Raw genomic sequence first — 56954 nt, forward strand, 5'->3', positions numbered from 1 at the left:
TTTTTTGTCAATAAATTATGAATTAAATATAGTTGAATCATCGTTAAAGTTAGTAATTTTAGCATGGTCAGCAGCTAATTCAAGTTGCGTAACAGCACCATTTTTAACACTAATCTTGGCAAAATCATGATAGCCAAAATAATCAACAATAGCACGAATAGCTGTACCATGAGAGACAATTAGTACATTATCTCCATCTTGATGACGAGAAAGAATATCGTCAAAACCGTGTTGTATACGGTTTATAAACTGTTGATAGTCCTCTGCAATTTTGAAAGGGTCGCCTTCACGAATCAAATCCATTGCTGCAGGCATACCATATTTAGCGATAACATCGGAAAAATCTGAGAAGGTATCATTTTTATAAGCACCAAGAGTTGTTAAGGCTAAGCCAGTGTGTACACCTTCAAAATAGCCAAAGTTTTCTTCACGGAAGTCTGGTAATTGGATAGCTTGATTGGGTGAATCAGATTTATTGTTGACTAAGATATATTGTGATGTGTGGATAGTTCGTGTTAAGCCAGATGAATAAGCACCATCGAAGTGTACGTTGGCCAGTCGAGTACCGGCTGCATAACCGTCTTGAATCCCTTTTTCTGTTAAGGGGGCATCGGACCAGCCTTGGAAACGATGCAAAAGATTAAAATAGGTTTCGCCATGGCGTACCATGTAGATGTTGACTGTCATAAGTTTCCTCCTGAAGATAACTATTTCCATTTTACCACAAGTGTTTTGGTAGCAGAATGAAAAAGATGCATTCCCGAAGGAATACATCTTTGATTAATTGGCAGCAACTTCATCTTCAGAATTTTTTTCTGAGGCTGCTTCATCCTCGTCAAAAATACCATTTTGATTTAAATCATCTTTTGGTAAAGGCAATTCTTTGACAATGAATTGAGAAATATAAGCATTATCATAATCCAATGCTGTCAACTCAAAGTTGGCGACTTTCATAGTGTCTCCGGCACGGAATTCGGGGTCATGATTCAAGACATATCCAGTTAAGGTAACTGCATCGTCATTTTCAAGTTCTTTGATATTGCGATTAAAGTAACGTTCAAAATCGTATAATGTCATCTTACCTGAGATTTTAAAACGGTGATCTCCGAGCTTTTCGATATAGTCATCAGAAACATCATCAATTTCATCACGTACGGTACCAAACAGTTCTTCATAAATATCTTTGTCAGTAATTAGTCCAGAAGTACCACCATATTCATCAACAACAATTGCAATAGGAGAACGCTTTATAATCATTTCATCCATGACATCATGTAAATCCATATTTTCTGGAACAGCTGGAATATCACGCATAATTTTGGAAACTGGATCAGATGACTTAATACGTGCTTGTCGTACTAAATCATAATTGAAAACATAGCCCAAAACTTTATCTTTATCGTTATCCGCTACAACGGGAAAACGTGAATATCGTTCTTGTAAGTATAAGTTGAGTCCATCCGCAATTGAAGCCGTAACATCGATGATGGTCATGGATGTACGATCGATCATTATGTCCACAGCGACTTTATCATTCATTTCAAACGCACGTTGCATGAAAGTAAGGTCTTCTTCATCTAATTCACCAGCTGCTGCTGCATTCTTAGACAACGACAAAATTTCGGTTTGAGAATAAATGTCCTCTTCACCGTCTGTCCGGAAGCCAAGTAAATGGGTAATACCGTTTGACAAGTGATCTAATGTCCAAATCAAAGGAAACAAAGCAATATGGAAGAATCGTACAGGACGTACAATAAAGAGTAACACCTTGACCGGTGACTCAATTGCAATGTTCTTCGGTACTAAGTCGGTAAATACAGCGTGGACAATCGTGAAAATGATCATAGCGGCGACAGAAGCTACCGCGTGAGCATATTCAGCTGGGATAATCCCAGATCCAAGTATGATTTCAGCAACGGTTTCTTCACCAATCCAACCTAAAATCAAACTTGTTAACGTAATTCCGACTTGTGCAGTTGAAAGATATTCAGTTAAATGTGTTGTCATATAAATAGCATTGCTAATGTTACGTGAAGGCTTTTCACGAGTTTCTTGCAATGCCTTTAATGCACTTAAACGTACTTTTACTAATGAATATTCTGTTAAAGTAAACAAAATAGCTAGTAAAAGGACCACCAAAATAATGAAAAAATTGATGATCATAGACGGACCAGAATCCAAATTCGTAAACCTCTTTTCATATTATAACTAATACACATTATAACAAAGATCGTATGAGGACGTTGGATTTTATAACTTTCTTAAGGGTGACTATTGTCAGTATTAGACGTTTCTATGAAGTTAATGGGAAGGGAACAAACATATGGTTCTTGCGAGCAATTCAATATGATTTATAAAAAAAGTATGGTATTATAGAAATCTAAACAACATGCATGCATCAATGGAAATCCTTGATATAATAGGATTCTTTCCTTTTTATTGTCCTTTTATTTTCTAGCAGCCTTTTTTAAATAGGTTATTCAATTCATAAGAACATGCGTTCGCTGAGACAAAATTAGGGCTTGAAGAATTAATTAAAAAGGGTAAACTTAAAGTCAGTAGTTATTAGATTCAAAACAGAGGAAATAAATATAAAAGAGGTCGGTATCATGGAAAAAGTTACAGTATATACAAAATACAATTGTGTGCAATGCAAGATGACCAAAAAGTTTTTAGAAGCGCAAGGTATACCTTTTAAAGAAATTAACATTGAAGAGGAAACACAATTTGTTGAGGAACTGAAGGCTAATGGTCATCGCCAAACACCGGTTGTGGCGGTGGAAGGCCTACCAGCATTTTCCGGATTCCGTCCTGATGTGCTAAAGAAAATTTCTGCTTGATTTTCGTTAACATCGTGCGGTGCAAAGCTTAGCGGTGTTTTTTATTACATTTTTTCTAGTAAGAGTGTTGATAAATTGCAGAAGTTTGTTGTCAATCAAAGGTAGTTCAAAATATAAAGTGTCAACACGGCAATCGATCACATTCAAAACCAAAGGACAATAAACTGATGTCATTAAAAGAGTTAGATTTAGAAAACGTAACATATTTTGATTTAAACAATCAAGTAAATATTCCAAAGAACAATGAAATTCAGCTTGATAAAGATCAAGAGGCATTGAACGCTTTTTTGGATGAGAATGTTTTGCCCAATGTGATGCATTTTGATTCCTTGCAAGAACGTCTGGATTGGATGTTTGATCATCGCTTCTTGGAACGTGAATTTATTCAAAAATACAACCTAACATTCATTGAAAAGTTATATACATATTTAGCGGGTGAACATTTTAAGTTTAAATCCTTTATGGCGGCCTTCAAGTTCTATAATCAATATGCGCTTAAAACTAATGATGGTGCATATTATATTGAAACATATGAAGATCGTGTTGCCATGAATGCTTTATATTATGCAGATGGGAATGAGAATTTGGCACTGCGTTTGGCTGATGAAATGATACATCAACGCTATCAACCAGCGACACCATCTTTCTTAAACGCGGGCCGAGCTCGACGCGGAGAATTGGTATCGTGCTTTATTATTCAGACTTCAGATGATATGAACTCAATTGGGCGGACCATCAATTCAGCGCTGCAACTATCCAAAATGGGTGGTGGCGTTGGTATCAATCTTTCAAATGTGCGTGAGGCTGGTGCACCAGTCATGGGTATCGATAATGCTGCCGGTGGTGTAGTGCCAATTATGAAATTGTTAGAGGACTCGTTTACATTTTCATCACAAGTTGGTGCTCGTCAAGGAGCCGGCGTCGTTTATTTATCAGTTTTTCACCCTGATATTTTATCTTTCTTATCAACTAAGAAGGAAAACGCTGACGAAAAGATACGAGTAAAAACATTATCTCTTGGGTTGACTGTCCCAGATAAATTTTATGATTTAGTCAAGCAAAATGAGACAATGTACTTGTTTAGCCCAGACGATGTTGAGAAGGTTTATCAACAACCGTTTAATTACGTTGATATTACTGCCGAATATGACAACATGGTCGCTAACGATAAAATCCGTAAGCAACGTATCGACGCGCGATCCCTTGAAGAAGAAATATCTAAGTTACAACAAGAATCGGGTTACCCGTATATCATTAATATTGATACAGCTAATCGAACTAATCCAGTTCCTGGTAAGATTGTATCTTCTAACCTGTGTTCAGAGATATTACAAGTACAAACGCCGTCAGAAATTGACAATGAACAACATTATACAAAATTAGGTTCGGATATTAGTTGTAACTTAGGGTCGATTAATATCGTAAACATGATGAACACGAATGATTTCGGTGGATCTGTGGATGCAATGGTTCGGGCACTAACCTTTGTATCCGATTCGTCTAATTTGGATGTTGTTCCTTCAATCGATTTAGGTAACAAAGAAAAACATGCCATCGGCTTGGGTGCTATGGGACTAGCAGCATATTTTGCACAAAATAAGATGTACTATGGAGATGAAGAAGCATTAGACTTTACATCAACATTTTTCATGATGCTGAATTATTATTCTATTAAATCTTCAATGGGCATTGCAAAAGAACGGCATGAAACGTTTTATCAGTTTGATCAATCGGGTTATGCGGATGGAACATACTTTGACAAGTACGTTGAAAAGAATTGGACGCCAAAAACCGAAAAAGTGGCAAAAGCCTTTGCTGGTTTTGATGTGCCAACAGAACAAGACTGGGCACAGTTAAAAGAAGACGTAGCAAAATACGGTATGTATAATGCCTATCGTCATGCAATCGCGCCAACAGGTTCTATTTCTTATGTTAACGATGCAACGGCCTCTTTGTTGCCAATTGTTAACAAAATTGAAGAACGTCAAGAAGGTATGATTGGTAAGGTTTACTATCCAGCACCGGGATTAAGCAATGAAACAATGCCATATTATGTTTCAGCGTACGATACAGATATGCGTAGAGTAATTGATGTATATGCTGCTGCACAAGAACATATTGATCAAGGAATGGCGTTGACATTATTTATGCGTTCTACATTGCCTGAACATTTGTACGAATGGAAAAATAATCGTACAAATAAAATGACGACGCGTGATTTGACCATTTTGCGTAACTATGCCTTTAACAAGGGGATAAAATCGCTTTATTATGTTCGTACGTTTACAGATGACAACCAAGAATCAGGTGTTAATGAATGTGAAAGTTGCTCAATTTAATTTAAAAGAGCGCTTAGCTATGAAATGAAGGAATGAATGACAACTATAAATATTCTTTATGCCTCTACTGAAGGTAATACAAAAGCGTTTATTGAAAAGTTAGCAGCTGTTGCTGAATCTAATGGTGATGGATTTTCCGCGCGTTTAATTGGTGATGAAACAGAATATGCAAATGAAACACAACCCTATGTTGCTTTCGTGCCGACTTATCTAACAGGCGGTACTGGAACAGGACCGGAAGTTAAAGAAATTTTTACAAATGCCTTGGGCGATTATATTGCATTTGGTAATAATGCGCGATACTTAAAAGGGGTGGTTGGTTCAGGAAACCGAAACTTCAACATCCAATTTAACTTGACAGCGATTCGCTATGGAAAAAACTTTGATGTTCCAATGATTGCAGCCTATGAATTGCGAGGTAGCAAGTTTGATGCAGAAAAGATATATAATAAGATAAAACCTTATTTTGGAGAATGACAATGGCACATATAAACAACGGTTCATACACAGCGATTAACTGGAATAACATTGAAGATGAATTAGATAAGGCGACATGGGAAAAGTTAACACAACAGTTTTGGCTAGACACCCGAATTCCTATTTCAAATGATTTACGTACTTGGCGTGGTAACATGTCCGAACAAGAACGCCAAACAATGAACTTGGTCTTTGGCGGCTTAACAACTTTGGATACATTACAATCACAAGATGGTATGGCGCAATTAAAGTTAGATGCCACGAATCAAAAAGAAGAAGCGGTATTGAATAATATTCAATTCATGGAATCAGTTCATGCCAAGTCATATTCATCAATTTTCGAAACACTAAATGAAAAAGTTGAGATTGAAAAGATTTTTGAATGGGCAGATTCTAACGAGTTTTTACAATATAAGGCGAATAGAATTAACGATATTTACCATAATGGTTCAGCGTTACAGAAAAAAATTGCTTCGGTTTTCTTAGAAACTTTCTTATTCTACTCAGGTTTTTACACACCATTGTATTTCTTGGGGCATAATAAAATGTTAAATGTGGCGGAGATTATTAAACTAATTATTCGTGATGAATCGGTTCACGGTACGTACATTGGCTACAAGTTCCAAATTGGGTTTAATAAAATTTCGGCTGAAGAACGTACAGAACTACAAAGCTGGATGTATGATCTGTTATATGAATTGTACGAAAATGAAGAGAAATATACACACGAGTTATATGATGACTTAGGTTGGACTGAACAAGTGCTCACATTTTTACGGTATAATGCTAATAAAGCTTTGATGAACTTAGGCCAAGAGCCAATGTTCCCTGACGGGGCTGAAGATGTTAACCCGGTTGTTATGAATGGTATTTCAACTTCTACAGCAAATCATGACTTCTTCTCAGGTGTTGGAAATGGTTATTTATTGGGTGAAGTTGAAGCAATGAATGATGATGATTATAATATTGGATTAGACTAAAAAAGAATCGCAATTGCGATTCTTTTTTTATTTAAACTTCATCATGTGAGAAGAAGGATAGTGATGTAAGAAGTTTTGCTAATACTGGGTACAACTTCCCAGCAAATATAATCCAAGCGTATGCAAACAAGACAGCAGCTATTGTATCACTTAAGTAATGTGCGTTAAAGTATATTCGTGACATTAAAGTCATTACGCCAATAACAGTTATTGCCCAAGAAATTAAGAACTGTTTTCGTGGCGATTCGATGTTAGGAATAACAAGCAAGGAAAGGATGAATATGACTGAAAATATACCAAACACATGACTGCTAGGGAATGAGGAGCCTTGGTCGCTGAGTAAATGACCAACTGGACGGCTCCTATCGACGCTAAGTCGAATAATGGCATTGAAAATATTTCCTAGAATAATTGTGGTAACCGCCCAAATGGCTGGAATACGCAAATTAGCAAGTAGTAGGATGGCCGCTAGAATCAACACATAAATGACATCAAGGATGGGTGAACCTAGAAAGGAAAATACAGTCATCAAGATATCATTTAGACCAGTTTGAATGCCTGCCATGAATGAATGAATGCTATTATCAATGATGGTTGGAAATATAAACTTTATTTTGACAAAAACACTAATAATAAGGGCAGATATAAAGCAGATAATCGCATAACGCAATTGCTTATTTTTTACGGAAATAATCATTGTACTGATCTCCAGAAAGAGTTTTTTTAACTCCTTCTAGTATAAGGGATTCGCTATAGAAATTACAATACTATCATTTCTGCAATGCACAATCTTTATCTTCCAACGATGGAAAATTAGTTGCCTTTATAATCTGGGGCTAATTTGTTTACGGGTGGAGTGAACTTACGCATCGATTCAGCTAGATGTACAAAATTTGTTACTAAATGTTGGTTAGGTGCATTAACACCGTTTTTATCAGCCAAGTCTGCAATCCAACCGTTAATATAGTCCACTTCAGTTGGGCGTCCCTTGACAAAATCCTGATACATTGATGGGAAATGAAGCGGGTTACCAATATTTGAAACATAATCAACCTGCTTGACCATTTCATCGCGTGTTTCAATTAGTGTAATGCCTGCTGCCTCAGCAGCATCGTAAGCTTCATTAATTAATGGGCGAGCAATACCTTCAAGGAAGTTATCGTAGGCCATTAGCTGACCCATTCGTGACTGAAACATTGTGGCGATGGAATTTTCAACTGCGTTGAAAAATACTTTAGTCAATAGTGTACCCATAAAGTTTTCCGTATAAGAGGGGTTTAAGTGCGCTGCCTTGAAATCTTCTTGGATCTTATCCATAACCGTTGATGGTTTTTCGGTTAGATTAGCATAAACAGAGCTACCCATACTTTCTCCGCCCATGAAATCAACGTCGCCGTAATCATTTAAGACGGTGGCGATCATTGCTGTACCACCAATAATGTGTTCATCATCAAAATATTTTTGCAACTTTTCAATATGACCCATGCCGTTCATTGCACCGAGGGCGGTCTGTCCAGGTTTGAATTTTGGCGAAAGACGATCCAAGGTATCTTGGAGTTGCATTTGCTTCATGAAGAAAATCCAAACATCAGGGCTACCTTCATATTCTTCAGGAGAAAAAATGTTAATTTTAATTTCGTGACGGTCTTTGTGATCACGGGATTTCCAAACTTTATCACCTTGTTCGTGAATCTTATCGAGGCTTGCTTGCGTTGGTTCGACAAAATCAACGGGGACACCGGCATTTTCCTGAAGCAAAATGCCGTAACGAAGACCCATTGCACCGGCACCAACAACTGTGTATTTCATAATTATAATAACCTCCAAAGACTTGATGAGATAATACTAATCCTTTTATCACAAAAAGTCAATGTGATGGATGTATCAAATGGGAACTTTATTGACATCATGATGGCGTTTTTAATTTAAAGTAATCAATTAGCAAATCATATAACGTTCATTTAGCCTAGCTGATATAATATTAATGTATGCATATCGTATACTTAAACAATCAACAATATATCGCTCAAAGTGTGCACGCAACAACAATAGTTTCATTATTGTGTGTGTATATTTTGTTACGTCACACATTAAAGTCACTGCGCAATAAAAGCTTTTCATGGCGGGGTCTACTGGGGCGGGCTATTCTCTCGGTATATGCAACGTTGGTTGCTGCTTTTACACTAACCTTTTATAAATGGCCATCATTTGCAACATATTTGGCAGTGATAAAAGGATATGGCGATTTTGGTCAGTACTCATTCGTCCATTTATCGCTGTTTAATGCAGATAATGTTGCCCTCAGCTGGTACCAGATGACTGGTAATTTTATGTTACTGCTGCCGTTAGGGTTTATAGCTCCGTTCTTATTTCCAAAATGGCGGGGATTGCTTCGTATTGTGCCAAGAATATTTTTAACAACGTTAACTATTGAAATCATTCAGGGAACTAGCACATTCTTTTATCTTTCAAATCGTATCTTTGATATGAATGATCTTGCTGTAAACACAGCTGGGGGTGTGGTGGGCTATGTTATCTATCTGATAACAATTTTCGTTATGAAAAAAGATAAAAATTTTGTTCCAAACCATGTTGAGAAAGGCAATTTAAATGAGCACAATCTTTATATTAAGTCTTAATCTTATATGTATTTATTTTTTCTTTTGGCTAATTAAACCAATAAACTTTGCCAGATTTATGCCATATACACCGCGTCAAGCAGCTTTTTTGAAAGTGGTACTCTCCATCATAGGAGGATATCTTTTGGCTAGCTTTTTTGTTTCAGCAACAAATTGGGTTATTCAAATACCAAGCACAATATTGGGAAATTAGCTTTTTTAAATTATTAAAGATATTTTTAGTTGAGCATCCCACTTGTATGAGAATCAAGCGTAAAAAGGTCTTTACAATATGTTATAATTTAATAGATTGTATATGAAAATAATTAACATTAATAAAAGTTAAAGTCTCGGAGACATGAAATGGCAAAAGATATTGGAATTGATTTAGGAACAGCCAATGTTCTCATTTACGTAGAAGGAAAAGGTATTGTACTAAACGAACCGTCAGTTGTTGCGGTTGATGATAAAACAGATCGAGTTTTGGCTGTGGGATCAGAAGCTTATCGTATGGTAGGACGCACACCAGGTAATATTCGTGCGGTGCGACCACTTAAAGATGGTGTTATTTCGGATTTTGATGTCACAGAAGCAATGCTAACCTATTTTGTTGACAAACTTAACGTTAAAGGATTCATGTCGAAGCCTAACATTATGATTTGCGCACCTACTAATATCACAGAGATTGAACGTAAAGCGATTATACAGGCTGCTGAAAAAGCAGGTGGTGCAAAGGTTTATCTTGAGTATGAACCTAAAGTTGCTGCAGTTGGTGCAGGACTGGATATTTTCAAGCCAATTGGTTCAATGGTGATTGACATGGGTGGTGGTACCTCTGATATTGCCGTATTATCATTAGGAGACATTGTTGTTTCTGAGTCCATTCGAATTGCCGGTGACAAAATGAATTTTGATATTGTTAACTTCTTAAAGCGCCGTCACAATTTAATTGTTGGTGAGCGTACTGCGGAAACAATCAAAATTCAAATCGGTTCGGCGCTGCAGGCTGATGAACCATTAACAATGGAAGTGCGTGGCCGTGATAATTTTGAGGGTATGCCTAAAACTGTAACGATCAACTCAAACGAAGTTGAAGATTCATTACATGATACGTTGCAACAAATTGTTCGTGCTGCACATTCCGTTTTGGCTAAATTACCACCTGAATTAGCATCTGACATTATTGACCGTGGTATCATGCTGACTGGTGGTGGCGCATTACTGCATGGCATGGATCAATTACTTTCAGATGCACTGGAAGTACCGGTGGTAGTATCAGATTCACCGCTAGATAATGTTGCTAAAGGAGCAGGAGCCCTACTTGAACACATGAAATCAGGGCGCCGAGGATTATAATGAGAAGAAAAAATCAGAACTTTGACGTTGAATTAATTGTAAATGACCAACAAACACAAGTTTTAGTTGATAAGAAACAAATTGGATACATTGAAAAAGCTGATCGTGGTTTTGTTGGATTTTTTGGTCAACAAGCGATTATTAATCAAGCCAAAGACGAAGACGAAGCCTTGCAAGCTATCTTGGCAAGCTTTAATCTAAATCACTAAAAATAAGGCACGTTGTGACTAATCATGACGTGCTTTGTACATAATTTTTTTAAAGAAATAAAGCGGCTTAACAAAATCGAATTGATATTTTTTTCTTTCAGTGTGCCGTTTTATATACTGGAGATGCTATGCAACAGACACGACAAACTTCAAGACGAACATCTGGATCAGAGCTTGATTGGGGAATCATTTTAGCTTTGTTGCTATTTATGATTATCGGCTTGAGTTCATTATATGAAGCAGCGACACATATGCAGGGTGCGACAACCTTAAGTGCTGTAAAAGTAGTGATGAACCAGGGCATATTCTGGTTTATAGGCGTATTATTAATTGTTTTTTTAGTCAGGTTTGACGGATCACAATTGTGGAAATTAGCACCTATTACCTATGGATTAGGCATCTTTTTGTTAGTAGCAGTGCTAATATTTTATAATCGAGCAATGTATGATTCTACGGGTGCTAGATCATGGTTTGTAATTGGCCCCTTATCATTCCAACCTTCTGAAGTTGTTAAACCGGCGTTCATTTTGATGCTGAGCCGTGTGGTTGCGCAGCATAATAGAAATTATCCGAATCATGCACTATCAACAGACTGGTTGTTGTTAGGTAAAATGGCGGTTTGTTTTATACCTGTTGCGGCATTAATTGCTTTGCAAAATGATTTGGGAACTTTATTGGTTTTCGTTGCTATTTTTGGTGGTGTTGCACTGGTTTCTGGGGTAACCTGGCGAATCCTTGCTCCGGTAATTATTTTGGGTGCGACCGTTGGCACAACGTTGTTAACTTTGGTTATTTCTTCAGCTGGTCGGACTATATTGAGCAAGTTGGGATTCCAATCTTATCAATTTTCTCGTATTGATACATGGTTAAACCCCGCAAATGATACGTCAGGGAATGGATATCAAACTTATCAAAGTTTAAAAGCTATAGGTTCTGGTCAATTGACAGGCAATGGATGGGGAAGTCTTAAGGTGTATGTACCTGTGCGCGAATCAGACATGATTTTTTCCGTTATTGGTGAAAGTTTTGGCTTTATAGGTGGTGCGTTCCTAATAGCGTTATATTTCGGTTTAATTTATTTATTAATTCGTGCCACTTTTAGAGCACAAAGTGCCTTTTATGCCTACATTGCCACTGGTGTTGTAATGATGGTATTGTTTCACGTCTTTGAAAACATTGGTATGAGTATTGGATTATTACCACTGACAGGTATTCCATTACCGTTTGTTTCACAAGGTGGTTCCTCATTGTTAGGAAACATGATTGGTGTAGGATTGATTCTTTCTATAGGTTACCAGCGTCAAAATAGCACGTTTACAGAAACGACAGGTTTTTTTATTTGATGATAGAATTAGATGAATTAAAAAAAGAATTTATAACATTGCGTCAAAAGGTGCGTAATGGGGATGTGTTCCAATCATTAGGAGAATTAATGAAGGAATCACTACATAAAATGCCCCCGCAATCTTTAACAACTGTGTCGTTGCCTGTTGATGGTGAATTTGCGTTAAAACGTATGCAGAACTATACGCAACGGGCAGATCAAATGACCGAATCAGAAACAGCGACGGAAGATTTTGACTTTCAAGTGAAGGACGCAGATTTGGCGTTGATTGTTGAACAGTTAGCTAGTCCGTTGCCAAAGTATCGAGATACGGGAGCATTCTTTTTCTTAAGTGATATGATTCAAAATGATTTGCTTTCAGAGGAGCAATTGCGTTGGCTAACAGATTATCTTGTTTCGGATGAGCAATTATTCGCTCATATCTTAGAACCACAGAATGACGCCATTTATCGCCGTTCCTTTAGTGTGTTAGTTTTATCTTTGTTATTATTTTCAAACCGTATAAAAACACCTTTTATGTCTGAGACGCAATTAAATCATGTTATCGATCAAGTTGCATTGTATGCCGCTTTGGAACGTGATGGACGTGGCTTTATTGATGAAAATGGTTGGGCGCATGCTTTTACGCATATTGGAAACGCTGTCGCAGAGATCTTCTTAATGCCTGATTTAGTAAGGGCCGATAAGGTATTTGTTCTGGGTGCTGTTCTCGCTGGTTATCATGAATTATCACAGCCGTTGACTTTTGGCGAAACAGAACGTTTGGTAGAAGTGATTACCCATATCTCCAAGCAACATGAGTTGTATGCAGATTATCTATTATTAACTTTAAAAATGTGGCGAAAAGATTTAGTGACCCAAACGCCACCAAAGACACAACAACAATGGCAACAATTGTATAACCGATCACAGTTTTTCCATGAAATTTTGCTACGTGGAAAAAATGAAGTACCAGAGGCGGTATTTGATTATGTGAGCGTTACAAAAAACTATTTAGCATAATAATTTAAAATGTTTATTGCACATACAAGGTGAGGACGGAAAGATGACTAAAAAAAGAGTAGCGCTTATTTTTGGAGGTAATTCCTCTGAGCACGACGTATCAAAGCGTTCAGCGCAAAATTTCTATAATGCAATCGAAGCAACTGGTAAATATGAAATTATTGTTTTTGCAATTGCCCAAAATGGTTTCTTTTTAGATACGGAAAGTTCTAAGAAAATACTTGCGTTAGAAGATGAACAGCCCATTGTGGACGCCTTCATGAAAACTGTCGATACTAGTGATCCATTGGCGCGCATTCATGCTTTAAAGAGTGCGGGTGACTTTGATATTTTCTTCCCTGTAGTTCATGGTAACTTAGGAGAAGATGGTACACTGCAAGGTTTATTTAAACTATTAGATAAACCATATGTGGGGGCACCGTTACGTGGCCATGCGGTAAGCTTTGACAAAGCTTTGACTAAAGAACTATTGACGGTAAATGGTATTCGCAATACTAAATACATTGTGGTGGACCCTGAGTCAGCAAACAATTGGTCGTGGGATAAGATTGTGGCTGAATTAGGCAACATTGTGTTTGTTAAAGCTGCTAATCAAGGATCTTCAGTGGGAATTTCACGTGTAACCAATGCCGAAGAATATACTGAAGCATTATCAGATTCATTCCAATATGATTATAAAGTTTTGATAGAAGAAGCAGTCAACGGTGCCCGAGAGTTGGAAGTTGGTGTGATTGGTAACGATCAGCCGCTTGTCTCTGAGATTGGCGCACATACAGTGCCAAATCAGGGTAGTGGGGACGGTTGGTATGATTATAATAATAAGTTCGTTGATAATTCCGCTGTTCACTTTGAAATTCCTGCTCAGTTATCCCCAGAAGTAACAAAAGAAGTTAAACAAATGGCTTTAGATGCTTATAAAGTATTGAATTTACGTGGCGAAGCGCGAATGGATTTTTTGTTAGATGAAAATAATGTTCCCTACTTAGGTGAACCAAACACGTTACCAGGGTTCACGAATATGTCGTTATTTAAACGTTTGTGGGATTATTCTGATATTAACAACGCCAAGCTAGTTGATATGTTGATTGACTACGGGTTTGAAGATTTTGCACAAAATAAAAAATTGAGTTACTCATTTGTGTCACTTGGAGAAGAAAAGATAGGGAAGTTTAACTAATAGAATTTAGTATTAGTAGCATTTCCACTTAGATTTATTTAAAAAATTTATTAATAAATACTTTAGCCCTGCAATGGAGAAGTTCATGGTACAAGTAATTTCACAAAATGAACATCGTCGTCAACAGATTATTGAAGCGGCGACAACAATCTTTTTATCAAAGGGTTTTGAGCAAACAACAACGCGAGATATAGCAAAGAAAGTAAACATTAGCCAACCCGCTTTGTATCATCATTTTGGTGATAAGGAGTCATTATTTGTTGAAGTAATTTCACGTGTTGGCGAGTCGACCTATACGGATATGCAAAGTATTTTATCACAAACGTATGCTGAACCAATCGATCAACTGGTTGATTTAACACAGGTTATTGTACTTCGGCATCCACGTGATGTATTTAGATTAATACATGACAGTTTTGATTCATTATCAGCAACGCATCGAAGTAAACTGGGCATGATTTTTGGACGGGATTACGTCGGTCCAATTGCACAATTTTTTGAAAGTATACAGTTGCGTGATAATGTTGATGCACAAATAGCTAGCTCATTTTACATTACTAGCTTATCGCCACTGTTTGGTGAATTTCATTCACTGGGTGAACAAATAACAATGCGTGAAAGAATTCAACAATTGTTGGACCTCATTTTATATGGGGTAGAAAAAAAATAGTATCAATGGTATGATACTAGAAGAATATGGAGGCTGTCCGATGGCTAGTCACAAAGTATCATTAGCGTGCACAGTTTGTGGATCACGCAATTACACAGTAACATTATCAAAAGATCGAACAGAACGTTTGTCAGTAAGTAAGTTTTGTCAACACTGTGGCAAGCATACATTACATCAACAAACAAAATAAGGGATTCAAAATGATTAACTATTTTAAAAACGTTGCACAGGAAATGAAAAATGTCACTTGGTTAACAGGTGAACAGACATCTAAGGAAACAATTACAGTTATTACTGTATCGATTATTTTTGCGTTGTTCTTAGGTGGCGTAGATTGGCTATTGCAACAAGGATTTAACTTCTTACTGGCGAAATAGTTTTTTTTTTGATATACTAATAATTACTGATACCAAGGACTCTGATGGGTTCTTTTTTATTTTGAAAAGGGGTAAACAATGTCTGAAGAAATTGAAAAATCATGGTTCGTTGTGCATACATATTCAGGGTATGAGCACAAGGTTAAGGCTAACCTAGAATCACGTACACAAACAATGGGAATGTCAGAGCAAATATTCCGTATCTTGGTTCCCGAACAAGAAGTTACAACAATCCAAGACGGTGAAGCTAAGCAAACTGTTGAAAACGACTTTCCAGGTTATGTATTAGTAGAAATGGCGACGCCATATGAAGATAATATGACAGACGAGGCTTGGTATGTTGTCCGTAACACACCAGGTGTTACTGGTTTCTTAGGCTCCCATGGTGCCGGATCAAAGCCAAATTCTTTGCTTCCTGAAGAAGTCGATTTGCTTATGAAGCGTATGGGTATGGTTACACGTGAGCAAGTTGATTTGGATGTTGCAGTAGGACAAACAGTTAAGATTATCTCTGGACCGTTTTCTGGTATGGAAGGCGTAGTAACCTCTATTGATCAAGAAAAGCAAACTTTGGAAGCTACTGTAGCAGTGTTTGGACGTGAAACACCAACAGAACTAGACTTTTCAGATGTTGATACAACGCTAGATTCTTTATAATTAGAAAAGACGACTAAAAGCATTGAGTTTTTGGTTGTTTTCTGTTATGATACTATGGTATGTCATTGACATGCGTGGGAGCAGCACTAAAGCTGTGTTTCACCACAACACGAGGAGGAAAATATCGTGGCTAAAAAAGTTGTAAATGTAGTTAAGCTACAAATTGCCGCCGCTAAAGCAACGCCGGCACCACCAGTTGGACCCGCATTGGGACAAGCTGGTATTAACATTGCGCAATTCACCAAAGAATTTAATGCGCGTACTGCAGACCAAGCTGGATCAATTATTCCAGTTGAAATCTCTGTTTTTGATGACCGTTCATTCGAATTCGTCACAAAGACACCACCTGCAGCTGATCAATTACGTAAGATTGTTGGTAAGGGTTCAGGTGAACCTAACACAAAGAAGGCTGGAAACGTTACTCTTGACCAAATCCGTGCTATTGCGGAAAACAAGATGGCTGACTTGAATGCTAACGATATTACAAACGCTATGCGTATGATCGAAGGTACAGCACGCTCAATGGGTGTAACTGTTGACGGTGTTGACTTGACTGTTGAAGGTACAGCAATCAAGGAGGACGCAGAATAATGACTCAAAAGCATGGTAAAAATTATGTAGCAGCAGTTGCAAAGGTAGAAGCTGAAAAAGCTTATGCTTTAAACGATGCTGTTTCATTGGTAAAAGAAATTGACTTTGCTAAGTTCGATGCTTCTGTTGAAGTAGTTTTCAAGTTGAACGTTGACACACGTCAAGCAGACCAACAATTGCGTGGTGCTGTTGTGTTGCCAAACGGAACAGGTAAAGATAAGACAGTCGTTGTCTTCGCGCAAGGCGATAAGGCTAAAGAAGCCGAAGCTGCTGGTGCCGATGTTGTCGGTGCTGCTGATTTGGTACAACGTATCCAAGGTGGATGGTTAGACTTTGATGTAGCTGTTGCTACACCTGATATGATGGCTCAAGTCGGTCGCGTAGGTCGTGCATTGGGTCCTAAGGGATTGATGCCAAACCCTAAGACTGGAACAGTTACAATGGACGTTACTAAGGCTGTTTCAGATGCCAAGGGCGGACAAGTAACATACCGTACAGATCGTGACGGAAACGTCGCAGTTCCTGTTGGTCGTGTATCATTTGAAGAAGGTAAGTTGGCTGAAAATATTAAGTCAATCGCCGAAACAGTTCTTAAGGCTCGCCCTGCTGCTGTTAAGGGTACTTACGTACAACACGTGTCAATTTCATCAACATTTGGTCCAGCCGTAACGTTGGATATTAATACATTGTAATTTGACATTATCAACTTCGTTTGGTAAAATTTATTAAGTAATTGAATCCATTTTGCCTAAGACTCAGGTGATGCTTGCATCTTAATATCCTGCCGAGGAAGTTTAAAAAAACTTTTCCCGTGTGTCTTCTAGCGCACGGGATTTCTTTTGCAAAATAAATTTAAAGAAAGGAGATATATCATTATGAGTGAAAAAGCTATTGCAGTTAAAGCACAAAAAGTTGAAGAAATTGCTGACCAATTTAAGGCAGCTGCTTCTGCCGTTGTTGTTGATCCTCGTGGATTGACAGTTGCTCAGTCTACTGAATTACGTCATCAATTGCGTGAAGAAGGTGTTGTTCTTGAAGTTATCAAGAACAAAGTTTTGACACGTGCTGCTGAGAAAGCTGGTTACGCTGAATTGAACGACATCTTTGCCGGACCTTCAGCAGTTGCCTTTTCAAACGATGATGCAGTTGCACCAGCACGTATCTTGAAAAAGTTTGCTGATGAAAACGAAGCCTTGGAAATCAAGGGTGGTGTCGTTGACGGCACTATCGCTAATATCGATGACATTAACAAGTATGCATCATTGCCTTCACGTGAAGGTTTGCTTGGTCAATTGATGGCAGAATTCCAATTCTCAATTCGTTCATTTGCATATGCTGTTAAGGCAGTGCAAGACAAGTTGGAAGAAGAATCTGCAGCTCCTGCTGCAGAAGCATCAACGGATGCTGAATAATATTTAACTAAAAAAACATAAAAAATCATTTGGAGGATTTAGATCATGGCTTTTGATAAAGACGCGATCATCGCATCATTGAAGGATGCAACGATCTTGGACTTGGCTGACTTGGTTTCAGCTATCGAAGAAGAATTTAACGTTTCAGCAGCAGCTCCAGTAGCAGCTGCTGGTGCTGCTGACGGTGCTGCCGCAGCAAAGTCAGAATTTGACGTAGAATTGACTTCAGCAGGTACTGCTAAGGTTAAGGTTATCAAGGCAGTTCGTGAAGCAACTGGCTTGGGCTTGAAGGAAGCTAAAGACTTAGTTGACAACGCACCTTCAGTTGTTAAAGAAGGCTTGAGTGAAGACGATGCCAACGCATTGAAGGAATCTTTGGAAGCAACTGGTGCTTCAGTTACTGTGAAGTAATCTTTCTCAACATAAAAAAAGGAGTACTTTTGTACTTCTTTTTTTGTACATAATACATATTATAGGCAGCTATTATTTTAATCTAAAGGAGCTAGTACAATGACAGAAAAGAACATTTCTGGAGAACAGTATTTTACAGCTAATCCCAACGCAGAACATCATTATCAAAATTTTGATTTTGACTTGCTAGGGCATGAATTGCATTTTACAACGGATAGTGGCGTGTTTTCAAAATCTACCGTTGATTTTGGGACAAGAACAATGTTGGATGCTTTAGAAAAAACAAGTATACCTATTGGGAAGGTACTGGATTTAGGAACAGGTTATGGTCCTGTAGGTCTTACTGTGGCAAAAGCATATCAGCGTCATGTAGATATGGTTGATGTTAATGAAAGAGCGTTAGATTTAGCACGCAAAAATGCCCAACAAAACGGTGTTGCTCAACGAGTGAATATTTTTAAGTCGGATGTTTACGCAAGTATTAGTGATAAATATGCACTGATTTTGGTTAATCCACCAATTCGCGCTGGAAAGCAAGTTGTGACTGCAATGCTTCAAGAAGGAGCTAACTATTTACAAGATGGCGGAAAGCTAATTGCGGTGTTGCAAAAGAAGCAAGGCGCACCTTCGGCTCAAAAAAATATGTCACTTGCTTTTGGTAATGCTAAGGTGATTCATAAAAACAAGGGATATTACATTTTGGAGAGCACTTATGGCACAAATACCAGCATTTAGTGACGAACAAATTGATTATTTCATGCAAGAGGCGTTGAACGAAGCTAAAATTGCTCAAAGTGAAGGTGAAGTGCCAATTGGTGCTGTTATAGTTTATGAAAACCAGATGATTGCGCGTGCGCACAATCATCGGGAGGCGGATCAGTTAGCCACTGCCCATGCAGAATTACTAGCAATCGAGTCTGCCAATACAAAGCTTAAGTCTTGGCGGTTAGAAAACACAGCATTATTTGTGACGTTAGAACCTTGCATCATGTGTGCTGGCGCAATTATTAATGCACGCATTCCGGTTGTTTATTATGGTGCTAATGACCCTAAAGGTGGTGCTACGCGCTCCCTATATTCTCTATTAGAGGATAATCGGTTGAATCATATGGTTAAAGTGTACGAAGGCATACGTGGTGAAGAATCTGGTCTATTATTGCAGCGTTTCTTTAGCAACATCCGTGCGAAACGTAAAATTCGTAAAGCAATTGCAAAGTAAATAATTGCTATTTAACATAAAAAAAGTTTATAATAGCATGTAGAAAATAAAAGAGGCAAATGAATGCAAAATCCGAACGCATGGCGTACTGATAAGGACTATATAAATATTATTGATGATTTGTTACAGCATGAAGAAGTGCAACAACTGGCACTCTATACACAACATCATTTTTCTAACCGTTTAACTCATTCAATTTCTGTATCATACCAATCATATTTAATCGCAAAGAAGATTGGTGCTGATGAAGTGGCAACTGCACGAGCAGGTTTACTTCATGATTTGTTTTACTATGATTGGCGCGTAACAAAGTTTTACGAGGGATCACATGCTTATGTTCATCCACGTATTGCGTTGAAAAATGCGCGTAAAATTACAAATATCAGCGATAAAGAAGCTGATATTATTGTAAAACACATGTTTGGTGCAACAATTGCCTTACCAAAGTATCGGGAAAGTTGGATTGTTTCATTGGTTGATGATTTTGCGGCAGTTAATGAATACCTAATTCCTAAAACTTATCTGACTTATTTTAAGTGGCAAGAAAAATTGGCAACGAAATTTGTATCTGTATTTGCTTAAAGTCACAAAATTAGATATAATATAAAAGCAGGCAAATGTCGGCTCTCGAACCGGGTCAGGACAGGAATGTAGCAGCCCTAAGGTTGTTCGATGTTGTGCTTGTGTACATAAGTGGCCGCTTAGCGGTCTTTTTTTATAAAAACAAATGTTATAAATCGGTGGTTTTATGCAAACTAAGAACCCCAATATGATATAAAACATATAGCCGACAAGTAGCACCAAACATGTTTACCAATGATATATGGAGGTGATGAAATTGGCATATCAAGCATTGTATCGCGTCTATCGACCACGTTCTTTTGATGACATGGTTGGTCAAAAAATCATTACACAGACGCTAAAAAATGCAATAGCGACGCAACAAACAGGGCATGCGTATCTATTTAGTGGTCCTCGTGGAACTGGTAAGACATCAGCTGCTAAAATTTTTGCACGTGAAGTTAATGGTATAGCGCCGGAAACTGATGATTCACAAATTCCTGATATTATTGAAATAGACGCTGCCTCAAATAACGGTGTTGACGAAATTCGAAACATTCGAGACGGGGCAAATTATGCGCCAATAGAATCTGAATATAAAATTTATATTATTGACGAGGTTCACATGTTATCCTCGGGCGCTTTTAATGCACTATTGAAAACATTAGAAGAACCGCCAGCTAACGTTAAGTTTATTTTAGCAACGACGGAGCCACAAAAAATACCAGCAACTATTTTATCTCGGACGCAGAGATTTGAATTTAAACGCATTGATAATGACACTATTCAAGCTAGGATGGCTGAAATTCTGCAAAAAGAGAGCGTCTCGTTTGACGACGATGCACTTCATATTATTGCAAATGTTGCAGAAGGTGGGATGCGTGACGCTTTGTCAATTTTGGACCAAGTGTTAGCTTTTGGCGCTGATCATGTAACGCTTGAAAATGCTTTGCAAGTTACCGGATCCACAACAGCATCACAGTTAGTGACCTATTTGCAGCAAGTAAGTAATTACGATACAGAATCTGCCCTTCAGACACTACACGATATATTGTTAGAGGGAAAAGATGCAGTACGTTTTGTAGCAGATTTGTTAGGTGTGTTGCGTGATGTGATGTTAGCGGAAGTTGCCCCAAATTTAATTAAAACGACGGCACCATTGGCTGATTTGAAGGCCTTAACAATTAAGTTGGGTACTTCCCGTATTCAGCAAATGATGGTCACTTTGGATGATATTCAAAAACAGTTGTTACAGACTATGCAGAGTGATGTATATTTGGAGCTACTCACTGTTAAGCTGTCTATGCCAGAACCTCAACAAACTGTACCTGCAAAACAATCCTCCAATGTGATTAAAGAAAAACCTCAAAATATTGATGATATTGTTAAAGCGTCAAAAAATACAGAAGTTCATGAGGAACAAGTTGTTGAACCAGCAATAGAAAAAACACCCGTAGAAGTGCCTGCTGTAGAGAATGCTGAATACGAGGATTTGTTAGTGCGTACTGGACAAAATGCAGTATTTGCAGTCTTAATTGCTGCGAAACGTGATGCCTTAGCACGAGTTAAAAACGCTTGGTCCGACTTATTGCGACAATTTAATGTTACGCAACAGGCAATGCTGACCATAGCCGAACCCGTTGCAGCAAGTGAACAGGCTGTAGTCTTGGCTTTTGATTATCCTGTGTTATTAGAACAGGCGCTACACGATGCTACATTACAAAACCACTTGGTGCAGCAACTACAATCACAGAATTTACCAAGCGAACTAGTGTTTATTTCACAAGACGAATGGACCTCTGATCGTGCATCGTATGTGAATAAATTAAAAACTGGCGAAACACCTCAAATTCAATTAGAAGATGTGCCTCGAGTGAAAGCTGCCCATTTATCAGCGATTCCTACAAAAACTCCGCAAGAATCAAGCAATAAGGAGTTAAAAATTGTTAGTGAGGCTAAAGAATTATTCGGCGAGGATCTCGTGAATATCGTTGACTGATTAATATAGGAAGGAAATATGTTTAACGCAGTGCGCGTGAGGCATTTTGAAAATATGCAATACCCTGAACCTATCGCTAAATTAATAGATAGTTACACGAAGTTACCTGGCATTGGTCCCAAAACGGCCACAAGGCTAGCTTTTTATACATTAGGTATGAATGAAGAAGATGTGCAGGATTTTTCTAAGGCATTGATTTCCGCAAAAACTGATTTAACTTTCTGCTCTATTTGTGGTAATATTACTGCAACTGATACCGATCCATGCGTTATTTGTCGCGATCAATCACGTGATCAGTCAACTGTTTTTGTTGTCGAAAATTCACGTGATGTAATGGCGATGGAGAATACGCGAGATTATCACGGCCTATATCATGTTTTAAATGGTGTTATTTCTCCTAGCGCAGGAACAGGACCAGAGGATATTAATTTACCAAGTTTGATTCGACGTTTGTCTGAGCATGAAGAAATTAAAGAAGTAATTGTCGGCACTAACGCGAATGCTGAAGGAGAAGCTACTGCTATGTATTTAGCACGTTTACTGAAACCGGCTGGTATCGCAGTTACCCGTTTAGCACATGGTTTAGCTGTTGGATCTGATATTGATTATGCTGATGAACTAACACTCATTAAAGCAGTACAAGGACGGACAAAATTATGATATTTGGCAAGAAAAAAACTGGATTGCGCAAAGAGTATGATAGAGCACTTGTATTTCAAATTGATAAAGCAAAAATTGACTGGGATACGGCAAGAAACTCTGAAGCAGCATTACTTGATGGTCAAGTAAATTTACGGCTCATACAAGCGCAAACGGCACTGGCACGTGCTAAATTTAATTATTTATATCGTGAAGCACGTCGTCGTAAAACAGTTGGGCACATGCAAACCCATGTTTTAAAAACAGATCGTATTTAATCATTAGACAAATTACTCATAAGGACTGTTATGCCAAAACCAATATTTATATCATTCGAAGGACCTGAGGGCGCTGGAAAAACAAGTGTTCTTGAGGCATTGATTTCAGAACTAAAAACTAAACTTGGCGATAATTTGGTAACTACACGTGAGCCAGGTGGGAATCCAATTTCTGAAGCAATTAGATCGATTTTACAGCCAGAAGAAGATAATGGCATGGATAAACGAACTGAGGCGCTCTTATATACAGCTGCTCGACGTCAACATCTCGTGGAAAATATTAAACCAGCATTAGATCAAAACAAAATTGTGATATCTGACCGCTATGTTGATAGCTCACTTGCTTATCAAGGGGGCGGTCGTGGCCTAGGGATCGACAATATTTGGGAAATTAATCAATTCGCAATTGATGGTCTATTGCCCGATATGACAATTTATCTTGATGTGCCTGTTGAAATTGGTTTGGCACGCGTAAATGAGAATCGTCAGGGTAAAATTGATCGACTAGATAAAGAGAGTATTTCCTTTCATCAGAAGGTTCGAGAGACATATTTAAAACTTCAAAGTGAATTTTCTGATAGAATTAAGATAGTAGATGCTACGCAACCACTTAACAAAGTCATTGATGACACGCGGATACTCATCAACCAAATTCTGGAGGACAAATCATGAAATTAGTTACAGCAATTGTGCAAGATAAAGATACAACAAAACTCAGTAATGCTTTTGTGAAGGCAAATATTCGTGCGACACGTTTAGCCACATCAGGTGGTTTCTTAAGATCAGGAAACACAACGTTTATGATTGCCATTGAAGATGAACGAGTACCAGATGTTATGGAAATTATTAAAAAGGTTTCACAGAAACGTAAGCAATTTATGGTGCCACCTATCAGCCTGGATGCTAGTGGTGACCACGCGGGTGCTTATCCAATTGAAATTGAAGTTGGTGGTGCGACGGTATTTACTCAGAGTATTGATTCATTTGAACAGTTCTGATGTTACCAGATTTTGCAACAATTGCACAAAAAAATTATCCAGCGCAACTCGCTCATTTTAATGATTTACTGCAACAAGATAAGTTGAGTCATTTATATTTGTTTGTTGGTCCAAGCCAGTCCGCAAAACTGGCTTTTTCGCGTTATATAGCTTGGCAAGTTGTTCATGCTGATGAACGCAATGCCTTACGAATTACTGAGAATGAACATCCAGACGTACATATCACAGCGCCTATTCCGCCAGCTACTTCACTAAAAGTGGCTCAAATTCGTGATTTAACACCTGAATTTGTAACAACAGCCACTGAAAGTCCACGGAAAATATTTATTTTAGATGCGGTTGAAACACTCACAGCAAGCGCAGCAAATTCCTTGTTAAAATTCATTGAGGAGCCTGCTGGACCACAATTAATTATGATGCTTACGGAAAACATGTCCGATGTTTTACCGACGATTAGATCGCGCGCGCAAGTAGTTCAGTTAGCATCAGCTATTGCCAGTGATGATGATGATTTAATGGACGGTGATTGGCAAAAGCAGACCCAATTAGTATTGTTTAAATGGTTTGAGCTTATGATGCAGAGACGAATTGAAGCATTTGCATTTGTGCAGACAAAGATTATTAGTCAATTAAACGACACGAAGCAACAGCAGTTATTTTTAAATTGGTTACATGAGTTGGCCAGAGATACAATTGTTTATGGCCAGATTCCCGATGAACGATTAGCTTTTCCCAATCTAATTGGGCTATATAAAACATTACGACAGCGCTATGATATGTATCGATTGGTTAAAGCAAGTGATGAAGTATTTGCTGACGATAAATTGCGTAAAGTGAACCTATCGTTACAAGCACGGTTAGAAAAAATGACACTAGACGTCATAATCGCTCTGGGGGAATAAAATGCAGCAACAAAAAAGTTTTGAAAATCAAGAGACAGGAACACTTTTTTTAGTTCCAACACCTATTGGTAATTTGCAAGATATGTCGCCAAGAGCTATTGATACATTGCGCGATGTAGATATAATTGCTGCTGAAGATACACGCCACACACAACAGTTACTAAATCATTTTGCAATCACGACAAAACAAACTAGTTTCCATGAACACAATTGGCAGGCGAAAATCCCTGGCCTTATTGCAGATTTACGAAATGGAAAAAATGTAGCACAAGTTAGTGATGCGGGGATGCCTTCTATTTCTGACCCAGGTAAAGAATTAGTTGCGGCAGCTGTGGCTGAAAACTTAGCCGTCGTACCGATTCCTGGTGCAACGGCTGGTGTGACAGCATTGATTGCCAGTGGTTTAGTGCCGCAACCGTTTTATTTTTATGGGTTCTTACAACGTAAAAATAGTGAACAATTGGCAGAATTACAGCAGTTATCCACGATGCGGGATACAGTCATTTTTTATGAATCACCACATCGATTAAAGCAAACTCTAGTAAATATCCAAAAAGTAATGGGTGATGAGCGTCGTATTGTTTTAGCACGAGAGCTAACAAAACGCTATGAAGAATTTATTCGTGGAACTATTGATGAACTAGTTTCGTGGTCGCAATCAAATGAAATTCGTGGTGAGTTTGTAGTAATGATTGATGGCTTTCATGGAGAAATTTCTGAACCAGATAACAGTATTGCACTGACTGTCCAAGAAGCAGTATCAGCACTGATTAAAAAGGGCTTAAAGCCTAACGCAGCAATAAAACAAATAGCAAAGGAACGAGGCCTTGATAGACAAGCAGTATATGCGGACTATCACGAGATAGAGTAGTATGAAAAAGTATGAAATAAAAAGACGTGTTGAATATTATGAAGCTGATACAACACAAAAATTATCTTTACCAATGATTTTAAATTATGCTGTCTTAGCGTCTAAATGTCAGAGTGATGAACTTGGCGTGGGGCAGGACTTCCATGTAGGTCGTGGCCTTGGCTGGATCATCTTACAATATGAAGTAATAATTAAGCGACGTCCTAAAATTGGTGAAATAATTCGTATTCAGACCTTTGCTACACAATACAATCCTTTTTTTGTTCGTCGACCATTCGTCTTTTTAGATGAAAATGATAATGAAATTATTCGTGTTGATTCTATTTGGACTATGATAGATATGACAAATCGTCGCATGGCACGTTTACCACAAGATATAATTGATCAGTATGATGCCAAAAGAGTTAAGCAAATTTCACGAATCCCTAATCCTGAGAAGTTTTCAGATGATGATCAATATACTGAAAGGGACTATCATGTGCGATACTTAGATATTGATGGTAATAAGCATGTGAACAACTCGAAGTATTTTGAATGGATGCAGGACGTTATCGCACCAGAGTATTTGTTAACCCATGAAATCACATACATTAATCTAAAATTCGAAAATGAAATTCGGCTTGGACACACGATTTTATCGCAAGTAGTTCAAAATGATAATAAATCCAAACATCGCATTATGATGGAAAATGTAATAAGTGCAGAAGCAGAGTTCAAGTGGCGGAAAATTTGATATAATAGTGTGTAGAGGAAAAAAAGATATGGCTATTTTAGTTCTTGGTGGAGCCGGTTATATTGGTTCACACATGGTTAAGCGTTTGATAGAAGCGGATCGCGACGTCGTTGTTGTTGATGCATTGTTTACGGGGCACCGCGAAGCGGTTAATCCAAAAGCAAAATTTTATCAAGTTGATATTCGTGATAAGACAGCATTGTCGGAAGTGTTTGACAAAGAAAATATCGAACAAGTTGTTCACTTTGCAGCCTTTTCAATTGTTCCAGAATCTGTAGCAAACCCACTAAAGTACTTTGATAATAATACTAGTGGTATGATTACTTTGCTAGAAGTGATGAAAGAACACGATGTTAAACAAATTGTGTTCTCGTCAACGGCAGCTACTTATGGTAATCCTATTAATATTCCTATTAAAGAAACAGATCCGCAACGACCAATTAATCCTTATGGTGAGTCAAAGTTAATGATGGAAAAAATCATGGCTTGGTCTGATCAAGCGGATGGTGTTAAGTGGGTTGCATTGCGCTACTTTAACGTAGCTGGTGCTGCCGAAGATGGTACAATTGGAGAAGATCACGCGCCTGAAACACATTTAGTACCAATTATTTTGCAAGCCGGTTTAGGTCAACGTGAATATATTGAGATGTTTGGTGATGATTACAATACTCCTGACGGTTTCAATGTTCGTGATTATGTCCATGTGTTGGATTTGGCTGATGCTCATATTTTGGCATTGAAGTATTTAGCCGATGGAAACGATTCAAACCAATTTAACTTGGGATCTGCTACTGGATTCTCTGTTAAAGAAATGGTAGAAGCAGCTAGATCAGCTACTGGTGTTGATATTCCCGCCAAGATTGGTCCCCGCCGAGCTGGTGACCCCGATATTCTGATTGCTAATTCAGACAAAGCACGTGATGTGCTTGGCTGGGCTCCTAAGTATGATAATGTACAAGATATTATCAAAACAGCCTGGAATTGGCACAAAAACCATCCATCAGGATATAATGACAAGTAACATAATTCTTAAATATAATCCTATCAAGAGAAGTGATTCTAAGTTATTTAGAATCTTCCTTGATAGGATTTTTTTATTTATTCGAAAATAAGATGAGTTTATTGTAATTTAAAATTAATGATTGATTAATCTAAAAGGAAGTAATATACTTGTAAGTACGTAAAAAATTACAATTTAAAGATAAACGAGAAATAAATATGCAAATGTTATCTGAAATAGCTGGAAAAGGGACTTACATCATTAGAGAATTGACTGGTAGCCGGCGCTTAACCAAACGACTAGCAGAGATAGGGATTAAAGCGGGGAAAAGTATTGAAGTAATTTCTTTGCCTGATCATACTTCAGGGTTGATTATCTATTTTCAAGGGCAGCGTTTAGCGGTGAGCAATGATATTGCTAATCAAATTAGTGTAGCACCAGTCAGTGAAATTACCACGGATCATTTTAAAACGTTATCCGATATGCCCATCAATAAACCAGGCGTAGTAGCCAAAATACTTGGTAATAAAGCATTGCGTAAGCGCTTGATGGATATGGGCATTACAAAAAATACCGTTGTTAAAATTGACCGTGTAGCGCCTTTAGGAGACCCGATAGAGTTGGTTGTCAGGGGCTATAAGTTAAGCTTAAGAAAAAGTGACGCACAACTAGTAGTATTAACAGAGATTTAGTCTATGAATAAACAATGTACAGTAGCCTTAGCAGGTAACCCAAACAGTGGGAAAACAACACTCTTTAATTTATTAACAGGTTCGCATCAACACATTGGGAATTGGCCAGGCGTTACAGTTGAAAAAAAATCAGGTCGTTTAAAAAATAATCCTGACATCATTATTCAAGATTTACCTGGAACTTATTCCTTATCAGCATATAGTCCAGAGGAAGTAATCACTCGTAACTTTTTAATTAATGATAAACCTGAACAGATCATCAATGTGCTCGATGCTACAAATATTGAACGTAATCTTTATTTTAGTTTGCAATTAATGGAAACTGGTGTCCCAATTATTTTGGCTTTGAATATGTTGGATTTACTAGTAAAGCAAAGGCAATATCGAATTGATACCAAAAAATTATCTTATTTGCTTAATGTACCGGTTGTTAGTATTAGTGCGTTAAAAAAGAAAAATATCAATCAGCTGACTAAACAGGTTATTGCTAACACTGACCAGCCACAAACCTATCCACATCCAGTTTATGATAAGCGGTTGGAATCGGCATTATCCATGATTGAAGAACAGATTGATGGCATTATCGAAGCAGATCAGTTGCGATGGTATGCGATTAAGCTCTTTGAGCGTGATGAAGCAGTTGGAAATTTAAAATTAACGGCACAGCAGCAAACTGAAATTGACAATATAATTGATACGGCAGAAAAATTATTTAATGATGACAGTGATAGCATAGTTGTTAATGCACGCTATGACTATATAGAACGCATCATAAACATGTGTGTAGTACGAACAAGTGATTTTTCAATGAGTATGAGTGATCGTGTTGATATGGTAGTCACTAACCGGATTCTTGCATTACCTATTTTTATATTTGTCATGTGGATTGTGTATTTCTTATCGATCCAAACCATTGGAACAATAGGAAGTGATTGGGTGAATGATGTATTATTTGGGGACTTTATTCCGAATAGTGCTAATGCAATTTTAACGTATTTGCATGTTTCAGTATGGTTGAAGAGTTTAATTATTGACGGTCTTATTAATGGTATTGGGTCTGTGTTAGGTTTCTTACCACAAATTATGATGCTCTTTTTGTGCTTAAGTATTCTAGAAGACTGTGGTTACATGGCGCGAATTGCGTTTGTTATGGACCGCATTTTTCATCGTTTTAATCTTTCAGGGAAATCATTCATCCCCATGTTAATTTCAACAGGCTGTGGTGTACCAGGCATCATGTCGACACGAACGATTGAAAGTAAAAGTGATCGTCGTATGACAATTATGTTAACGACTTTTATGCCATGTTCAGCTAAGTTAACCGTGATTGCCTTAGTTAGCGGAACATTTTTTCCAGAAAATTCATGGGTAGCACCAACCTCTTATTTTATTAGTATTTTGACAGTTGTTGGCTCAGGTATTTTTTTGAAAAAAACAAAGCTCTTTTCAGAACCGCCAACGCCATTTGTAATGGAACTGCCTGCTTATCATTTGCCTAGTATTGGTAACGTTAGCCACAGTGTGTGGATTAAAGCACATGCCTTTATCAAAAAAGCAGGGACTATAATTTTTGCGTCATGTGTTGCCATCTGGTTTTTGTCCAATTTCAATTTTCACTTTCAAATGGTCGATCAAAACGACAGTATCTTAAGAGACATAGGTATGGTTATAGCACCTATTTTTGCACCATTAGGATTTGGTGACTGGCATGCGACCGTTGCAGTGATTGCTGGTCTAATTGCTAAGGAAAATTGTGTTAGCACATTAAACATTACTTTTGGTTCATCAAGCACTGCCTCATTTATGAGCACCTTAAGACAAACTTATTCCCCCATGGCGGGTTATTCGTTTCTTGTCTTTAACTTATTATGTGCACCTTGTTTTGCTGCCATCGGTGCTATGTATAAAGAATTTGGTGATGCACTTTGGACTTGGCGCGCGGTAATCTATCAAACCGTTGTGGCTTATATGTGTGCGCTCAGTATTTTTCAAGTGAGTGAAATCATTCAAGGTAATGTTTCGGTGTACTTTGTTGCGTTATCGTTCATCGCTATTGGGTTGATGCTATATGGTATTTTTATCAAACGTGAGCGCCCGCAACAACTAGAATTGTATTAGAAAGGTCAGTCAATATGTCAACATTTATCATAGCTGCTATTATTTTTATCTTGTTTGCGTTGGTCATATACAATAAATTTTTTAAGAAAAATGCTAGTGGTAGTTGTCATGATTGTGTCGACATTGGTTGTCCGCTTGCCGATCAATCAAAAATGTTAAGAAACAAAAAAAGCAATCATTAAAACACGAAACCCCGATGAACTAACGCGTTCATCGGGGATTTTTTATTATGAGAGAATATTTGAGAGAGAAGAGAATAGTATATTCGGGAGAGAATATAAGTTTATTTATAGTCGCGGGGAGAGCGCGACTTGGCTCCCTTTTACCATGGGGTTTCGTGTTTCTGATGTGATCGCCATCAGTCATACTGCTTATATATTTTAGTCCTCCAAAAATTTAGATTTTTTATTTGTTATATTTTAATTCAACTAGGCTTGTTGTTTGAGATAACTTGCTTTGTTGATGTTTATAATATAACGTTCTAAAATTAAATTCATGTAAACTGAAGATAAAGTGAACATTAAATGATTATTTCTCTGTTGAATCACGCACAACGAGTTCACCATCTAACACAGTACGTATAGTGTTAGATGGGTTGGTATCGCGTACAGTACAAAACAGTTCATAAATTTTTTTCCCAGTTTGGTAAAAATCATATTCAAAGCTAGTTAAGTTTGGTGTAACGGTCGTACTTAAATCGGATCTACCAAATCCAATATATTGGGCATTTTGTCCAGCTGCTAAACCAGCTTGAAGAGCACCGATTGTGATGCGATCAGTCGCGCCAATAATTAAATCAAAATTTTGGGACTGCATCGCTTGTTGTGCGGCTACTTTTGCTTCTGCTATGCTGAACTTTGAATCAACGACAGTCACCTTGCTAGTTGACAGTTTTTTTCTAATATTGAGAAAACGATCATGACCAATGGCCCAATCCATTGTTTCATCAATTTTTAACAGTAAAGTATTTTGAGGATGCAGTGATGCAGCAAATTCACCGACAACAGTTCCGGCTTGCAGATCGTTCATGACTACGCGATGAAAGTTAGGTTCTTCTTGTCCTTGAATAACTACTGGTGCATCAAATTCAGTTAATGCGTTACGTAACTCGTCGTTTAAATTAGCTGTTAAAACAATCAAGCCACCAACATTTTGTGTACGTAATTTTTCAATAGCAGCGAGCTCACGTTTAGTCGATTGATAGGTATTGACGATCAAGAAAGTATCATTTTCGTTTGCATCATCTAGCCCACGGAGCATTTCAACTTGGGCGGATGAATCGATCCGAGGCACAATCACACCTATCGTGTGATTGACTTTCTGTTTTAAACTTTGCGCAAAGGTATTGGGCTGGTAATTATTTTCGGTAACAACTTTGTTTATTTTTTCACGTGTTTTAGCACTGACCGGTCCGCCATTCAAATAGCGGGAGACAGTGCTTTTTGCTACTTGAGCCATATTAGCAATATCAGTTATTGTCAATTTTTTTTCCATAGACACATATTACCATGAACGCAATGAAAGCGTTGTCATTAACTTGTAATATTTAACTTAAAAAGGAGGTTGCAATTATTTTTGAAAGCGGTTACAATTAGTTTATAAATAAATGGAAACGGTTCCAAAAAACTTAAAGAAATTTAGAGGAGCAGCAAAATGGATCATAATAAAGTAGCAAAGCGTATTGCCGATGCTGTCGGCAAGGACAATATTGTAGCCGCTGCACATTGTGCTACGCGTTTACGATTGGTGATCAAAGATGTTAAAAAGATCGATCAGGATGCCTTGGACAACGATTCCGATCTTAAAGGAACATTTAACGCTAACGGACAATATCAAATTATTGTTGGACCAGGCGATGTTAATGGTGTTTACGATGAATTTGTTAAAATTACCGGTGTTGAGCAAGCTTCAACTGCCGATTTGAAAAAAATTGCAGCACAATCAGGAAAAAGAAATCCTTTGATGGATTTGGTTAAAGTATTGTCAGATATATTTGTTCCTTTGATTCCAGCTCTGGTTGCCGGCGGTCTGTTGATGGCATTGAATAACATTCTAACTGGTGAGGGAATGTTTGGCGCCAAATCTTTGGTTGAAATGTTTCCGCAAATCACAGGTTTAGCAGAAATGATCAATCTGATGGCTTCTGCACCGTTTGCATTCTTGCCGATTTTGATAGGAATTACAGCAACAAGACGTTTTGGAGGAAACGAAATTCTCGGAGCAGCTGCTGGTATGATGTTAGTTATGCCTAGTTTAGTCAACGGATATAATGTTGCCGAAGCGGTTGCCACTGGGAAGATGCCAACATGGGACTTGTTTGGTTTGTCAGTTGCGCAAGCTGGTTATCAAGGTCAAGTGTTACCGGTGATCGGTGTGGCATTCATCTTAGCTAACTTGGAAAAGTTTTTCCATAAGCACTTGAAAGGTGCTATTGACTTTACGTTTACACCGATGTTGTCTATCATATTAACTGGGTTTATCACATTTATTGTTGTGGGTCCGGTATTACGAATTGTCTCTAATGGTATTACTGATAGCTTGACATGGTTGGTTACGACGTTTGGCTTTATTGGTTACGGGGTCTTTGGTACATTCTACTCTGCTATTGTTATTACTGGTTTACATCAGAGTTTTCCGGCAATCGAAACACAGTTGTTGGCAGATGTTGCTAAAACAGGTGGTGATTTCATTTTCCCTATTGCCGCTGCATCTAACGTGGCACAAGGAGCTGCAACATTTGCTATTTATTTCTTAAGCAAAGGGGATGAAAAAGTACGGGCATTGGCTTCATCATCAGGTGCTTCAGCCATGCTGGGTATTACTGAACCAGCAATGTTTGGTGTTAACTTAAAATATAAGTTTCCATTTTTCATCGCTCTGGGATCAGCAGGAATTTCAAGCTTAGTAATGGGATTGTTCCAAGTGATGTCATCGTCGCTGGGACCAGCTGGTATAATTGGCTTTATTGCTATTCCAGCTAACAAATGGGTAGGATTCTTCATCGCCATTGCGTTATCATTCGTGATTGCTTTTACAGCAACCCTAGCTTACGGTCGTTCACACATGCCAGTTTCTAAGTCGGGTAATAAACCAGCAAATCCAGTAGTTACTGAACATGAAGCAGGTTTTGAGGTTGATGCACCTGTTTCAGGTCATTTAATACAGTTAGCCGATGTCCCAGATAATGTTTTCTCAACTGGAATGATGGGCAAGGGTGTAGCAATCGAACCGAGTGATGGTACGATTTACGCGCCGGCCGATGGTGAAATTACAGTAGCTTATCAAACAAAACATGCCTATGGATTGACGACGGATGATGGGGTTGAGATATTAATTCATATTGGCTTAGATACGGTTAATCTTGAAGGTCAGGGATTTGAAAGCTTTGTAACGCAAGGACAAAAAGTTAAAAAAGGTGATAAATTAGGTACCTTTGATACGAATACTATCAAAAAAGCTGGATATCCTGTTACAACTATGGTCATTATCACGAACACAAAAGCATTTAATGATGTTGCGGTAGATGAAGCTTTCGATAATGATATCCAAGCAGGCCATCAGATTATAACGGCCATACCAAAAACTAGTGATTCAGCTGTTGGTGCGCCAGCATAAATACAAAAAAGGGGAAAACGTATTTATCAAGAATACGCAACTAAAATAATTCATGCTTATTAAAGATGACATCAATCATTTTGAAAAATATCATTTATATCCCACACAAGGATTATTGAATGATCCAAATGGACTTATATATTTTAAAGGACAATATCATGTGTTTTTCCAATGGAATCCACATGCTTGTAACCACAAATATAAGGAATGGGGACATTTTGTTTCAAACGACTTGAAAACATGGACTCGTTTAGAAACAGCTTTAAAGCCTTCACTTCCAGACATGGACTCAGCTGGAATATATTCTGGTACAGCATTTGTTAAAGATGATAAGTTATATGTCTTCTATACAGGTAATGTTCGCGATGAATCTGGCCGAAGTGTGGCGTCTCATCAAATGTGGGCCGTTAGTGAGGATGGGATTCACTTTGAAAAACTTGGTGAACTATTCCCTCATCCAGAAGGTTTTACAAAAGATGTTAGAGATCCTAAAGTTTGGCAGGGGAGAAACGGGCGATACTATTTGATGGTAGGTGCACGATCAAATGAAAATATAGGTGACATTCTTATTTATGAATCGGAAAACTTTAGTCAGTGGCAATTACATGGTTCGTTAATTGAAGGTGAATTAACTGATATTCGTGGCTATATGATTGAATGTCCAGATTTAATTGAGATAGATGGTAAGCAAATTTTAATGTTTTCACCGCAAGGATTACCAGCGGATGAAGAGAACTATCGCTATCAAAACATTCATAACACAGGTTATGTTGTCGGTACTTTTGATGAAGAGACGTTGCATTTTAAACCAGAAACTTCCTTTAAAGAAGTTGACAAGGGATTTGAATTTTATGCGCCACAAACCATGCATACCAATGAGGGCCGTAAAATAATGTGGGGATGGGCTGGTATGATGACACCAGAACGTGAAGCTTCGACTCCAACGATTGCTAGCAACAATTGGGTTCATGTGTTAACGATTCCACGCGAATTACACGTGACGTCGGACAATCTTTTGACACAGACACCTATTTCAGAAATTTTGCATACAAAACCTTTGACGAACTTTGGTGCTGTTAATGTAGGTCAATATACAATTGATTCTCACGACAATTGGACATTATCTTTTGGTGAAAATATGACTTTAGTTCGAAACAAAAATCAACTTATATTATCACGTCGGCAGTGGGAAAATGGTGAAATTGAAAAAAGGCTGGTTGTAGGAGATATTAATCACACATTATTAATTGTTGACACAGACATTATTGAAGTGTTTACAAACAATAATCAATCAGTCATGACGGCACGTTATTTTTAAGCATTGAAAATATTTGTGTAAACGATTACAATGTAATTGTAGTAACTGGTTAACGTCTAACACAAACACGATGATTTCGTGAAAAAGGAGCAATTAAATCATGGGTTTATTAGGAGCAATTGAAGCAGGTGGAACGAAGTTTGTGGTCGCTGTTGCGGATCACGATTATAATATTGTTGAGAGAACATCATTCCCTACACTTGATGGTCAAAAAACAGTAGAGCAAGTCATCGCTTTTTTTGATAAGTTTGACGACATTGACGCAATTGGTATTGCAGCTTTTGGACCAATTGACATTGTAGAGGGATCAACAACATATGGTCACGTTCTAGATACACCAAAACGCGGGTGGTCAGGATATGATTTTCTGGGTGCAATGAAAGACTGGCGTGATATTCCTTACTATTGGACTACTGACGTTAATGGCGCAGGATGGGCTGAGTTTGAAACTGGTGCAGCTAAAGATGTTAATAACATGGTTTATTTGACAGTTGGTACTGGTGTAGGTGCAGGAATTGTCTCTGGTGGCAAGTTAGTTGCTGGATATGGACATCCTGAAGCAGGGCATATTTTCTTACAAAAGCATCCTCTTGATAAATATGAAGGTCATTGCCCATTCCATGGCGATAATTGTTTGGAAGGCTTAGCTGCTGGTCCAGCAATTGAAGAGCGTTGGGGACGTAGTGCGAAGGAAATTCCAGATGATGATGTTGCCTGGAAGATTGAAGCCTTCTATCTTGCGCAAGCAGCCCTTGATTATACAATGATTTTACGCCCTGAAAAAATTGTTTTTGGTGGCGGTGTACCTCATCGTGAAATCTTATTCCCATTAATTCGCGAAAGTTTTGCTGAGCAAATGAGTGATTATTTAGCAGTTCCTGATTTGGATGAATACATCGTACCCGTTGCTAATGGCGATAATGCCGGCATCTTGGGTTGCTTCTATTTGGCAAAAACATTACTTTAATTTTCAATTTATCCTCAGTTTACGTGAGTTTAATTTTAGAACGTTATATTATAAACATCAACAAAGCAAGTTATCTCAAACAACAAGCCTAGTTGAATTAAAATGTAACATTCGATAAATTTATGATCTGGAGGATTGGACAGTATAAGCGGTATAACTGATGAGCATCACATCAGAAACACGAAGCCTCACGGCAAAAGGGAGCCAAGTCGCGTTCTCCCGCGCGACTATAAATAACTCATATTCTCTCCCGAATATACTATTCTCTTCTCTCTCAAATATTCTCTCTCATAATAAATATCCCCGGTGAACGCGTTAGTTCATCGGGGCTTCGTGTTTCTAGTAGAATTTTTATGATAATTAGATATTATGTTGCACGATATTTAAAAATATGATAATATATTTTATGTTGTGAAATACGAAAAATGGTCAGCTAGCTCAGTTGGTAGAGCAACGGACTCTTAATCCGTGGGTCCAGGGTTCGAGCCCCTGGCTGACCACTATATGAAACCAGCAAACTTTGTTTGCTGGTTTTTATTTTAATTTTAAATATCGAGGAGAGGAAGAATGCAACGGAATGTCGGGAAGAAGCTTAAAAAGCATCTGCTTTTAATTGTGTTGGTTATTATGCTGATTGTTGTGGTTGTTATTTGTTTTTTTAATACTAAACAACCAATCAAGAACACTGGAAAGATCGCTAAAACGTCTTCTGTAAAAAAAGTAGATGATTTACCAAAAGGTGTAAAAACGACAGATTGGAATTTAGTATTAGTCAATAAAAATCATTCCTATCAGACAGAATTGAACTTTACGAAGGTTACTGTCGATAGTAAACAAATTGATCAACGAATCTCACAAGCCCTTGCAAATTTTCGTTCAGCAGCTCAAAAGGCTGGTTACGCGACAACCTTAGTATCGGGATATCGTTCCATTGCATATCAAACCACTGTGTATAACAATTCAATTAGTCAATATGAATCAAATGGGATGAGCGCGACAGAGGCCAAAAGATTGACTGAGTCCGTAATTCAGGTGCCAGGGTCCTCGGAGCACCAAACGGGACAAGCAGTTGATTTAGCAGGTAATGACGCCTTGGCTGCATATCCCTCTTTAGAAGCAGGTATGGATAAATTCAAATCACAGCAGTGGTTGATAAAACATGCACCGGAATATGGATTTATCCTACGTTATCCGAGTGATAGTCAGTCTATAAAGGAGACGGGGATTGACTATGAATCTTGGCACTTTAGATACGTTGGTGTGTCCAATGCAACATATATTACTAATCATCACCTCACGCTAGAAAAATATATTCAAACTTTGAAAAAGGCGGGTAGATGATACAATATTTGACCATCAAAACAATTGCTCAGCAGGAATAATGTAATTTTGATATACTATATTAGTAATATTTTTATTTGAAACTAAGGAGAAATGGCATGATTGTACTATCAGGCACCATCGGCGCTGGCAAAACGAGTTTAACGAAAATGTTGGCAAAACATTTAGATTCACAGGCGTTTTATGAAAGTGTTGATGATAACCCAATTTTGCCATTATTTTACCAAAACCCTAAAAAATATGGTTTTTTGCTACAAATTTATTTTTTAAACAAAAGGCTAGAACAAATAAAAAGAGCCCAAGTGGATGCCAAAAATATTTTAGATCGTTCTATTTTTGAAGATGCTTTACTATTCCAATTGACAGCTGATTTGAATCGCGCAACGCAAACTGAGGTGGATATATATCAGTCATTGGTTAATAATATGATGGCTGAAATTCCTGGTAGTGCAACGTCTAAGGATCCTGATTTATTAATTCATGTTCGTGTTAGTTTTGATACTATGCTCGCAAGAATCAAAAAGCGTGGTCGTTCATTTGAGCAAGTTGAAGCAAATCCGGGATTATATGACTACTACAAAGAACTTAATTCACGTTATGATGATTGGTTTGCGGCGTACGACCGATCACCAAAAATCCAGATTGATGGTGACCATTTTGATTTTGTGGAAAATGAAGAGTCAGGTGCAAAAGTCTTGGACATGATTGATGCTAAATTAGCACAAACTGGTGTACTATCATTTTGAGAAATCCCGAAACTTTTGAAGTTAGGGATTTTTTTGATATAATAATTAAAATTAACTAAGGAACATATAATGAATAGTTGGCATAGAATTGTTGTTAAAGTCGGCACGAGCACAATTGTTAATCGTGATGGGCAAATTAATTACCCAGTCGTTAATCGGTTGGCACAAACACTTTCCAGTTTACAAAAATCTGGTCACGAAATTTTATTAGTTACATCCGGGGCAATTGGTGTGGCATTGGATCAGATGAATCTAGAAAAACGACCACAAGAAATTCCACAACAGCAAGCATTAGCTGCCATTGGTCAGGGATACTTGATGTCATTGTACAATCAAAGTTTTGCATTCTATCAACAATTAATTGGACAAGTTTTATTGACGTATGATGTGTTCGACAATAAAGCGATGCTTGAAAACACAATGAATGCCATTGAAATGATGTTTTCACAGCACATCATTCCCATTGTTAATGAAAATGATGTGATTGCAGTTGATGAGCTTGACCATCAACATTCATTTGGCGATAATGACCGCTTAGCTGCTATTGTGACACGTGAAATTGGTGCCGATGGATTAATTATTTTGAGCGATGTCGACGCGTTGTATACGGCTAATCCTAATATTGATGAATTTGCACAAGCCATTGATAAGGTAACGAAAATTACCGATGATATTCGTATGAGCGCCACCGGATCAACTTCTGGTTTAGGAACAGGTGGGATGAGCACAAAACTTGCTGCTGGTGAATTTGTGATGAAAAATGGTGGTAAAATGGTGTTAATTAATGGTAATAATCCAGCCTTGATTTTAGAAGTAATAGCTGGTAAAACGGTGGGAACATTATTTCAAGGAGAATGAGTCTATGAACGCAGTGGAAGAAATTGGTAAGCGTGCCAAATTAGTGACTTCTGATGTCGCTAATTTGGCAGTAGATCTTCGTAATCAAATATTATTGGATATGTCGTCAGCCTTGGTAGCTAACTGGCAAGAAATTGTGGCAGCTAATAAAAAAGATTTGGACGCGGCTACGCAGCTCTCGGGGCCAATGCGTAATCGATTGACGCTTGACCAAAAAACAATTGGCGGTATTGCAGCGTCGCTGTCAGCGGTCGCTAAGTTAGCTGATCCTTTGGCAGGTCCATATGACAATTGGAAAAATCATACAGGATTTAAAATTGTTAAAAAAACAGTGCCACTAGGGGTTGTGGCGATGATATTTGAGGCGCGCCCGAATGTGACCGTAGATGCTGCCGCATTAACCTTTAAATCAGGTAATGCAGTTATTTTACGCGGTGGTAAAGAGGCTATCGAGTCAAATATTATCTTAACGAATATTTTGCGTAATGTGTTACGTAAACACAATTTAAACCCAGATATAATACAGTTAATCACGGATACAACACATGATTCAGTCAACACATTACTAAATTTGCGTGACTATGTTGATGTATTAATTCCGCGTGGTTCAGGTCAGTTTATTGATTTTGTTGTAAAAAATGCAACGGTACCGGTTATTGAAACTGGCGCAGGTAACACACATATATTTGTGGACGAGAGTGCCAAGCAGGATGAGGCTATTCGTGTCATTCATAATGCCAAAACACAAAAACCAGCAGTTTGTAATGCTGCCGAAAAACTATTAATTCATGAGGCAATTGCGGGTGAATTTTTACCAAAAATTGTCGATGATTTATTGGCTGCTGGTGTAGAGTTGCGCGGGGACCAAAAAGCCCGTAGTATAGATAGTCGAGTAATTGGCGCAAGTACTGAAGATTGGGATACTGAGTATAACGATTTAATTATGGCTATAAAAATTGTTCACAATAACGATGAAGCAATTACCTGGATTAATGACCACACAACCCATCACTCAGAAACAATTATCAGTGAAGATCTTAATCATGTTACTGATTTTATGAATACTGTTGATGCTGCTGTTGTTTATCAGAATGTTTCAAGCCGATTTACTGATGGTTTTGAATTTGGATTTGGCGCAGAAATTGGTATCTCTACACAAAAGCTTCATGCGCGTGGCCCAATGGGACTAAGTGCGTTAACCACAATTAAGTATGAAGTATTCGGTGAAGGACAAATTAGAGAATAAGCACAGTATTTTTGACCCAAAAAAATGATCCACGATACGGACAACTAGGTTTGGTGTCGTATCGTGGATCATTTTTATGTTATTGAAGCACAGTTAGCATTAGATTTTGAAAATCATGAACAAATCTTTTTGAATCAACTAAAACAGCAGCTTTAGTAGTTGTTGGAACCAAAAGTTTCTCTTTATCACCGATTGTGCGGCCATAATCGCCACTCTCTTTATCGTATGTTACCCGCATTGCTAAGGCAATTGATGTAACATAGCTAGGATCGATTCCAACAGCAACTGCTAGTGGATCGTGGAGGGCAGCACCATTTTTATTGATGTTTAAGTTAGCATACGCATCAATATAGAAATCCATTAAGTCAGCAAATTTTTCTCCGGCTAAGGTTCCTAGTGTACGCCATGATGCAGTTTCTTTTTTCGTTAGCAGCGTGCGGAGAGTAACATCAAGGCCAACCATTGTTAGGTTTTGCTGATGAATGAAAGCAAAGTCAGCTGCTTCAGGGTCTTGGTGAATGTTTGCTTCGGTAAAAGGCGTTACGTTACCTGGTACAGTTAAAGCACCGCCCATTAGCGTTGTATTACCAATCAAGGTAGCCACGTCATTATCTTTTTCAATCGCTGCAGCCAAATTGGTGAGTGGCCCAGTTGGAATAAAAATTAGGTTTTCTTTATATTGATGAGCCGATTCAATTAAAAAATCAACAGCTGATTGGGTTTCAGTTTGTCTTGGTGAAGTTTCTAAGGTAATTTCACCTACGCCATTTTTACCGTGAATAAGCTGTGAAATAGGCATAACTTCAAAATTATTGGTTGTACTTGAATGACTAGCACCAATAAATACAGGGACATCATCAGCACCAAGTAAATGTAATAAATTCAGTGAGTTTTGTGCGGCCGTTTCAACAAGTGTGTTACCATAACTAGAGATAATACCAATCAAATCGACATTTGGATCAGCTACAGCGTAGGCGAGCGCCAGAGCATCATCCACGCCAGTATCCAGATCAAGAATCATTTTTTTAGTAGCCATAAATTGTAATTATGTGCAGACGCACATTTCCTCCAAATTGTAATATATATTAATTATAACGGACGAAAACTATTTTTGTTTTAAATTAACGCAATGTTAGAATGACGTTGCAATAAAGTAAAATCGGAGAATATTTAAATGACAGAGTTATATGATGTAGCAATCATAGGTGGTGGACCAGTTGGTATGTTTACAGCTTTCTATGCCGGATTACGTGATACTAAAGCAGTTCTAGTTGAAAGTTTAGCAACACTCGGCGGACAAGTGACATCGTTATATCCTGAGAAAAAAATTCTTGACGTTGCTGGATTCACAGGAATTAAAGGATCAGCATTGATTGATTCATTGGATGAACAAATGAAGTTATTTCCAATTGATATCAAAACCTCAACAACTGTGACTAATGTGACGAAAACAAACGACTTATTCACAGTGACCATCAACAATGGTTCGTCATTTCAGGCTAAAACAATCATCATCACAACAGGTAAAGGCTCTTTTGAACCACGCAAGATGCAGGTGTCCGGCGTTGATCAATTGGTTGGCCAAGGTATTCACTATTTTGTAACGGATAAACATGATTTTGATAACCATGATGTAGCGATTGCTGGTGGTGGTGATTCAGCTATTGATATGGCTACGATGCTTAATGAATTTACCCATTCTACAAGAATTATTCACCGCCGGGATCAATTTCGTGCAATGGAGCAAAGTGTGAAACAACTGAGCCAATCATCCGTTATCAAAGAAACGCCGAAAAAAGTATCACAGATTGAAAAACAAAGTGATGGTAAATTGAAAATTACGTTAGCGCAAGTGAAGAATGATCAGGTAACTAATGATATTTGTGTTGATGATTTAATTATTAATTATGGTTTTATTTCGGAAAATAAAATTGTGCATGGTTGGGATATACAACCAGAAAATGAAGGACAAGCGTTTTCCGTCGACCAAGCAATGCAGACGACGATACCCGGCGTTTTTGCTATTGGGGATGCTAGCCATTATGAGGGGAAAGCAGATTTAATTGCTGTTGGATTTGGTGAAGCGCCAACAGCAGTTAATGCTGCAATTCGATTTTTTGATCCACAGCGACGTGGCCCCGGCCATTCGAGTTCAATGGTTATTCAAGATGGAAAACTTATATAAGTAAAAAAGTAGTAGATGAGTATATCATCTACTACTTTTTTAAAAGCTACTTAGCGGAATCTAAAACAGTTGCTTTTCCTGTAGCATAATCAATTTGAATACCTGGCTGTACGTTGAAAATCCAATAGTTTAAGTTCAGTGTTTTGCCGTTGTCTTCAACTGATTTAGCCATATAGTGAACACCACGAGCAAGACGTTCGTTGCCAACATAAAGTGGCGTGACCTGTGCACGGACCGTAATAGTTGGATTGTTTTGGATAGCATTGCGAATATCATTTTCAGGGACGAGCTGACCTGGATAGGCATTTTCAACACGTGTACCCGTAATCATATTTTCTGTGACCATAGTGGGTAACCCGAAAAATTGATAGCCCACAATGTGAGATTTATTCCAAAGCGCTTGCATACCATTGCCTAATTTAACGTTAGGGTTATCATGATAACCACCGACCCACTTAGTACCATCGTAGCGATCGTTAATAAACCAACCGGATGGGCGGACAGTGTAAGGAATACGATCCGGCCGTTTAGTAACTTTTGATATGGCCGACTTACTGGCCACGAAATTTCCTTGTTGCGAACGGCCTAACGAATCAAGAGCTGAGAGGCTTAACCCATCAACTGGATTGAGCTTAGATGCTTGACTTGGGAAAGTTTCTTTCATTTGGTCGTCTGTGAAGGTTGCTTTATTGTTGTTGACATGAACGATGTCACCATCTAGCGTTCCATCCCATTTTAAGTTGAGCAGGGCCTGATCAGATTGGGCAGTTACTGTTGGATGAGATGTTTCAGTAGAAGTATTTGTCGATTCGTAGTTTTGCCACAAATAAAATCCGGCAACAACAACTAGAATCAGAAGGGATAGTATCTTATTTTGTGGTTTGCTTTTGCGTCTATAAGTGCGTTTTCGTGCCATGATTCTCTCTCTTTCAAGTTCTTATATCATAACATTTATGCTACGCCAAAACATCAACAAAAACGATAATAGAAATCAGCGTTCCAGTTCCCACTCGGCTTTGAATTGCGCTAAGAATGATAGCATGAACTGTTGACGACTTTCAGAAATTTTGCGTGCTGTGTCTGTATTTAATTTGTCCTGAATAAGTAATAATTTTTCATAAAAATGGTTAATTGTCGTACTTTTTTGATTGCGATAATCAGTTTTATTTTGTGGTAAATGTGGTTGAATTTCTGGATCATATAATACACGATTTTTTACCGCACCATAAGTAATTGCTCGTGTGATGGCGATAGCTCCCATAGCCTCTAAACGATCAGCATCTTGTACAATTTGTCCATTGATATTGAGCTCTTGAGCACCTTCTAGTGACTTAGACCAAGACATATTGTCGATGATATAGGTGATTTCTTCTATCATTTCTGGATGAACGCCGATAGATAGAAGAAACGAAATCATATTATTTTTTGCTGCAAGAATATCTTCTTGACTATCGTATAATTTATCATCATAGACGTCATGCAGCAATGCGGCAGCACGTACAACAAAAGCATCTGCTTTTTTCTCATGGGCAAGAATCTTGTTAGCTAGTGCAAGGACGCGATTAATGTGATCAATGCTGTGTCCAGTATTATCTTTAGTGAGTGCGTCTTTCATATAACGATTAATCATTTCAAGTTGATCCATTTTAATTTCCTTTAAGTTTTATTTCGATTGCTTATTAATTAGTTTAAACTAATTAATAAGCAATCGCGTTTAAAAGTTGGATTAATTCGTAAAAGTTTCAATATATCATAAATAATAACTTGAGTCTCTATGAAAAATTATTGATTTTAGTTATAATTATTTTAATATAACTTTACCTCATACGGTAAAAATCATGCTTAACGTAGAAAGAGACGATTCTTTTTATTGTGAGTGTTTTAAAGAAAGAGGAAGACTCATATGTCAGAACCAAATAATATTTTGTTTAATACCGGAAATCACACTGATTCGGCTGTCATTTATGACAAGTTTTCAAAGGCAGAACAGCAATTTTCAGTAAAAAAGGATAAGACCTTTTATATTACCACGCCAATTTACTATCCGTCTGGTAAGTTGCAGTTGGGAAACACTTACACAACGGTGCTCGCTGATGCAGCAGCACGATACCACCGCTTACTGGGTGAAGATGTTTATTTTTTAACAGGTACAGATGAACATGGATTGAAAATTCAACAAAAAGCTGAGGCTGCGGGTATATCTGAAATAGATTTTCTTGATGGTATGGCGAAGCAAATTAAAGACTTGTGGAAGCTAATGGATATTTCATATGACGATTTTATTCGTACTACAGAAGATCGCCATGAAAAAGCAGTCGCTAAAATCTTTACGCAATTACTAGAAAATGGGGATATTTATAAAGGTGAGTATGAAGGTTGGTACTCTGTTTCTGATGAAGAGTACTTTACAGAATCTCAATTAGCCGAAGTCTATCGTGATGACGCAGGCAAAGTAATTGGTGGGAAAGCACCATCAGGGCATGAAGTTGAGTTAGTTAAAGAAGAAGCATACTTCTTCAAGATGAGTAAATACGCTGATTGGTTACTTGATTATTACAAAACACATCCAGAGTTTATTCAGCCAGAAGCCCGAATGAATGAGATGATTAATAATTTCATTGCACCAGGTCTGGAAGATTTAGCGGTAACACGTACATCATTTGACTGGGGTATTTCAGTACCAGGGGATGAGAAGCATGTGATTTACGTTTGGATTGACGCATTAGCTAACTATATTACTGCTCTAGGTTATAATTCGGACGATACAACCCTATTTGATAAGTTCTGGCCTGCAAACGTTCAACTTGTTGGAAAAGAAATCGTTCGTTTCCATACTATTTATTGGCCAATTATGTTGCATGCATTGGGATTAGAGTTGCCTAAATCAGTTGTAGGTCATGGTTGGCTTGTGATGAAAGACGGTAAGATGTCTAAATCAAAGGGTAATGTAATCTATCCTGAAGTGCTTGAAGAACGCTATGGTCTAGATGCAGTTCGCTATTATTTATTGCGTTCAATGCCATTTGGTAATGATGGTGTATTTACACCTGAAGATTTTGTGGCGCGTGTTAACTATGATTTAGCTAATGATTTAGGTAATTTGTTGAATCGTACAGTAGCCATGATTAATAAGTATGTGGATGGGGTTATTCCCGAGCTACTAACAGGTAAGACTTCTTTTGATGAAGACTTGGTTCGAACTGTAGAAGATGCCATTGTTGAATACAACAAAAACTTTAAAGAATTACGTACTGCTGACGCACTTGAAAGTGTTTGGAAAATCATCCGTCGTGCAAATAAGTATATTGATGAGACACAACCATGGGTGTTGGCAAAAGATGAAAATGAAAAGGAAGTTTTGTCTAGCGTAATGGCTCATTTAGCTGGTGCATTACGGGTTACTGCTGTTTTGTTACAGCCAGTATTAACACAAGCACCAAAGAAGATTTTTGATCAATTAGGATTAGATTATTCTGACAAAGGTGTTGCTATTGCAGGTTTGACTTTCAGTAAGTTACCAACTGGCGGTCATGTTGCCAAGAAGGGTGAACCAATTTTCCCACGCCAAGACGTTGAAGAAGAAGTGGCCTTTATTTCAGGACTAGTTTCAAAAGATACCAAAGGTAAAGGGCGTGCGGTTAAGGAGGCAGCAAAAGAGGCAGCTCAGGTGGCGCCATCTAAGGATTTGATTACTTATGATGATTTCGATAAAGTTGAAATCTTGGCTGCTAAAATTACGGCAGGAGAAATTGTTGCTAAATCTGAAAAATTGTTAAAGTTTACGCTTGATGATGGATCAGGGAAGCCACGCCAAATTTTGTCGGGTATTCGTAAATGGTATTCAGACCCTGCTGCTTTGGTGGGTAAAACGGTTGCTATTGTTGCCAATATGAAGCCACGAAAAATGGCTGGTGAACTTTCTGAAGGGATGATTTTGTCGGCTGAGAAGAATGATATTGTTACTGTAACGATATTGCCGGATTCAATTGAACCGGGTTCAGGAATTGAATAATAAAAGAGCAGCTCTTCGGAGTTGTTTTTTTATTTGATTTGACGAAAGGACAATTGTTAACTAAAATTAACTATAAAGTAAACATTGTGATAATAGTGGAGGAAAGTGATGAGTACAGCTGATAAACTGTTAGCTTTGTTGGTTAATACAGCAGGCGATTGGGTGTCTGGTGAAGCAATTGCGCAACAGTTAGGGATTACCCGAACTTCTATATGGAAGTCTGTTAAAAAGCTTGAGTCTCAAGGACATCTCATCGAGAGTGTTCGTGGGCAAGGATATCGATATGTAGAGGGCGCTAAAATTTCTGCTGTTGGCATTAAAAAGTATTTAAAATCAGATGTGGATCTGAAAGTCTTTGACACGATTGACTCGACTAATGTGTATGCTAGAGAGAAGCTTTCTTCTGGCGAAATTACTAAAAATACGGTTATTGTTAGTGAAAGCATGTCGGCGGGAATTGGTCGATTAGGAAGAAAGTTTTTTTCGCCGAAAAATACGGGTATGTACGTCACTTTTGCTTTGCCACTACCTGTGGAGACGATAGTAAACCCTGGCCGATTAACTACTAGTACCGCAGTAGCTGTCTCAAAAATGGTTAAAGAAGTATTTGATATCGATATTCAGTTTAAGTGGGTCAACGACTTATTGTACAACAACAAGAAAGTTGGTGGTATTTTGACCGAAGCCATTACGGACTTTGAAAGTCAACAGTTTTCATCTTTAGCTGTGGGTATTGGTATGAATCTTGCCACGCCTGATGGTGGATTTCCAGATGAAATTTCTCAAAAGGCAGGTGCGCTGACTGATGAAATGGTTGTATCAAGAAATGAAGTTGTCGGTTCTTTAATTAATCACTTTTTTGATATGTACCAGGATTATCAGGACGGGCATTATATACCGCAATATCGCAAAAAGGTGGTTGGTGTTGGACAATCAGTAGAACTAAAGCGTGGTCAGGTGAACTTAACGGGGATAATTAGAGAAATCGATAATGATGGTTGCCTCGTGCTTGATACGAAGCGGGGCATAGAGCGCATTAATTCTGGTGAAATTACTAAATTACTGTTGCCAAATAATGAATACCAGGGTTAGACACTAAAAAAGCAACTACACAGACTGTAGTCGCTTTTTTAGTGGATTCTTTTGATAATTTGTAACTCTACTAAGGTTACAAAAAAGATTAAACCAACATCAATTAAAAAATCAAGTAAACTGGTAAAACCTAGTATACCAGTGACGTTAATTATGTTACCTATATAAAATTTAATAATAAAACACTTGTATGCAAAACCAATTAAATGAACCATAATTAAGCAGAGATAGTTGCTGACCAAGGTATTCAAAAATTGGTGATGGCTAAATAGTTTGTTGCCCTTTCTAATGATAGCAGCCAAAAATGGCATTAGTGTAAAAGCGATTAAGAAACCAAACGTTGTCTTGAATATATAGCCTAGTCCGCCACCAGATGCAAATATGGGTAAACCGAGTAATCCGGAAACAAGGTAAAGCACTGTCAACCAAGAACCATACTTGGCACCGAGAATCGGATAAACTAAAAAGATAAACGCCGTTTGTAGCGAAATGTAGTCGTAAAAAGGAATCGGAATAGCTACTTTGGCAGAAAGCACCAATAGAGCAAAGTAAATACCTATTTTACAGATAGTTTGTGCACTAACGCTAACGTTCGTCTGTTGATACATAATATATAATCCTCTCAATATTAGATGTTACCCTTTTTTATTAAAATGGATAACAAAAACAATTTACTATAAATGAATTTCTTTGTCAAATATGTTACCCTTTATATATGATTTGGTTAACAAAAATCTGGAGGAAAGCATGCATTATAAGAAACGTAGTCAAGAAGTATTATGGTTGCCATTCACGCAAATGAAAACGTTGTTCCTGGTATTTTGGCTGCTGGGAAGATGTTGACGGGAGGGTACTTACCATTAGCCATCACTATGATATCTGAAGCGATCTATCAAGTTTTTTATGATGATTACGATGAAATAACATTGTTTCGCGGTCATTCTTATACGGGTAATCAATTAGGTTGTGCTGTGGCATTGAATTGGTTAGAAATAAAGAGAAGCGACAATCTTTTGACCCTGATTTAAGAGCAGTTTGGCGAGCAACATTAACCATGCGAAATTTTGGCTTGCTCACAAGACCATTGGGGGACACAATTGCATTCTTGCCGCCATTGATTGCAACAAAAGAAGAAATAAAGCAAATAATTGTCATAATTAAAGAAGGCATTCAAACTGTCATGGAAGAAATGAATCATGAAGAATAAGGGCTATTTTATTACAGGAACTGATACGGAAATTGGTAAAACCTTTGTAACGGCCAGGTTGGCACGTTATTTCAATAAGCACAATCAAGATATTGGTGTCTTTAAGCCATTGATGAGTGGTACACGTAGAGAAAACCCTTGTAGCGATGCCTATATTTTAAAATCCGGTGCAAAGGTTTTGGATGGTTTAGAAGAAATTAACCCTTTTCAATGGGATGAAGCGCTCGCACCAGCCTTAGCTCAAAAGCGTGCAAAAACAGACTATTCATTAGATGATGTACTGAAAAAATATAATGTATTAGCTCAGAAACACAAGGGCATGTTGGTTGAAGGAGCAGGCGGCATTACAGTACCATACGGCGATGATTTTACCGTCACGGATTTAGCGTGTGCGTTGAATTTACCGTTGATTATTGTGGCACCAAACAAACTAGGTGTGATTAATCATATTATATTAACCATTGAATTTGCTAAAAACCACGATTTAACAATAGCGGGGATAATTTTTAATGGTGTCAAGCACAAAGGTGTGGTAGAAGATACGAATTTAACACTATTAAAAGAGATGACTGATGTACCAATAATTGGTGAATTACCATGGATTACCAATCAGATAAACGCAGAATTACCTTTGGAAAAGTACATGGATATAAATCTGTTAATGTGATTTATTGATCATATTGGATAATCAGATTAAATAACAAATAATACTATAAATTTTGAGATTAATGAGAGTACTATCTGCACTCATGTTAAGAAAAAAACAAAATGTTATATTAAGCAGCTACATTCGCTCAAAACTGCACTTTGTGCTATAATAATGGTGTTGACTAAAGTCAAAAATTTTTGGAGGATCTAAAACACATGACTGTTAAGATTGGTATTAACGGATTTGGACGTATTGGTCGTTTGGCCTTCCGTCGTATTCTTGAGTTGTCAGACAAGGCTTCAGATATTGAAGTTGTTGCCATCAACGATTTGACAAGCCCAGATATGTTGGCATACTTGCTCAAGTATGACTCAATTCACGGTACTTTGAACGCTGAAGTTTCATCTGACGACACAGGTATTGTTGTTAACGGTAAGCACTATGCTGTTTACTCAGAACGTAACGCTGCTGACTTGAAGTGGGTTGCTAACGATGGTGTTGATTACGTATTGGAAGCTACTGGTTTCTATACATCAGCAGAAAAGTCACAAGCTCACTTGGATGCAGGTGCTAAGAAGGTATTGGTTTCAGCTCCAGCCGGTGCAGTTCCTACAGTTGTCTACGGTGTTAACCAAGACATCTTGACTGCAGATGACAAGATTGTTTCTGCTGGTTCATGCACAACGCAATCATTGGCTCCAATCGCTAACGTATTGGAACAAGAATTCGGTGTTAAGACTGGCTTGATGTTGACAGTCCACGCTTACACAGCTTCACAAAGCTTGCAAGATGGTCCTAAGTCAGCTAAGTTTGCAAAGCGTCAAGCTAATCGTGACGCAGCTTCAAACTCATTGCCACACTCATCTGGTGCCGCAAAGGCAATCGGAATGGTTGTTCCTTCATTGGATGGTAAGTTGACTGGTTCAGCTATCCGTGTTCCTGTTCCTGATGGTTCAATTACTGAATTAACTGCAGTCTTGAAGAAGGACGTTACAGTTGAAGAAGTTAATGCAGCTATGAAGAAGTACGAATCAGATTCATTTGGTTACAATGGTGACGGATTGGTATCTACTGATATCATCAACGACACACATGGTACTGTCTTCGATCCAACACAAACTGAAGTTGTTGCTGGTGAAGGACAACAATTGGTTAAAGTTGCTGCATGGTATGACAACGAATACGGTTTCACTTCAAACATGATCCGTACATTGTTGCACTTCGCTACTTTGTAAGATAGATTGTTCTGTTTTTCCTGTTAGTGTACTAAATCATAATATTAGAAAACACACTTCGGTGTGTTTTTTTATTGTAAGGTATTCTATTATGTATATTTTTTGAAAAGAGGCAAGCAAATCTTAAACAAATGGCTACTTGTAGGTACTTATAGTAAAAAATATGATATACTTTATTCAAATATCGAACAGGAGTTCTATTTGTGAAAGTTGCATTTTCATCTGATAATCATTTTGATTTAAATAAAATTAATGTTGAACGCGCTATGCGGGCACAAGCGCTCTATTTGTTGAACAAAAATGTGAACGTTTACGTTATTGCTGGCGATTTGTTTAATGACTTTAAGCAATCCTTAGCATTTGCGCGTAATATGCAAGACTTAGTAAAAAACAAATTAACCATTCGTTTTTTGGCTGGGAATCATGATATGGGTAAAAATGTTACATATGAAGAACTTGAAAGTGATATCGACGAGTTATATTTTCATAACAAGTACATTGACTTAACTGATGATATCCGACTTATTGGCAACAATGGTTGGTATGATTATAGTTTCGTCGGTAATGATTATACAGAAGAAGAAATTCAATCGTTTAAAAATAGCTATTGGTATGACCGACGCATTAAGCAACCAATAACTGATAAAGAACGTTTTAATATTAACCTAAAACAAATTAAGGATCAGCTCTTGGCTGCGGGCAACAAACAGACTATAGTTGTGAGCCATTTTGTGCCACGTGAAGACTATATTAAACGTTTTCCAAATGGGAACACACGATTGGATATAGCAAATGCGTTCCTTGGCAGTTCGAAAATTGGTCAAGCTGTCGATCAATCATATACCATTGCAACAATTACAGGGCATTTGCATTTACATCCCGCACCGTTAAAGTTCGGTAACAATGTTTATTATAATGCTGCTGTGGGTTATAGTACTGAACGTGTTCACGAATGGTCAAGTGATGATTTTCTAACAGAATGGCAAAAAAGACTAGTTGTACTTGAATTTTAAAACACCGGATAGGTGTTTTTTATTTCTTAAGGAAACACTATGATTTTAGAATACTTTGACAATCGAAATAAATTATGATAATATTTTGACTATCAGATATTTCGATTATCAAAGTATTTTAAAAAAGGAATCAATTATGCCAGTTCTTACAACAACAGAAATTATGGACTTAATTCCCAATCGTTATCCTATTCTTTATATGGATTACGTGGAAGAAATGGTCCCAGATGAATCAATAGTCGCTGTCAAAAATGTGACCATTAACGAACAGTTTTTCCAAGGTCACTTCCCTGGAAATCCAGTGATGCCAGGTGTTTTAATCATTGAATCACTAGCCCAAGCAGCATCAATTTTGATTTTGTCATCACCGCAATTTCAAGGTAAGACAGCTTACATGACAGGAATTGATAACGCTAAATTTAAGAGAATGGTTAAACCAGGCGATGTATTGAAGTTACATGTCACATTTGGTAAGCTACGTGCTAACATGGGCAGTGTGTTAGTTGAAGCCAAAGTCGATGGTAAAACAGCTACATCAGCCGAGTTGATGTTCGTTGTGGCGCCAGATGAAAAAGATGAATGAAGCAATTACAACTGATTTTGAACAAATAAATACTGAACTGGTTGGTGTATTTAATAATGTCATGTGGATAGAAGAAGCTGCTTTAAAACGCAGTTACTTCTCTGATATAACCTTAAAAGACATGCACACCATTGAAGCTATTTCAATGTATGATGAAAAAAGTGCTTCACAGGTCGCAAAAATTATTCATTTGACACCAAGTTCTATGACAGCAGCCATTGATAAATTGGTTGAAAAGGGTTATGTTGAGCGACGTCGTTCCAGTAAAGACAGGCGTGTGGTACGATTAGGCTTAACGCATAAGGGGCGTGTCGTTTATCGCGCTCATCAAGAATTCCACAGGGATTTAACGCACAATCTGGTAAAAAATATGTCACCAAACGACGTGAGCGTTGTCAAACAAGCGATCCATAATTTGGTTAGCTATTTAGCACAGATAATTAATCATTAAAGAGGGGAATTATGGAACAATTGAAAATCGTTGCTTCAGCACGTCAAATTCCAGATCGACAAGTGACGAATCAAGAGCTCAGCACAATGATGGAAACTGATGATGAATGGATCTATACTCGGACAGGTATTCATCAGCGTAATGTCGTGACAACGGAAAACACTAGTGATTTAGCCAGTGAAGTGGCAAAGAAAATATTGGCGAAAAGTGGTGTTTCACCAGACAGTATTGACTTTATCATTGTTAGCACGATGTCACCAGACAGCCTATCACCAAGCACGGCAGCAATTGTCCAGGCTAACATTGGTGCCACTAATGCATTCGCATTCGACTTAAGCGCAGCTTGTTCTGGTTTTGTTTATGGATTGAGTGTCGCCTCGAGTCTGTTAATGTCACGCTATCAACGTGGATTGATTATTGGTGCAGAAGTGTTATCGAAATTAGTTGATTGGAAAGATCGAACTACGGCAGTTTTGTTTGGTGATGGAGCCGCAGGGGTACTTGTGGAACGAACACAGGATAATGTTGGACTTTTAGGTGAAGAACTTAGGACTTTTGGTGAAAAGGGTGACAATTTAGTAGCTGGTAGGTTTGCGAATACAAACCCATTTTCGGAAAATATTAGCCCGTTAGACCCTTATTTTCATCAAAATGGTCGGGAAGTATACAGCTTTGCAACTCGTGAGGTTCCCGAAGCACTCCAAGCAGCCTTAGAGACAGCTCAAGTTACGGCTGACGATGTTGATTATTATCTATTACATCAGGCAAACGCACGTATTGTATCTTCCATTGCTAAACGGTTTGGGCAGCCCGTATCTAAGTTCCCAACCAACATGGCTTCAAATGGTAACACTAGTGCAGCAAGTATCGGTATTTTATTAGATGAATTGATAGAGTCTAATACAATTCATGCTGGTCAAATGATTGCCTTTGCTGGTTTTGGTGGTGGTTTAACTGTCGGCGCACAAATTTGGAAAATTTAAATCTATCGGTGTAGTCGGCTGCACCGCAAAAATCTAACGAAAATACATAAAACGGATTTTAGGAGAAAAACACTCATGACAGACGCAGAAATTTTTGACAAGACAAAAGAAATTTTGGTTGATCAATTTGATTTAGAAGAAGATGAAGTTTCATTAACAACCGATTTAACAAATGATATTGACGCTGATTCATTGGACTTGTTTGAAGTTTTGAACCGTGTTGAAGATGATTTTGATATTAAGTTGGCTGTTGCTGAAGATATCAAGACTGTTCAAGATTTGGTTGATAAGATTAAAGAACAATTAGCAGCGTAATTTAGGTGACATTTTGTCACGTACATAACATAATTTTTAAGGATGAGAACATGACAGTTAAAACAATGAACCCTATTTTTGAAAAATTAGGCATGAAATACCCAATTGTTGAAGGTGGGATGACATGGGCTGGAACAGGTGCGTTGGCAGCTGCTATTTCAGAGGCTGGTGGACTTGGCTTTATCGGCACAGGTTATTGGCATGGTGATGACGTTCGTAAAGAAATCAGACGTGCAAAAGCTCTGACAGATAAGCCTTTTGGCGTTAACGTAATGTTATTAAGTCGTCATATTAGAGAAGTTTTTGATGTCATTATCGAAGAAAAAGTTGCTGTAGTTGCAACTGGAGCAGGAGACCCATCGCCATTTTTGGATGAGTTACATGCTGCTGGTATTATAGTAATGCCTGTCGTTCCCTCAGTTTCATTAGCACGTATGATGGAAAAAAAAGGGGTTGACGCGGTTATTGCTGAAGGTATGGAATCAGGTGGGCATATTGGTATGCTGACTACGATGACATTAGTACCTCAAGTAGCCGATGCCGTTAATATTCCAGTAATTGCTGCTGGTGGTATTGGTGATGGACGTGGTGTTGCCGCTGCGTTTATGCTTGGTGCGGCTGGTGCACAAATGGGTACAAGATTTCTGACAGCTACTGAATCAGAAGTTCATCCTAACTTTAAGTCAAAAATACTTAAAGCTAAAGATATTGACACTATTGTTACGGGTAATTTGCTTGGTAATCGTGCCCGTGTTTTGAAAAATAAAATGGCAAAGTCATTTGTTAAAAATGAAGTAAACGAATTGCAAAAAGAAAAGCCAGACGCTGCAGCCATTGAAAAACTTGAATCTGGTACACTACGTCGTGCTGTTCAAGAAGGTGATAAAGAAGGCGGTGCATTCATGGCCGGTCAAATTTCTGGTTTGATTAAGGATGAGAAGCCTGCAGCTGATATCTTGTCCGACATTTGGGCGCAAGCTACCGATTTAATGGGTATTGAAAACACAACATTGTAAGTAAAGAATCCGATTGGTTTCGGTTTCATTGTTTATATATAGTATATGGGGTTTAACATGAAAATTGGATTATTGTTCAGCGGGCAAGGCGCACAGCAAGCCGGCATGGGCACAGATTTATATGAAGCACTTCCTGAATATAAATCAACAATCGATCGAGCTTCTGAAGTTTTAGGATATGATTTATCTGACGTGATGAAGAATGCTGATAAAATTGCACAAACGCAATATGCACAACCTGCTATCTTATCTATGAGTAATGCCATTGTGAATGCTTTGGGTAGTGCTTTGCAACAGCCAGTTGCAGCTCTAGGATTGAGTTTAGGCGAGTATTCGGCGTTGACTGCAGCTGGGGCCATGAACTTTGAACAAGCTGTTGCTATTATCAAAGATCGTGGGCGATATATGCAAACGGTTGGAGACGCAAATCCTGGTAAGATGGCGGCAATAATGGGCGAAGATCAAAAGCTCATTGAAGCTGTTTTAGCTCAATTGCAGGCCAAAGGAAAGCAAGTTTTCCCAGCAAACTATAATACGTTTGCTCAACTGGTCATTGGCGGAATTGCTGCTGATGTTGACGAGGCAAAAGCGACATTAACAGCGGCTGGCATCAAACGTACGATTGATTTGCCAGTCTCTGGTGCATTTCACACCCCATTATTGAAAGACGCTGCTGTTCAGTTATCTGAACGGTTGGCAACTGAAGCATTTACAGATGTGGATTATCCTGTTTATTCCAATACAACAAGTGAACCGTTTATTATCGCGGATCTCCATGAAACGTTGACTAAACAAATTGTATCGCCCACATATTTCGCGCAAGCGATGAAAAAAATGTTAGATGCAGGTGTTGATACATTTATTGAGGTTGGTCCTTCGGATACATTGATTAAGTTTGCTAAAAAAATTGCTCCCAAGGATGTGAAACGATACGCTATTAAAGATTTAGAAAGCTTTAATGAAGTAAAAGAATTGCTCACAGCAGAAGAGGTATAACATGGCAGATTTTACAGATAAAACTGTTTTAGTAACAGGCTCATCACGTGGTATAGGACTTGCAATTGCAAAGGCATTTGATGCTGCAGGAGCAAACGTCATTTTACATGCACGTTCAGAAATTAGTCCTGAAACTTTAACAGAGTTTAAGTCAGAACCAAAAACATTACAGTTTGATATTGCTGATGCAGAAGCAGCAGAAGCCAGTTTGAAAGTATTATACAAGCAAGAAAACTTTTCAGGTATTGACATATTAATCAACAATGCCGGTATTACAAAGGATCAGCTAGCTATTGCAATGACACCAGCAGATTTTGCACAGGTTGTTAACGTAAACTTAAACGGTACTTTTAATGTGACACAACCTGTATTTAAAAAGATGATTCGACAAAAGCATGGGGCGATTATTAATCTAGCCTCTGTTGTTGGATTAATGGGTAACATGGGTCAAGCGAATTATTCTGCATCCAAAGCTGGTCTGGTCGGCTTGACAAAGACTCTAGCTAAAGAAGGTGCACGTCGCCACATCCGAGTAAATGCGATTGCCCCTGGTATGATTGTTTCAGATATGACCGGTGCTTTGCCAGAAAAGACACAGGAAGAGATTCTAAAAAATATTCCATTATCTCGTTTTGGTGAAGCTTCGGAAATTGCA

General features: G+C 38.0%; 65 protein-coding genes, 1 tRNA gene, 1 other RNA gene and 1 other annotated feature (1 of these 68 only partly in view). Of the genes, 58 read left to right on the forward strand and 9 right to left on the reverse strand.

Annotation, left to right across the window (positions count from 1 at the left end; all coding sequences use genetic code 11):
* Positions 1–15: 15 nt before the first annotated feature.
* Together RHP64_RS01200 and RHP64_RS01205 are read right to left on the reverse strand one after the other, a co-directional pair.
* The gene (locus RHP64_RS01200) at positions 16–687 is read right to left on the reverse strand and encodes a histidine phosphatase family protein (RefSeq protein WP_025267703.1); all 672 of its coding nucleotides are present in this window, start codon (positions 685–687) and stop codon (positions 16–18) included.
* A gap of 93 nt (positions 688–780) precedes the next feature.
* Positions 781–2181: a hemolysin family protein gene (locus tag RHP64_RS01205; RefSeq protein WP_011679157.1), complete on the reverse strand. Its 1401-nt coding sequence runs from the start codon at positions 2179–2181 to the stop codon at positions 781–783.
* 428 nt (positions 2182–2609) lie between these two features.
* On the opposite strand from RHP64_RS01205, the gene nrdH reads away from it, so the two are divergent.
* The 4 genes from nrdH (at position 2610) to nrdF (ending at position 6636) form a co-directional block, all read left to right on the forward strand.
* Positions 2610–2840, forward strand: coding sequence for a glutaredoxin-like protein NrdH (gene nrdH / locus RHP64_RS01210; RefSeq protein WP_002815957.1), 231 nt, complete (start codon positions 2610–2612; stop codon positions 2838–2840).
* Positions 2841–3007: 167 nt separating this feature from the next.
* Positions 3008–5179, forward strand: coding sequence for a class 1b ribonucleoside-diphosphate reductase subunit alpha (nrdE, locus tag RHP64_RS01215; protein ID WP_038534115.1), 2172 nt, complete (start codon positions 3008–3010; stop codon positions 5177–5179).
* Positions 5180–5215: 36 nt separating this feature from the next.
* The gene (locus RHP64_RS01220) at positions 5216–5656 is read left to right on the forward strand and encodes a class Ib ribonucleoside-diphosphate reductase assembly flavoprotein NrdI (protein WP_002815955.1); all 441 of its coding nucleotides are present in this window, start codon (positions 5216–5218) and stop codon (positions 5654–5656) included.
* 2 nt (positions 5657–5658) lie between these two features.
* Complete coding sequence (gene nrdF, locus RHP64_RS01225; protein ID WP_010290839.1) at positions 5659–6636, forward strand: class 1b ribonucleoside-diphosphate reductase subunit beta; 978 nt, start codon at positions 5659–5661, stop codon at positions 6634–6636.
* A 31-nt stretch (positions 6637–6667) separates the two neighbouring features.
* Here nrdF and RHP64_RS01230 read toward each other — a convergent pair whose 3' ends face one another.
* Complete coding sequence (locus tag RHP64_RS01230; protein ID WP_014324223.1) at positions 6668–7333, reverse strand: phosphatase PAP2 family protein; 666 nt, start codon at positions 7331–7333, stop codon at positions 6668–6670.
* A gap of 116 nt (positions 7334–7449) precedes the next feature.
* Positions 7450–8445: a ketopantoate reductase family protein gene (locus tag RHP64_RS01235; RefSeq protein ID WP_011679159.1), complete on the reverse strand. Its 996-nt coding sequence runs from the start codon at positions 8443–8445 to the stop codon at positions 7450–7452.
* A gap of 179 nt (positions 8446–8624) precedes the next feature.
* On the opposite strand from RHP64_RS01235, the gene RHP64_RS01240 reads away from it, so the two are divergent.
* The 31 genes from RHP64_RS01240 (at position 8625) to RHP64_RS01390 (ending at position 30653) form a co-directional block, all read left to right on the forward strand.
* On the forward strand, positions 8625–9275 hold the full coding sequence (locus RHP64_RS01240; RefSeq protein ID WP_014324224.1) for a VanZ family protein: 651 nt from the start codon (positions 8625–8627) through the stop codon (positions 9273–9275).
* Complete coding sequence (locus tag RHP64_RS01245; RefSeq protein ID WP_014324225.1) at positions 9247–9468, forward strand: DUF1146 domain-containing protein; 222 nt, start codon at positions 9247–9249, stop codon at positions 9466–9468. The genes RHP64_RS01240 and RHP64_RS01245 overlap by 29 nt, the downstream gene beginning before the upstream one ends.
* Positions 9469–9617: 149 nt before the next feature.
* Positions 9618–10610 carry a rod shape-determining protein gene (gene mreB / locus RHP64_RS01250; RefSeq protein ID WP_002815948.1) on the forward strand — a complete coding sequence of 331 codons (993 nt, stop codon included), beginning with the start codon at positions 9618–9620 and terminating at the stop codon, positions 10608–10610.
* Positions 10610–10819: a DUF2969 family protein gene (locus tag RHP64_RS01255; RefSeq protein WP_025267704.1), complete on the forward strand. Its 210-nt coding sequence runs from the start codon at positions 10610–10612 to the stop codon at positions 10817–10819. Before mreB ends, RHP64_RS01255 begins: the two co-directional genes overlap by 1 nt.
* A 128-nt stretch (positions 10820–10947) precedes the next feature.
* A complete protein-coding gene (locus RHP64_RS01260; RefSeq protein ID WP_011679160.1) occupies positions 10948–12162 on the forward strand; it encodes an FtsW/RodA/SpoVE family cell cycle protein in 1215 nt (404 codons plus the stop codon).
* Positions 12162–13166, forward strand: a complete 1005-nt coding sequence (locus RHP64_RS01265) for a DUF2785 domain-containing protein (protein ID WP_025267705.1) — start codon at positions 12162–12164, stop codon at positions 13164–13166. The genes RHP64_RS01260 and RHP64_RS01265 overlap by 1 nt, the downstream gene beginning before the upstream one ends.
* Before the next feature lie 43 nt (positions 13167–13209).
* On the forward strand, positions 13210–14343 hold the full coding sequence (locus RHP64_RS01270; protein ID WP_014324227.1) for a D-alanine--D-alanine ligase family protein: 1134 nt from the start codon (positions 13210–13212) through the stop codon (positions 14341–14343).
* An 85-nt stretch (positions 14344–14428) separates the two neighbouring features.
* Positions 14429–15013, forward strand: a complete 585-nt coding sequence (locus RHP64_RS01275) for a TetR/AcrR family transcriptional regulator (protein ID WP_011679163.1) — start codon at positions 14429–14431, stop codon at positions 15011–15013.
* Between the two features lie 40 nt (positions 15014–15053).
* Complete coding sequence (gene rpmG / locus RHP64_RS01280; protein ID WP_071951773.1) at positions 15054–15203, forward strand: 50S ribosomal protein L33; 150 nt, start codon at positions 15054–15056, stop codon at positions 15201–15203.
* Positions 15204–15213: 10 nt separating this feature from the next.
* Positions 15214–15390, forward strand: a complete 177-nt coding sequence (gene secE / locus RHP64_RS01285) for a preprotein translocase subunit SecE (RefSeq protein ID WP_010293347.1) — start codon at positions 15214–15216, stop codon at positions 15388–15390.
* Positions 15391–15468: 78 nt separating this feature from the next.
* Complete coding sequence (nusG, locus tag RHP64_RS01290; RefSeq protein ID WP_002815941.1) at positions 15469–16047, forward strand: transcription termination/antitermination protein NusG; 579 nt, start codon at positions 15469–15471, stop codon at positions 16045–16047.
* 126 nt (positions 16048–16173) lie between these two features.
* On the forward strand, positions 16174–16638 hold the full coding sequence (gene rplK / locus RHP64_RS01295; RefSeq protein WP_002815940.1) for a 50S ribosomal protein L11: 465 nt from the start codon (positions 16174–16176) through the stop codon (positions 16636–16638).
* On the forward strand, positions 16638–17330 hold the full coding sequence (rplA, locus tag RHP64_RS01300; protein WP_002815939.1) for a 50S ribosomal protein L1: 693 nt from the start codon (positions 16638–16640) through the stop codon (positions 17328–17330). The genes rplK and rplA overlap by 1 nt, the downstream gene beginning before the upstream one ends.
* Positions 17331–17367: 37 nt before the next feature.
* Positions 17368–17486: a sequence feature (ribosomal protein L10 leader region), on the forward strand.
* 27 nt (positions 17487–17513) lie between these two features.
* A complete protein-coding gene (rplJ, locus tag RHP64_RS01305) occupies positions 17514–18050 on the forward strand; it encodes a 50S ribosomal protein L10 (RefSeq protein ID WP_011679164.1) in 537 nt (178 codons plus the stop codon).
* 45 nt (positions 18051–18095) lie between these two features.
* Positions 18096–18461, forward strand: coding sequence for a 50S ribosomal protein L7/L12 (gene rplL, locus RHP64_RS01310; protein ID WP_002815934.1), 366 nt, complete (start codon positions 18096–18098; stop codon positions 18459–18461).
* Positions 18462–18560: 99 nt separating this feature from the next.
* The gene (locus RHP64_RS01315; protein WP_025267707.1) at positions 18561–19196 is read left to right on the forward strand and encodes a class I SAM-dependent methyltransferase; all 636 of its coding nucleotides are present in this window, start codon (positions 18561–18563) and stop codon (positions 19194–19196) included.
* A complete protein-coding gene (tadA, locus tag RHP64_RS01320) occupies positions 19174–19680 on the forward strand; it encodes a tRNA adenosine(34) deaminase TadA (RefSeq protein WP_002815932.1) in 507 nt (168 codons plus the stop codon). The genes RHP64_RS01315 and tadA overlap by 23 nt, the downstream gene beginning before the upstream one ends.
* Positions 19681–19743: 63 nt before the next feature.
* Positions 19744–20262 (forward strand): HD domain-containing protein, encoded by a 519-nt coding sequence (locus tag RHP64_RS01325; protein ID WP_462785052.1) that lies wholly within the window; start codon positions 19744–19746, stop codon positions 20260–20262.
* Between the two features lie 23 nt (positions 20263–20285).
* Positions 20286–20372: signal recognition particle sRNA small type (ffs, locus tag RHP64_RS01330), an RNA gene on the forward strand.
* Between the two features lie 140 nt (positions 20373–20512).
* Positions 20513–22240: a DNA polymerase III subunit gamma/tau gene (dnaX, locus tag RHP64_RS01335; protein WP_051394924.1), complete on the forward strand. Its 1728-nt coding sequence runs from the start codon at positions 20513–20515 to the stop codon at positions 22238–22240.
* 54 nt (positions 22241–22294) lie between these two features.
* Positions 22295–22900 carry a recombination mediator RecR gene (gene recR, locus RHP64_RS01340; protein WP_010280652.1) on the forward strand — a complete coding sequence of 202 codons (606 nt, stop codon included), beginning with the start codon at positions 22295–22297 and terminating at the stop codon, positions 22898–22900.
* Positions 22897–23157, forward strand: a complete 261-nt coding sequence (locus RHP64_RS01345) for a YaaL family protein (RefSeq protein ID WP_011679170.1) — start codon at positions 22897–22899, stop codon at positions 23155–23157. Before recR ends, RHP64_RS01345 begins: the two co-directional genes overlap by 4 nt.
* Positions 23158–23187: 30 nt before the next feature.
* Positions 23188–23829, forward strand: coding sequence for a dTMP kinase (tmk, locus tag RHP64_RS01350; RefSeq protein WP_025267709.1), 642 nt, complete (start codon positions 23188–23190; stop codon positions 23827–23829).
* Entirely contained in the window at positions 23826–24155 is a 330-nt protein-coding gene (locus tag RHP64_RS01355; protein WP_002815926.1) for a cyclic-di-AMP receptor, read from the forward strand. Before tmk ends, RHP64_RS01355 begins: the two co-directional genes overlap by 4 nt.
* On the forward strand, positions 24155–25057 hold the full coding sequence (locus RHP64_RS01360) for a DNA polymerase III subunit delta (RefSeq protein ID WP_014324230.1): 903 nt from the start codon (positions 24155–24157) through the stop codon (positions 25055–25057). Before RHP64_RS01355 ends, RHP64_RS01360 begins: the two co-directional genes overlap by 1 nt.
* Before the next feature lies 1 nt (position 25058).
* A complete protein-coding gene (rsmI, locus tag RHP64_RS01365; RefSeq protein WP_011679172.1) occupies positions 25059–25928 on the forward strand; it encodes a 16S rRNA (cytidine(1402)-2'-O)-methyltransferase in 870 nt (289 codons plus the stop codon).
* A 1-nt stretch (position 25929) separates the two neighbouring features.
* Positions 25930–26661 (forward strand): acyl-[acyl-carrier-protein] thioesterase, encoded by a 732-nt coding sequence (locus RHP64_RS01370; RefSeq protein WP_025267710.1) that lies wholly within the window; start codon positions 25930–25932, stop codon positions 26659–26661.
* 28 nt (positions 26662–26689) lie between these two features.
* Positions 26690–27682, forward strand: coding sequence for a UDP-glucose 4-epimerase GalE (gene galE / locus RHP64_RS01375; RefSeq protein ID WP_025267711.1), 993 nt, complete (start codon positions 26690–26692; stop codon positions 27680–27682).
* Between the two features lie 197 nt (positions 27683–27879).
* A complete protein-coding gene (locus RHP64_RS01380; RefSeq protein ID WP_025267712.1) occupies positions 27880–28353 on the forward strand; it encodes a FeoA family protein in 474 nt (157 codons plus the stop codon).
* Positions 28354–28356: 3 nt separating this feature from the next.
* Positions 28357–30471, forward strand: coding sequence for a ferrous iron transport protein B (gene feoB / locus RHP64_RS01385; protein WP_061514757.1), 2115 nt, complete (start codon positions 28357–28359; stop codon positions 30469–30471).
* A gap of 14 nt (positions 30472–30485) precedes the next feature.
* A complete protein-coding gene (locus tag RHP64_RS01390; protein ID WP_071951776.1) occupies positions 30486–30653 on the forward strand; it encodes a FeoB-associated Cys-rich membrane protein in 168 nt (55 codons plus the stop codon).
* A 346-nt stretch (positions 30654–30999) separates the two neighbouring features.
* Here the strand turns inward: RHP64_RS01390 and RHP64_RS01395 are convergent, their stop codons facing one another.
* Positions 31000–31965 carry a LacI family DNA-binding transcriptional regulator gene (locus RHP64_RS01395; protein ID WP_025267714.1) on the reverse strand — a complete coding sequence of 322 codons (966 nt, stop codon included), beginning with the start codon at positions 31963–31965 and terminating at the stop codon, positions 31000–31002.
* A gap of 159 nt (positions 31966–32124) precedes the next feature.
* Here RHP64_RS01395 and RHP64_RS01400 point away from each other — a divergent pair, with 159 nt between their 5' ends.
* The 8 genes from RHP64_RS01400 (at position 32125) to RHP64_RS01435 (ending at position 40562) form a co-directional block, all read left to right on the forward strand.
* Positions 32125–34086: a sucrose-specific PTS transporter subunit IIBC gene (locus RHP64_RS01400; RefSeq protein WP_025267715.1), complete on the forward strand. Its 1962-nt coding sequence runs from the start codon at positions 32125–32127 to the stop codon at positions 34084–34086.
* A 52-nt stretch (positions 34087–34138) separates the two neighbouring features.
* A complete protein-coding gene (locus RHP64_RS01405; protein WP_014324237.1) occupies positions 34139–35404 on the forward strand; it encodes a glycoside hydrolase family 32 protein in 1266 nt (421 codons plus the stop codon).
* Between the two features lie 100 nt (positions 35405–35504).
* Positions 35505–36371 carry an ROK family protein gene (locus RHP64_RS01410; protein ID WP_010292015.1) on the forward strand — a complete coding sequence of 289 codons (867 nt, stop codon included), beginning with the start codon at positions 35505–35507 and terminating at the stop codon, positions 36369–36371.
* 427 nt (positions 36372–36798) lie between these two features.
* Positions 36799–36871: transfer RNA gene (locus RHP64_RS01415), tRNA-Lys, on the forward strand.
* Between the two features lie 67 nt (positions 36872–36938).
* Positions 36939–37712 (forward strand): M15 family metallopeptidase, encoded by a 774-nt coding sequence (locus RHP64_RS01420; RefSeq protein WP_025267716.1) that lies wholly within the window; start codon positions 36939–36941, stop codon positions 37710–37712.
* Positions 37713–37810: 98 nt separating this feature from the next.
* Complete coding sequence (locus tag RHP64_RS01425) at positions 37811–38458, forward strand: deoxynucleoside kinase (protein ID WP_002815908.1); 648 nt, start codon at positions 37811–37813, stop codon at positions 38456–38458.
* A 69-nt stretch (positions 38459–38527) separates the two neighbouring features.
* Complete coding sequence (gene proB / locus RHP64_RS01430; RefSeq protein ID WP_002815906.1) at positions 38528–39316, forward strand: glutamate 5-kinase; 789 nt, start codon at positions 38528–38530, stop codon at positions 39314–39316.
* A 4-nt stretch (positions 39317–39320) separates the two neighbouring features.
* Complete coding sequence (locus RHP64_RS01435) at positions 39321–40562, forward strand: glutamate-5-semialdehyde dehydrogenase (protein ID WP_025267717.1); 1242 nt, start codon at positions 39321–39323, stop codon at positions 40560–40562.
* A 79-nt stretch (positions 40563–40641) separates the two neighbouring features.
* Here RHP64_RS01435 and RHP64_RS01440 read toward each other — a convergent pair whose 3' ends face one another.
* Positions 40642–41598 (reverse strand): nucleoside hydrolase, encoded by a 957-nt coding sequence (locus tag RHP64_RS01440; protein ID WP_025267718.1) that lies wholly within the window; start codon positions 41596–41598, stop codon positions 40642–40644.
* A gap of 138 nt (positions 41599–41736) precedes the next feature.
* On the opposite strand from RHP64_RS01440, the gene RHP64_RS01445 reads away from it, so the two are divergent.
* Entirely contained in the window at positions 41737–42747 is a 1011-nt protein-coding gene (locus RHP64_RS01445; protein WP_025267719.1) for an NAD(P)/FAD-dependent oxidoreductase, read from the forward strand.
* Positions 42748–42793: 46 nt separating this feature from the next.
* On the opposite strand, the gene RHP64_RS01450 is transcribed toward RHP64_RS01445, so the two are convergent.
* Both RHP64_RS01450 and RHP64_RS01455 read right to left on the reverse strand, forming a co-directional pair.
* Positions 42794–43663, reverse strand: coding sequence for a DNA/RNA non-specific endonuclease (locus tag RHP64_RS01450; RefSeq protein WP_025267720.1), 870 nt, complete (start codon positions 43661–43663; stop codon positions 42794–42796).
* A 75-nt stretch (positions 43664–43738) separates the two neighbouring features.
* Entirely contained in the window at positions 43739–44392 is a 654-nt protein-coding gene (locus tag RHP64_RS01455) for an HD domain-containing protein (protein ID WP_025267721.1), read from the reverse strand.
* A gap of 258 nt (positions 44393–44650) precedes the next feature.
* On the opposite strand from RHP64_RS01455, the gene metG reads away from it, so the two are divergent.
* Positions 44651–46759, forward strand: a complete 2109-nt coding sequence (gene metG / locus RHP64_RS01460; protein WP_025267722.1) for a methionine--tRNA ligase — start codon at positions 44651–44653, stop codon at positions 46757–46759.
* Positions 46760–46867: 108 nt separating this feature from the next.
* Positions 46868–47851 (forward strand): biotin--[acetyl-CoA-carboxylase] ligase, encoded by a 984-nt coding sequence (locus tag RHP64_RS01465; RefSeq protein ID WP_025267723.1) that lies wholly within the window; start codon positions 46868–46870, stop codon positions 47849–47851.
* Between the two features lie 38 nt (positions 47852–47889).
* On the opposite strand, the gene RHP64_RS01470 is transcribed toward RHP64_RS01465, so the two are convergent.
* On the reverse strand, positions 47890–48459 hold the full coding sequence (locus RHP64_RS01470) for a biotin transporter BioY (protein WP_025267724.1): 570 nt from the start codon (positions 48457–48459) through the stop codon (positions 47890–47892).
* A 171-nt stretch (positions 48460–48630) separates the two neighbouring features.
* Here RHP64_RS01470 and RHP64_RS01475 point away from each other — a divergent pair, with 171 nt between their 5' ends.
* The 12 genes from RHP64_RS01475 to fabG all read left to right on the forward strand — a co-directional run.
* On the forward strand, positions 48631–48879 hold the full coding sequence (locus tag RHP64_RS01475; protein ID WP_025267725.1) for an aminotransferase class III-fold pyridoxal phosphate-dependent enzyme: 249 nt from the start codon (positions 48631–48633) through the stop codon (positions 48877–48879).
* Positions 48880–48905: 26 nt separating this feature from the next.
* The gene (locus tag RHP64_RS01480; RefSeq protein WP_014324246.1) at positions 48906–49058 is read left to right on the forward strand and encodes a hypothetical protein; all 153 of its coding nucleotides are present in this window, start codon (positions 48906–48908) and stop codon (positions 49056–49058) included.
* Positions 49048–49725 carry a dethiobiotin synthase gene (gene bioD, locus RHP64_RS01485; RefSeq protein WP_025267726.1) on the forward strand — a complete coding sequence of 226 codons (678 nt, stop codon included), beginning with the start codon at positions 49048–49050 and terminating at the stop codon, positions 49723–49725. Before RHP64_RS01480 ends, bioD begins: the two co-directional genes overlap by 11 nt.
* 197 nt (positions 49726–49922) lie before the next feature.
* On the forward strand, positions 49923–50942 hold the full coding sequence (gap, locus tag RHP64_RS01490; protein ID WP_002815892.1) for a type I glyceraldehyde-3-phosphate dehydrogenase: 1020 nt from the start codon (positions 49923–49925) through the stop codon (positions 50940–50942).
* A gap of 203 nt (positions 50943–51145) precedes the next feature.
* Positions 51146–51955, forward strand: a complete 810-nt coding sequence (locus RHP64_RS01495; protein WP_014324247.1) for a metallophosphoesterase — start codon at positions 51146–51148, stop codon at positions 51953–51955.
* A gap of 136 nt (positions 51956–52091) precedes the next feature.
* Positions 52092–52538 carry a 3-hydroxyacyl-ACP dehydratase FabZ gene (gene fabZ / locus RHP64_RS01500; protein WP_014324248.1) on the forward strand — a complete coding sequence of 149 codons (447 nt, stop codon included), beginning with the start codon at positions 52092–52094 and terminating at the stop codon, positions 52536–52538.
* Entirely contained in the window at positions 52531–52989 is a 459-nt protein-coding gene (locus tag RHP64_RS01505) for a MarR family winged helix-turn-helix transcriptional regulator (RefSeq protein ID WP_011679190.1), read from the forward strand. Before fabZ ends, RHP64_RS01505 begins: the two co-directional genes overlap by 8 nt.
* An 11-nt stretch (positions 52990–53000) precedes the next feature.
* The gene (locus RHP64_RS01510; protein ID WP_025267727.1) at positions 53001–53972 is read left to right on the forward strand and encodes a beta-ketoacyl-ACP synthase III; all 972 of its coding nucleotides are present in this window, start codon (positions 53001–53003) and stop codon (positions 53970–53972) included.
* A 75-nt stretch (positions 53973–54047) separates the two neighbouring features.
* Positions 54048–54287, forward strand: a complete 240-nt coding sequence (locus RHP64_RS01515) for an acyl carrier protein (protein WP_002815886.1) — start codon at positions 54048–54050, stop codon at positions 54285–54287.
* Positions 54288–54337: 50 nt separating this feature from the next.
* On the forward strand, positions 54338–55303 hold the full coding sequence (locus RHP64_RS01520) for a nitronate monooxygenase (protein ID WP_002815884.1): 966 nt from the start codon (positions 54338–54340) through the stop codon (positions 55301–55303).
* A gap of 57 nt (positions 55304–55360) precedes the next feature.
* Complete coding sequence (locus RHP64_RS01525; RefSeq protein ID WP_025267728.1) at positions 55361–56299, forward strand: ACP S-malonyltransferase; 939 nt, start codon at positions 55361–55363, stop codon at positions 56297–56299.
* A gap of 1 nt (position 56300) precedes the next feature.
* On the forward strand, positions 56301–56954 hold the 5' portion of the coding sequence (fabG, locus tag RHP64_RS01530; protein WP_025267729.1) for a 3-oxoacyl-ACP reductase FabG. 78 nt of this gene lie beyond the right edge of the window; 654 of the gene's 732 nt are visible here — the first part of the coding sequence; it begins with the start codon at positions 56301–56303; the stop codon falls past the right edge of the window.

It is taken from the genome of Leuconostoc sp. XM4, from assembly GCF_055698815.1.

Excerpts from the sequence above, each read along its gene's own strand:
- tmk (WP_025267709.1), top strand. The coding sequence starts at position 23,188 with ATGCCAAAACCAATATTTATATCATTCGAAGGACCTGAGGGCGCTGGA.
- RHP64_RS01445 (WP_025267719.1), top strand. The coding sequence starts at position 41,737 with ATGACAGAGTTATATGATGTAGCAATCATAGGTGGTGGACCAGTTGGT.
- secE (WP_010293347.1), top strand. The coding sequence starts at position 15,214 with ATGATTAACTATTTTAAAAACGTTGCACAGGAAATGAAAAATGTCACT.
- metG (WP_025267722.1), top strand. The coding sequence starts at position 44,651 with ATGTCAGAACCAAATAATATTTTGTTTAATACCGGAAATCACACTGAT.
- RHP64_RS01270 (WP_014324227.1), top strand. The coding sequence starts at position 13,210 with ATGACTAAAAAAAGAGTAGCGCTTATTTTTGGAGGTAATTCCTCTGAG.
- RHP64_RS01520 (WP_002815884.1), top strand. The coding sequence starts at position 54,338 with ATGACAGTTAAAACAATGAACCCTATTTTTGAAAAATTAGGCATGAAA.
- RHP64_RS01525 (WP_025267728.1), top strand. The coding sequence starts at position 55,361 with ATGAAAATTGGATTATTGTTCAGCGGGCAAGGCGCACAGCAAGCCGGC.
- RHP64_RS01480 (WP_014324246.1), top strand. The coding sequence starts at position 48,906 with ATGCGAAATTTTGGCTTGCTCACAAGACCATTGGGGGACACAATTGCA.
- RHP64_RS01465 (WP_025267723.1), top strand. The coding sequence starts at position 46,868 with ATGAGTACAGCTGATAAACTGTTAGCTTTGTTGGTTAATACAGCAGGC.
- RHP64_RS01370 (WP_025267710.1), top strand. The coding sequence starts at position 25,930 with ATGAAAAAGTATGAAATAAAAAGACGTGTTGAATATTATGAAGCTGAT.
- dnaX (WP_051394924.1), top strand. The coding sequence starts at position 20,513 with ATGAAATTGGCATATCAAGCATTGTATCGCGTCTATCGACCACGTTCT.
- RHP64_RS01470 (WP_025267724.1), bottom strand. The coding sequence starts at position 48,459 with ATGTATCAACAGACGAACGTTAGCGTTAGTGCACAAACTATCTGTAAA.
- galE (WP_025267711.1), top strand. The coding sequence starts at position 26,690 with ATGGCTATTTTAGTTCTTGGTGGAGCCGGTTATATTGGTTCACACATG.
- rplA (WP_002815939.1), top strand. The coding sequence starts at position 16,638 with ATGACTCAAAAGCATGGTAAAAATTATGTAGCAGCAGTTGCAAAGGTA.
- nusG (WP_002815941.1), top strand. The coding sequence starts at position 15,469 with ATGTCTGAAGAAATTGAAAAATCATGGTTCGTTGTGCATACATATTCA.
- fabZ (WP_014324248.1), top strand. The coding sequence starts at position 52,092 with ATGCCAGTTCTTACAACAACAGAAATTATGGACTTAATTCCCAATCGT.
- RHP64_RS01265 (WP_025267705.1), top strand. The coding sequence starts at position 12,162 with ATGATAGAATTAGATGAATTAAAAAAAGAATTTATAACATTGCGTCAA.
- RHP64_RS01360 (WP_014324230.1), top strand. The coding sequence starts at position 24,155 with ATGTTACCAGATTTTGCAACAATTGCACAAAAAAATTATCCAGCGCAA.
- RHP64_RS01355 (WP_002815926.1), top strand. The coding sequence starts at position 23,826 with ATGAAATTAGTTACAGCAATTGTGCAAGATAAAGATACAACAAAACTC.
- RHP64_RS01260 (WP_011679160.1), top strand. The coding sequence starts at position 10,948 with ATGCAACAGACACGACAAACTTCAAGACGAACATCTGGATCAGAGCTT.
- RHP64_RS01315 (WP_025267707.1), top strand. The coding sequence starts at position 18,561 with ATGACAGAAAAGAACATTTCTGGAGAACAGTATTTTACAGCTAATCCC.
- RHP64_RS01395 (WP_025267714.1), bottom strand. The coding sequence starts at position 31,965 with ATGGAAAAAAAATTGACAATAACTGATATTGCTAATATGGCTCAAGTA.
- mreB (WP_002815948.1), top strand. The coding sequence starts at position 9,618 with ATGGCAAAAGATATTGGAATTGATTTAGGAACAGCCAATGTTCTCATT.
- RHP64_RS01515 (WP_002815886.1), top strand. The coding sequence starts at position 54,048 with ATGACAGACGCAGAAATTTTTGACAAGACAAAAGAAATTTTGGTTGAT.
- RHP64_RS01435 (WP_025267717.1), top strand. The coding sequence starts at position 39,321 with ATGAACGCAGTGGAAGAAATTGGTAAGCGTGCCAAATTAGTGACTTCT.
- tadA (WP_002815932.1), top strand. The coding sequence starts at position 19,174 with ATGGCACAAATACCAGCATTTAGTGACGAACAAATTGATTATTTCATG.
- nrdH (WP_002815957.1), top strand. The coding sequence starts at position 2,610 with ATGGAAAAAGTTACAGTATATACAAAATACAATTGTGTGCAATGCAAG.
- RHP64_RS01400 (WP_025267715.1), top strand. The coding sequence starts at position 32,125 with ATGGATCATAATAAAGTAGCAAAGCGTATTGCCGATGCTGTCGGCAAG.
- RHP64_RS01450 (WP_025267720.1), bottom strand. The coding sequence starts at position 43,663 with ATGGCACGAAAACGCACTTATAGACGCAAAAGCAAACCACAAAATAAG.
- RHP64_RS01390 (WP_071951776.1), top strand. The coding sequence starts at position 30,486 with ATGTCAACATTTATCATAGCTGCTATTATTTTTATCTTGTTTGCGTTG.
- RHP64_RS01380 (WP_025267712.1), top strand. The coding sequence starts at position 27,880 with ATGCAAATGTTATCTGAAATAGCTGGAAAAGGGACTTACATCATTAGA.
- RHP64_RS01505 (WP_011679190.1), top strand. The coding sequence starts at position 52,531 with ATGAATGAAGCAATTACAACTGATTTTGAACAAATAAATACTGAACTG.
- recR (WP_010280652.1), top strand. The coding sequence starts at position 22,295 with ATGCAATACCCTGAACCTATCGCTAAATTAATAGATAGTTACACGAAG.
- feoB (WP_061514757.1), top strand. The coding sequence starts at position 28,357 with ATGAATAAACAATGTACAGTAGCCTTAGCAGGTAACCCAAACAGTGGG.
- RHP64_RS01275 (WP_011679163.1), top strand. The coding sequence starts at position 14,429 with ATGGTACAAGTAATTTCACAAAATGAACATCGTCGTCAACAGATTATT.
- rplJ (WP_011679164.1), top strand. The coding sequence starts at position 17,514 with ATGAGTGAAAAAGCTATTGCAGTTAAAGCACAAAAAGTTGAAGAAATT.
- RHP64_RS01230 (WP_014324223.1), bottom strand. The coding sequence starts at position 7,333 with ATGATTATTTCCGTAAAAAATAAGCAATTGCGTTATGCGATTATCTGC.
- rpmG (WP_071951773.1), top strand. The coding sequence starts at position 15,054 with ATGGCTAGTCACAAAGTATCATTAGCGTGCACAGTTTGTGGATCACGC.
- RHP64_RS01200 (WP_025267703.1), bottom strand. The coding sequence starts at position 687 with ATGACAGTCAACATCTACATGGTACGCCATGGCGAAACCTATTTTAAT.
- RHP64_RS01420 (WP_025267716.1), top strand. The coding sequence starts at position 36,939 with ATGCAACGGAATGTCGGGAAGAAGCTTAAAAAGCATCTGCTTTTAATT.
- RHP64_RS01440 (WP_025267718.1), bottom strand. The coding sequence starts at position 41,598 with ATGGCTACTAAAAAAATGATTCTTGATCTGGATACTGGCGTGGATGAT.
- RHP64_RS01220 (WP_002815955.1), top strand. The coding sequence starts at position 5,216 with ATGACAACTATAAATATTCTTTATGCCTCTACTGAAGGTAATACAAAA.
- RHP64_RS01510 (WP_025267727.1), top strand. The coding sequence starts at position 53,001 with ATGGAACAATTGAAAATCGTTGCTTCAGCACGTCAAATTCCAGATCGA.
- RHP64_RS01240 (WP_014324224.1), top strand. The coding sequence starts at position 8,625 with ATGCATATCGTATACTTAAACAATCAACAATATATCGCTCAAAGTGTG.
- gap (WP_002815892.1), top strand. The coding sequence starts at position 49,923 with ATGACTGTTAAGATTGGTATTAACGGATTTGGACGTATTGGTCGTTTG.
- RHP64_RS01425 (WP_002815908.1), top strand. The coding sequence starts at position 37,811 with ATGATTGTACTATCAGGCACCATCGGCGCTGGCAAAACGAGTTTAACG.
- proB (WP_002815906.1), top strand. The coding sequence starts at position 38,528 with ATGAATAGTTGGCATAGAATTGTTGTTAAAGTCGGCACGAGCACAATT.
- RHP64_RS01475 (WP_025267725.1), top strand. The coding sequence starts at position 48,631 with ATGGTTGCCATTCACGCAAATGAAAACGTTGTTCCTGGTATTTTGGCT.
- nrdE (WP_038534115.1), top strand. The coding sequence starts at position 3,008 with ATGTCATTAAAAGAGTTAGATTTAGAAAACGTAACATATTTTGATTTA.
- RHP64_RS01235 (WP_011679159.1), bottom strand. The coding sequence starts at position 8,445 with ATGAAATACACAGTTGTTGGTGCCGGTGCAATGGGTCTTCGTTACGGC.
- rsmI (WP_011679172.1), top strand. The coding sequence starts at position 25,059 with ATGCAGCAACAAAAAAGTTTTGAAAATCAAGAGACAGGAACACTTTTT.
- RHP64_RS01455 (WP_025267721.1), bottom strand. The coding sequence starts at position 44,392 with ATGGATCAACTTGAAATGATTAATCGTTATATGAAAGACGCACTCACT.
- RHP64_RS01405 (WP_014324237.1), top strand. The coding sequence starts at position 34,139 with ATGCTTATTAAAGATGACATCAATCATTTTGAAAAATATCATTTATAT.
- rplL (WP_002815934.1), top strand. The coding sequence starts at position 18,096 with ATGGCTTTTGATAAAGACGCGATCATCGCATCATTGAAGGATGCAACG.
- RHP64_RS01255 (WP_025267704.1), top strand. The coding sequence starts at position 10,610 with ATGAGAAGAAAAAATCAGAACTTTGACGTTGAATTAATTGTAAATGAC.
- RHP64_RS01345 (WP_011679170.1), top strand. The coding sequence starts at position 22,897 with ATGATATTTGGCAAGAAAAAAACTGGATTGCGCAAAGAGTATGATAGA.
- bioD (WP_025267726.1), top strand. The coding sequence starts at position 49,048 with ATGAAGAATAAGGGCTATTTTATTACAGGAACTGATACGGAAATTGGT.
- RHP64_RS01325 (WP_462785052.1), top strand. The coding sequence starts at position 19,744 with ATGCAAAATCCGAACGCATGGCGTACTGATAAGGACTATATAAATATT.
- RHP64_RS01245 (WP_014324225.1), top strand. The coding sequence starts at position 9,247 with ATGAGCACAATCTTTATATTAAGTCTTAATCTTATATGTATTTATTTT.
- nrdF (WP_010290839.1), top strand. The coding sequence starts at position 5,659 with ATGGCACATATAAACAACGGTTCATACACAGCGATTAACTGGAATAAC.
- RHP64_RS01410 (WP_010292015.1), top strand. The coding sequence starts at position 35,505 with ATGGGTTTATTAGGAGCAATTGAAGCAGGTGGAACGAAGTTTGTGGTC.